This is a genomic window from Deltaproteobacteria bacterium, from assembly GCA_020845895.1.
Classification (GTDB): domain Bacteria; phylum Lernaellota; class Lernaellaia; order JACKCT01; family JACKCT01; genus JADLEX01.
This window is the reverse complement of the sequence record JADLEX010000120.1, coordinates 1-57,671: the sequence shown is the minus strand read 5'-3', so window position 1 is coordinate 57,671 and position 57,671 is coordinate 1. Positions and strand designations below refer to the sequence as shown.

47 protein-coding genes and 1 riboswitch (1 of these 48 running past the window's edge) are annotated in these 57,671 nt (G+C 63.2%); of the genes, 27 read left to right on the top strand and 20 right to left on the bottom strand.

All coding sequences use genetic code 11. The features are described from left to right. The 3 genes from IT350_16445 to IT350_16435 form a co-directional block, all read left to right on the top strand. Nucleotides 1–1,296 carry the 3' portion of a radical SAM protein gene (locus tag IT350_16445; protein MCC6159643.1) on the top strand. Its footprint begins 189 nt before the window's first position, so only the last 1,296 of its 1,485 coding nucleotides appear in the window; its start codon lies off the left edge, out of view; the stop codon is at nucleotides 1,294–1,296. A gap of 191 nt (nucleotides 1,297–1,487) precedes the next feature. Beyond that, a complete protein-coding gene (locus IT350_16440; GenBank protein ID MCC6159642.1) occupies nucleotides 1,488–2,828 on the top strand; it encodes a B12-binding domain-containing radical SAM protein in 1,341 nt (446 codons plus the stop codon). Nucleotides 2,829–2,850: 22 nt separating this feature from the next. Then, nucleotides 2,851–4,245 carry a B12-binding domain-containing radical SAM protein gene (locus tag IT350_16435; protein ID MCC6159641.1) on the top strand — a complete coding sequence of 465 codons (1,395 nt, stop codon included), beginning with the start codon at nucleotides 2,851–2,853 and terminating at the stop codon, nucleotides 4,243–4,245. Between the two features lie 23 nt (nucleotides 4,246–4,268). Here IT350_16435 and IT350_16430 read toward each other — a convergent pair whose 3' ends face one another. The 3 genes from IT350_16430 to IT350_16420 form a co-directional block, all read right to left on the bottom strand. Next, the gene (locus tag IT350_16430; protein MCC6159640.1) at nucleotides 4,269–5,948 is read right to left on the bottom strand and encodes a hypothetical protein; all 1,680 of its coding nucleotides are present in this window, start codon (nucleotides 5,946–5,948) and stop codon (nucleotides 4,269–4,271) included. 142 nt (nucleotides 5,949–6,090) lie between these two features. Next, nucleotides 6,091–7,401, bottom strand: coding sequence for a radical SAM protein (locus IT350_16425; protein MCC6159639.1), 1,311 nt, complete (start codon nucleotides 7,399–7,401; stop codon nucleotides 6,091–6,093). Between the two features lie 197 nt (nucleotides 7,402–7,598). Further along, complete coding sequence (locus IT350_16420) at nucleotides 7,599–8,123, bottom strand: hypothetical protein (protein MCC6159638.1); 525 nt, start codon at nucleotides 8,121–8,123, stop codon at nucleotides 7,599–7,601. A gap of 198 nt (nucleotides 8,124–8,321) precedes the next feature. Here IT350_16420 and IT350_16415 point away from each other — a divergent pair, with 198 nt between their 5' ends. The 3 genes from IT350_16415 to IT350_16405 all read left to right on the top strand — a co-directional run bounded on the left by IT350_16415 (nucleotide 8,322) and on the right by IT350_16405 (nucleotide 12,727). Beyond that, nucleotides 8,322–9,050, top strand: a complete 729-nt coding sequence (locus tag IT350_16415) for a response regulator transcription factor (GenBank protein ID MCC6159637.1) — start codon at nucleotides 8,322–8,324, stop codon at nucleotides 9,048–9,050. Further along, nucleotides 9,047–10,585: a HAMP domain-containing histidine kinase gene (locus IT350_16410; protein ID MCC6159636.1), complete on the top strand. Its 1,539-nt coding sequence runs from the start codon at nucleotides 9,047–9,049 to the stop codon at nucleotides 10,583–10,585. Before IT350_16415 ends, IT350_16410 begins: the two co-directional genes overlap by 4 nt. A gap of 63 nt (nucleotides 10,586–10,648) precedes the next feature. Beyond that, nucleotides 10,649–12,727, top strand: a complete 2,079-nt coding sequence (locus IT350_16405) for a hypothetical protein (protein MCC6159635.1) — start codon at nucleotides 10,649–10,651, stop codon at nucleotides 12,725–12,727. Here IT350_16405 and IT350_16400 read toward each other — a convergent pair. From IT350_16400 to IT350_16365, 8 genes are read right to left on the bottom strand one after another with little or no spacing between them, the layout of a single operon-like run. Continuing rightward, a complete protein-coding gene (locus tag IT350_16400; GenBank protein ID MCC6159634.1) occupies nucleotides 12,711–13,364 on the bottom strand; it encodes a histidine phosphatase family protein in 654 nt (217 codons plus the stop codon). The genes IT350_16405 and IT350_16400 overlap by 17 nt on opposite strands. Further along, nucleotides 13,361–14,179: an adenosylcobinamide-GDP ribazoletransferase gene (locus tag IT350_16395; GenBank protein MCC6159633.1), complete on the bottom strand. Its 819-nt coding sequence runs from the start codon at nucleotides 14,177–14,179 to the stop codon at nucleotides 13,361–13,363. The genes IT350_16400 and IT350_16395 overlap by 4 nt, the downstream gene beginning before the upstream one ends. Then, nucleotides 14,176–15,237 (bottom strand): nicotinate-nucleotide--dimethylbenzimidazole phosphoribosyltransferase, encoded by a 1,062-nt coding sequence (cobT, locus tag IT350_16390; GenBank protein MCC6159632.1) that lies wholly within the window; start codon nucleotides 15,235–15,237, stop codon nucleotides 14,176–14,178. The genes IT350_16395 and cobT overlap by 4 nt, the downstream gene beginning before the upstream one ends. Continuing rightward, nucleotides 15,237–15,767, bottom strand: a complete 531-nt coding sequence (gene cobU / locus IT350_16385) for a bifunctional adenosylcobinamide kinase/adenosylcobinamide-phosphate guanylyltransferase (GenBank protein ID MCC6159631.1) — start codon at nucleotides 15,765–15,767, stop codon at nucleotides 15,237–15,239. Before cobU ends, cobT begins: the two co-directional genes overlap by 1 nt. Beyond that, nucleotides 15,764–16,993 carry a hypothetical protein gene (locus tag IT350_16380; protein MCC6159630.1) on the bottom strand — a complete coding sequence of 410 codons (1,230 nt, stop codon included), beginning with the start codon at nucleotides 16,991–16,993 and terminating at the stop codon, nucleotides 15,764–15,766. The genes cobU and IT350_16380 overlap by 4 nt, the downstream gene beginning before the upstream one ends. Further along, nucleotides 16,990–17,886: an ABC transporter substrate-binding protein gene (locus IT350_16375; GenBank protein MCC6159629.1), complete on the bottom strand. Its 897-nt coding sequence runs from the start codon at nucleotides 17,884–17,886 to the stop codon at nucleotides 16,990–16,992. The genes IT350_16380 and IT350_16375 overlap by 4 nt, the downstream gene beginning before the upstream one ends. Continuing rightward, on the bottom strand, nucleotides 17,883–19,049 hold the full coding sequence (locus IT350_16370) for a hypothetical protein (protein MCC6159628.1): 1,167 nt from the start codon (nucleotides 19,047–19,049) through the stop codon (nucleotides 17,883–17,885). The genes IT350_16375 and IT350_16370 overlap by 4 nt, the downstream gene beginning before the upstream one ends. After that, on the bottom strand, nucleotides 19,037–20,479 hold the full coding sequence (locus IT350_16365; protein ID MCC6159627.1) for an Ig-like domain-containing protein: 1,443 nt from the start codon (nucleotides 20,477–20,479) through the stop codon (nucleotides 19,037–19,039). The genes IT350_16370 and IT350_16365 overlap by 13 nt, the downstream gene beginning before the upstream one ends. A gap of 170 nt (nucleotides 20,480–20,649) precedes the next feature. Then, nucleotides 20,650–20,725, bottom strand: a riboswitch (cobalamin riboswitch). A 250-nt stretch (nucleotides 20,726–20,975) separates the two neighbouring features. Here IT350_16365 and IT350_16360 point away from each other — a divergent pair. After that, nucleotides 20,976–21,617 (top strand): hypothetical protein, encoded by a 642-nt coding sequence (locus IT350_16360; protein MCC6159626.1) that lies wholly within the window; start codon nucleotides 20,976–20,978, stop codon nucleotides 21,615–21,617. Between the two features lie 70 nt (nucleotides 21,618–21,687). On the opposite strand, the gene IT350_16355 is transcribed toward IT350_16360, so the two are convergent. Both IT350_16355 and IT350_16350 read right to left on the bottom strand, forming a co-directional pair. Further along, nucleotides 21,688–23,151 (bottom strand): radical SAM protein, encoded by a 1,464-nt coding sequence (locus tag IT350_16355; protein MCC6159625.1) that lies wholly within the window; start codon nucleotides 23,149–23,151, stop codon nucleotides 21,688–21,690. A gap of 104 nt (nucleotides 23,152–23,255) precedes the next feature. Next, nucleotides 23,256–23,948: a PilZ domain-containing protein gene (locus IT350_16350; protein ID MCC6159624.1), complete on the bottom strand. Its 693-nt coding sequence runs from the start codon at nucleotides 23,946–23,948 to the stop codon at nucleotides 23,256–23,258. Between the two features lie 284 nt (nucleotides 23,949–24,232). Here IT350_16350 and IT350_16345 point away from each other — a divergent pair, with 284 nt between their 5' ends. From IT350_16345 to IT350_16335, 3 genes are all read left to right on the top strand, one after another. Beyond that, nucleotides 24,233–24,562, top strand: coding sequence for a carboxymuconolactone decarboxylase family protein (locus IT350_16345; protein MCC6159623.1), 330 nt, complete (start codon nucleotides 24,233–24,235; stop codon nucleotides 24,560–24,562). Between the two features lie 79 nt (nucleotides 24,563–24,641). After that, nucleotides 24,642–25,775 (top strand): arsenosugar biosynthesis radical SAM protein ArsS, encoded by a 1,134-nt coding sequence (gene arsS, locus IT350_16340; GenBank protein ID MCC6159622.1) that lies wholly within the window; start codon nucleotides 24,642–24,644, stop codon nucleotides 25,773–25,775. Further along, a complete protein-coding gene (locus IT350_16335; GenBank protein ID MCC6159621.1) occupies nucleotides 25,772–27,013 on the top strand; it encodes a hypothetical protein in 1,242 nt (413 codons plus the stop codon). The genes arsS and IT350_16335 overlap by 4 nt, the downstream gene beginning before the upstream one ends. A 7-nt stretch (nucleotides 27,014–27,020) precedes the next feature. Here the strand turns inward: IT350_16335 and IT350_16330 are convergent, their stop codons facing one another. Then, complete coding sequence (locus IT350_16330) at nucleotides 27,021–28,511, bottom strand: hypothetical protein (protein ID MCC6159620.1); 1,491 nt, start codon at nucleotides 28,509–28,511, stop codon at nucleotides 27,021–27,023. A 151-nt stretch (nucleotides 28,512–28,662) separates the two neighbouring features. On the opposite strand from IT350_16330, the gene IT350_16325 reads away from it, so the two are divergent. The 5 genes from IT350_16325 (at nucleotide 28,663) to smpB (ending at nucleotide 32,819) form a co-directional block, all read left to right on the top strand. Beyond that, nucleotides 28,663–29,343, top strand: a complete 681-nt coding sequence (locus IT350_16325) for a dTMP kinase (protein ID MCC6159619.1) — start codon at nucleotides 28,663–28,665, stop codon at nucleotides 29,341–29,343. Next, entirely contained in the window at nucleotides 29,340–30,350 is a 1,011-nt protein-coding gene (locus tag IT350_16320; protein MCC6159618.1) for a DNA polymerase III subunit delta', read from the top strand. Before IT350_16325 ends, IT350_16320 begins: the two co-directional genes overlap by 4 nt. Then, nucleotides 30,347–31,291, top strand: a complete 945-nt coding sequence (locus IT350_16315) for a stage 0 sporulation protein (GenBank protein ID MCC6159617.1) — start codon at nucleotides 30,347–30,349, stop codon at nucleotides 31,289–31,291. The genes IT350_16320 and IT350_16315 overlap by 4 nt, the downstream gene beginning before the upstream one ends. A 133-nt stretch (nucleotides 31,292–31,424) precedes the next feature. Then, nucleotides 31,425–32,330 (top strand): stage 0 sporulation protein, encoded by a 906-nt coding sequence (locus IT350_16310; GenBank protein MCC6159616.1) that lies wholly within the window; start codon nucleotides 31,425–31,427, stop codon nucleotides 32,328–32,330. 15 nt (nucleotides 32,331–32,345) lie between these two features. After that, on the top strand, nucleotides 32,346–32,819 hold the full coding sequence (gene smpB, locus IT350_16305; protein MCC6159615.1) for an SsrA-binding protein SmpB: 474 nt from the start codon (nucleotides 32,346–32,348) through the stop codon (nucleotides 32,817–32,819). Between the two features lie 31 nt (nucleotides 32,820–32,850). Here the strand turns inward: smpB and IT350_16300 are convergent, their stop codons facing one another. Further along, nucleotides 32,851–33,384, bottom strand: coding sequence for a nuclear transport factor 2 family protein (locus tag IT350_16300; GenBank protein MCC6159614.1), 534 nt, complete (start codon nucleotides 33,382–33,384; stop codon nucleotides 32,851–32,853). A 26-nt stretch (nucleotides 33,385–33,410) separates the two neighbouring features. After that, complete coding sequence (locus IT350_16295; GenBank protein ID MCC6159613.1) at nucleotides 33,411–34,199, bottom strand: hypothetical protein; 789 nt, start codon at nucleotides 34,197–34,199, stop codon at nucleotides 33,411–33,413. 181 nt (nucleotides 34,200–34,380) lie between these two features. Here IT350_16295 and IT350_16290 point away from each other — a divergent pair, with 181 nt between their 5' ends. The 3 genes from IT350_16290 (at nucleotide 34,381) to IT350_16280 (ending at nucleotide 38,975) form a co-directional block, all read left to right on the top strand. Then, complete coding sequence (locus IT350_16290; protein ID MCC6159612.1) at nucleotides 34,381–36,060, top strand: DUF4388 domain-containing protein; 1,680 nt, start codon at nucleotides 34,381–34,383, stop codon at nucleotides 36,058–36,060. A 69-nt stretch (nucleotides 36,061–36,129) separates the two neighbouring features. Then, complete coding sequence (locus tag IT350_16285) at nucleotides 36,130–38,178, top strand: beta-galactosidase (GenBank protein MCC6159611.1); 2,049 nt, start codon at nucleotides 36,130–36,132, stop codon at nucleotides 38,176–38,178. Then, the gene (locus IT350_16280) at nucleotides 38,172–38,975 is read left to right on the top strand and encodes a hypothetical protein (GenBank protein MCC6159610.1); all 804 of its coding nucleotides are present in this window, start codon (nucleotides 38,172–38,174) and stop codon (nucleotides 38,973–38,975) included. Before IT350_16285 ends, IT350_16280 begins: the two co-directional genes overlap by 7 nt. Nucleotides 38,976–38,978: 3 nt before the next feature. Here IT350_16280 and IT350_16275 read toward each other — a convergent pair whose 3' ends face one another. Beyond that, the gene (locus IT350_16275; GenBank protein ID MCC6159609.1) at nucleotides 38,979–40,286 is read right to left on the bottom strand and encodes a hypothetical protein; all 1,308 of its coding nucleotides are present in this window, start codon (nucleotides 40,284–40,286) and stop codon (nucleotides 38,979–38,981) included. A 95-nt stretch (nucleotides 40,287–40,381) separates the two neighbouring features. Between IT350_16275 and IT350_16270 the strand changes: the two genes are divergently transcribed. The 4 genes from IT350_16270 to IT350_16255 all read left to right on the top strand — a co-directional run bounded on the left by IT350_16270 (nucleotide 40,382) and on the right by IT350_16255 (nucleotide 45,536). Beyond that, nucleotides 40,382–41,170, top strand: a complete 789-nt coding sequence (locus IT350_16270; protein MCC6159608.1) for a polyprenol monophosphomannose synthase — start codon at nucleotides 40,382–40,384, stop codon at nucleotides 41,168–41,170. Beyond that, the gene (locus IT350_16265; GenBank protein ID MCC6159607.1) at nucleotides 41,167–42,168 is read left to right on the top strand and encodes a glycosyltransferase; all 1,002 of its coding nucleotides are present in this window, start codon (nucleotides 41,167–41,169) and stop codon (nucleotides 42,166–42,168) included. The genes IT350_16270 and IT350_16265 overlap by 4 nt, the downstream gene beginning before the upstream one ends. A 3-nt stretch (nucleotides 42,169–42,171) precedes the next feature. After that, nucleotides 42,172–43,161, top strand: a complete 990-nt coding sequence (locus tag IT350_16260; GenBank protein ID MCC6159606.1) for an NAD-dependent epimerase/dehydratase family protein — start codon at nucleotides 42,172–42,174, stop codon at nucleotides 43,159–43,161. 110 nt (nucleotides 43,162–43,271) lie between these two features. After that, nucleotides 43,272–45,536: a DnaJ domain-containing protein gene (locus IT350_16255; GenBank protein MCC6159605.1), complete on the top strand. Its 2,265-nt coding sequence runs from the start codon at nucleotides 43,272–43,274 to the stop codon at nucleotides 45,534–45,536. Nucleotides 45,537–45,560: 24 nt separating this feature from the next. Here the strand turns inward: IT350_16255 and IT350_16250 are convergent, their stop codons facing one another. The 3 genes from IT350_16250 to IT350_16240 are packed head-to-tail and all read right to left on the bottom strand — an operon-like array spanning nucleotide 45,561 to nucleotide 49,437. After that, entirely contained in the window at nucleotides 45,561–47,282 is a 1,722-nt protein-coding gene (locus IT350_16250) for a nucleoside kinase (protein MCC6159604.1), read from the bottom strand. A 19-nt stretch (nucleotides 47,283–47,301) separates the two neighbouring features. Then, nucleotides 47,302–49,131 (bottom strand): hypothetical protein, encoded by a 1,830-nt coding sequence (locus IT350_16245; GenBank protein MCC6159603.1) that lies wholly within the window; start codon nucleotides 49,129–49,131, stop codon nucleotides 47,302–47,304. Beyond that, the gene (locus IT350_16240; GenBank protein ID MCC6159602.1) at nucleotides 49,132–49,437 is read right to left on the bottom strand and encodes a hypothetical protein; all 306 of its coding nucleotides are present in this window, start codon (nucleotides 49,435–49,437) and stop codon (nucleotides 49,132–49,134) included. 179 nt (nucleotides 49,438–49,616) lie between these two features. Here IT350_16240 and IT350_16235 point away from each other — a divergent pair, with 179 nt between their 5' ends. From IT350_16235 to IT350_16215, 5 genes are all read left to right on the top strand, one after another. Then, nucleotides 49,617–50,036 carry a rhodanese-like domain-containing protein gene (locus IT350_16235; protein MCC6159601.1) on the top strand — a complete coding sequence of 140 codons (420 nt, stop codon included), beginning with the start codon at nucleotides 49,617–49,619 and terminating at the stop codon, nucleotides 50,034–50,036. Between the two features lie 4 nt (nucleotides 50,037–50,040). Next, a complete protein-coding gene (locus IT350_16230) occupies nucleotides 50,041–51,309 on the top strand; it encodes a DUF1329 domain-containing protein (GenBank protein MCC6159600.1) in 1,269 nt (422 codons plus the stop codon). 47 nt (nucleotides 51,310–51,356) lie between these two features. Further along, nucleotides 51,357–53,939 (top strand): ABC transporter permease, encoded by a 2,583-nt coding sequence (locus IT350_16225; GenBank protein MCC6159599.1) that lies wholly within the window; start codon nucleotides 51,357–51,359, stop codon nucleotides 53,937–53,939. 284 nt (nucleotides 53,940–54,223) lie between these two features. Then, nucleotides 54,224–56,650: a hypothetical protein gene (locus IT350_16220; GenBank protein MCC6159598.1), complete on the top strand. Its 2,427-nt coding sequence runs from the start codon at nucleotides 54,224–54,226 to the stop codon at nucleotides 56,648–56,650. A 62-nt stretch (nucleotides 56,651–56,712) separates the two neighbouring features. After that, on the top strand, nucleotides 56,713–57,671 hold a 959-nt coding region (locus IT350_16215; protein ID MCC6159597.1), incomplete at its 3' end, for a hypothetical protein.

Here is a 57,671-nt window from a genome sequence, read left to right as displayed (position 1 = left end):
CTCTCCGATGTCGAGATCGCGCACGAGGTCGAGCGTCGGCAACCCGACTTGGTCGGCATTTCGAGTACGACCTTCACCTATCTTGATGCGCTCGCGACCGCTCGGGCCGCGAGAGCAGGCGCGCCACGTGCGAAGGTCGTCGTCGGGGGCGTGCAGCCGTTCATCTATCCAACCGAAACCCTCGCGCAACCCGAGGTGGACATGATTCTCTCGGGCGAGGCCGAGGAATCGCTACCGCGACTGCTCGCCGCATGGCGAGACGGGGGATTCGAGTCCGTCGCATCCGCGGAAATACCCGGCGTGCTGGCGTCCGGCATGAGCGCCGAGGGCTTCACCCCAGCGCCCGCGGTCCGCGACCTCGACCGTTTCCCGATGCCCGCGTGGGATCTGGCGCCCATCGAACGATACTCTTCGCTCATCACGCGACTCGCTCCCGTGGGAATCATGGTCACGAGCCGCGGGTGTCCGTTTCACTGCCACTACTGCGCGCTGTCGCCGACCGGCAAGACATGGCGCGCAAGCAGCCCGGAGCGCGTCGCGGAGGAGATGGCCTACGCGGCGGGCCTCGGCGTGCGTTACCTGATGTTCTATGACGAACTCTTCACGGTTCGAAAGGACCGGGTTCACGGTATTTGCCGCGAAATTGCGCGAAAGGGGCTTGGTATTCCGTGGATGGCGCGCGTGACGCCGGGCATGGTTGACGAGACGACGCTCGCAGAAATGCGTTCGGCGGGCTGCGATCTGGTGACGTTCGGCGTGGAATCGGGCGACAAGGATGTGTTGAAGAACCTCGGACGAAAAACGGGCCTCGACGCGGTCCGCGAGAGCTTCGCCATGGCGCATAAGGTGGGCCTGCGCACCATCGCCTATTTCATGCTCGGGAATCCGGGTGAATCGCGCGCGCAGATTCGGCGAAGCCTGCGAACGGCAGTCCGACTGGGGCCGGAAATGGTTCACGCCGCGCTGTACGTTCCGTATCCCGCGACGCGACTGTACGACGACGCGCTCGCGGACGGCCGGATCGCCACCGATTACTGGAAGGAATTCGCGCGCAGTCCTTCGGGAAGCTTCGTTCCGCCACTGGGCAGCGAGGTCCTGTCCGATGCCGAGCTGGAATACGAACTCCTGAAATTCTATCGGGCCTTCTCGCTGCGGCCGGGCTACGTCTTGGACCGACTGCGTTCTCTCAGATCCTGGCGTGATCTTCGACGCGGCTTGTCGGGTCTCGCGGTTCTGATTCGCGGGTTTGGCCCAAGCAAGGCGCAATCGGTGGCCGGCACCGCGACCGCGAGTTGACCGCCGGGCCGGCCGGAAGGCGGCCGAATCTTCGCCGGAACCGCGTTTTCGGTAGTCTGCTTCATTGTGCGTAAATCGGTTCGGCGCTAACTTTTCGGGGTACATTCGTCATTGAAAGGAGCCGCCACGCGGAGCCCATGCGGGTCTTCCTGATTCAGTCCGCTCGATATTCCCCCGAAACCGAGCGCTCGATGCCGCTCGGCCCGCTCTACCTCGCCTCATGGCTGCGCGAACGCTTCTCGTGCGAGGTCGGGTTCTTCGACATGCAACTCGGCGTTCAGGACGCGGCGCCGGCGGTCGAACAGGCGCGCGCGTTTCGACCGGACCTCATCGGCCTGTCGGGGATGACCCCCGATGCGCCGGCTCTGGCTCTTCTCGCCGATCGGCTGCGCGAGGCGTTTCCGAATACGCCGATGGTTGTCGGCGGCGCTCACGCGACCAACTACGGCGAAGAGTCTCTGCAACGCATGCCGGTCGATTACGTCGTCACGCACGAGGGCGAGCAGGCGATGGGCATGCTCGTCGAGGCGCTGCGAGGGCGGCAGAATTTCGAGGACGTTCCGAATCTCATTCGGCGAGGACCCAATGGTCCGCTGCGAAACGCGTCGGCCCATTGGATCACGGATCTCGACAACGTCCCTTATCCCGCGTTTGATTTGCTCGATCTCGACCGGTACTACGACATCCCGCGATGCGGCGTGATTTACGCGCATCGGCGTTACGCCGCCATCGTCACCAGCCGCGGGTGCCCCTACCACTGCTCGTATTGCCACACGACGCTGGGAAAGCGCTGGCGCAAGCGATCGCCCGAGAACGTCGTGGACGAGATGGAGCATCTGGTGAACGAGTACGGGGTCGGCGATTTCGTCATCATGGACGACCTGTTCAACGCCGACGCGAAACGCGTCAACGAGATCGCGCGGCTCATCATCGACCGGGGTCTCAAGATCGGCATGAGCTTTCCCATCGGACTGCGCGGCGACATCATGACGGAGGAGAGCGTTCTGCTGCTCAAGCAGGCGGGCATGTTCCGTTGCATGTACGCCGTCGAGACGGCGTCGAATCGCCTTCAAAAGCTCATTCACAAAAACAACAAGCTCGAAAAACTCCGGCACATCATCGAGTTCACGCGCAAACAGGGCGTGATGGTGCACGCGTCGTTCATGCTCGGCTTCCCGACGGAGACCGAGGACGAGGCCCGCGCGACGGTGGACTTCGCCCTCAAGTCGCGCCTCCACACCGCCGCGTTTTACCGCGTGATCCCGTTCAAGGGTACCGACCTTCACGAAATCGCAGCGAGTGTCGGACAGGACCCCGGAAACGATCTGGAAACCATGGAGTTTCACCAGTCCAACGCGGTCAACGTTTCGCTCGTGCCCGACGGCGTCCTCAATCGCCTGAAACGCCAGGCGTATCGACGATTCTACCTTTCGCCCCGGCGCATCCTTTCGATCGTCTCCGCGCTCCCCAATCGTCGACGGCTCCTGCCCCAACTCTTCGGCATGTGGGTGCGAAAGGCGCTGATGTGGTGAAGCGCGGGGAAAGTGCGCGCTCATGACGCGCGTTCTGCTCGTCCAGGCCGCCAGTCACGAGCGACACGTCGAACGCTCGCAGCCGCTGGGGCTTATGCACATTGCGTCGGTACTTCGATCGGAAGCCAATGCCGACGTGCGTCTCCACGACATGCGCCCGAAATGGCGGGATCTCGAAGCGCCGATGCGCGCGTTCGACGAGTTCACTCCGGAAATCGTGGGATTCAGCGCGCACGGACTCGACGCCCCGGTCATGTACGATCTTGCGACGCGAATGAAAGCGAAACGTCGCGACGTGAAGATCGTCTGCGGCGGGATTCACGCAACGCTCTACGGTCGCGACGTGGCGGCGAACCCGGACGTGGATTACGCGGTGGTCGGCGAGGGGGAACAGACGTTCCTCGACCTGATCCGAGCGCTGGAGTCGAATTCGGAATTTCGCGATATTCCCGGTCTCGCGTTTCTTGACGGCGAAAGCGTGCGCGAGAATCCCGAGCGGCCCTTCGAGGCGAACCTCGACCGCTGGCCGATGCCGGCCTGGGATCTCATCGACGTCGGTGCGTACGAAGGACTGCCGCGCATCAGCATCATCAGCAGGCACCCGCGATACATGGCGATCGAAACCGCGCGCGGATGCCCCTACCACTGCGCCTGGTGCCACGTATCGATGGGCCACGGGTATCGCCCGCGTTCCGCCGGTTATGTCGTCTCCATGATCGAAGAACTCGTGCGTAAGCACGGCGTCCGCGACATTCTCGTCATCGACGATCTGTTCAATCTCGATCCGGATCGCGTGCGCAACATCTTCGAGTCCCTGCTCGCGAAGGGCCTGCGCGTGCCGATGGCGATTCCCAACGGTTTCCATGCGAACCTCGCGACGGACGACATGCTCGAACTGATGGCACGAGCGGGTGTGTACCGTGTGATGATCGCGGTCGAAACCGCGTCGCCGCGTCTTCAAAAAACGATGAAAAAGAACCTGAATCTGGAAAAGGCGAAGCACGTCATCCGCAAGGCGTCGAGCCTCGGCATCTCGGCGCACGGCAATTTCATCATCGGGCTGCCGACCGAAACCGCGTCGGAGATGCGCGAAACGATTCGCTTCGCTGCGACTTCGAAGCTCGATACTTTCGGGCTCTATCGCGCCACGCCCTACGCGGGCACACCCATGGAGAAAATGGCGCGAAACCTCGGCGTCGACACGCCCGTGGGAGAGACCTTTCAGTCCTTCTGGGACGACGCTAACAACCTGAGCGAGATCCCGCTGAAGACGCTCAATCGTGCGAGGCGCACAGCGTATCTGAAGTTCTACCTTCGTCCGTCGCGGCTGTATCGCCTGATCGCGCGCATGCCGAATCGTTCGGAAACCCTGCCGTTTCTCGTTCGCTTCTTTTTCCGCAAGGTTCTGGCGAACTGAGTCGCGGTGTTCTCACGGGTATGTCATCGCCGAACGGCGAAGACGATCTCGCTGCGCGGTTCCACCATCAAATCATATCGCTCCGTCATCCAGCGACGGAACTCTCCGTCGTTTCGAAACGCACGCCCCATGCTGCCGTCGAGGGCGATGAGTCGGGTATTCGTCCGATCAAACAGTATTGCGAAAGACTCTTCCGCCCGCGTGGACGATCGGTAGTCGGGATTGTATCGCCGATACGCCGATTGCACCGCCGGCGATGCCGCCAATTCGCGCGAGCGCTCGAAAACGTCGATCATGCCGCCGTGGTGGTTCAGCGCAGGGAGTTCCCGGATCGGCGGATTCATCCAATCCGTGAAAACGCGGTCGTCCCGACCGGAGTGCTTTTTCAGGAATCGAACGACGGAGCGGTATTCTTCGATCGATCGGGATCGAAAAGCGTCGGGTGCGGCGCGGCCGGCATCCCACCAGAGCAAAAGATCACCCGGAAGAATGCGATATCCGTCGGACAATCGAGGAACGGGCTCGTCGTCGGGCTTCACGCCGAACTCAGGATCGGTCAGATTCGGAGCCGAAAGAACAGATCGAGCCTGAACCACGACGGCGAGCGCGGCCAGTAACGCAAGGATCGGAACAAGTCGCCCTGCGACGCCCTCAACGGCCACTTTCGTTCGACGCGCGACCTCGAGACCGGCGACGAGCGCACCATAGGTCGCGAGCGGCAGGTATCGCTGCGGATAGTCCGGAGTTCGCGTGAGGACGATGGCTAGGGAGCAGTCGGCGAGCAGAACCGCGAGGACGAGTGCGGGCTCCCGGTGGCGCTGACGCAGGATCGCGTCGTGCGCGGTGATCAACAGCAGGATGCATAACGCCGCCGTCACGGGGCTTTCTCGGAGAATTCCGGGCAGAAAAAACGTCAGATCGCTTTTCAACGCTGCTTGATAAACCGCATCGAAGTCGAAGCCGTCACGAAGTGCCGCGAGACCGGTCCAGAGTCTTCCTCCGAGCACGATTGCGAACACCCCAAGCCATGTCCCGACGGCGACGACCCCAAATGCGATCGAGGATCGCGCCGCTCGGACCCCCGCCGATCCGCCATCGAGCGCGAGCAGGGTCAGGGCAAATGCGGCGACGAGGAATGGTCCGCTCACATGGCTCGCCGTCGCCAGTCCCATGAGAACAGCGGCAACGCCTTCGCGGATACCGAATCCCGGTTTCCGGCGCGTCGCGAAGACACCGAACGCCGCGAGCACGAGAATTGTCGCGAAGGGTTCGAAACGGATTTGCACGGATCGCTCGAGGGCGAAGCCGAACGCATTCAACAATCCGAGCGTCCAAGCGCCCGCGCGCACGCGTCCGAATCGCCACGCGACGGCTCCCAGCGCGAATTGTGCCAAGCCGACGACGCACCACTCGAGGATCCGAAAGGGGACGAGAAAGTCGGGTTGTTCACGCACGACTTTCCAGAGCGGGACCAGGAGGTGCGAAACGAGCGGCATGTGGGCTTCGGCGTGATCGATGTAGGGGAGCAGCCCGCGTGCCATGCGATCGACGCCGCCAATAAAGAACACCTCGTCGGGATCGACCGGTGCGATCCCGATTTGCTGCCACCTCCAAATCCAGATGATCGCGACGTACCCGAGAAGCAGCGAGATCTCGCAGATGGCGAGGATCCGAGAGAGTCGGTGTTGGGTCGTCGATTTCATGAGTCGCCGCGCTGCGTGATGTCACCGTCACGAGGTGGTGGACCGAACAGATCATGGCGAGATCGCGGAAGCATCACGCAGGACATATCAGTGCGATGAGCGCGCGGGAAGGGGTCGCCGGAAAGATGAAGGAATCGGTCGGTCAGGCGGATTTCGCGGAATACTCGGGGCCCTCTTCCCGAACGCCCAGATAATCGACCGGAACCGGCGCGTTGTCGCGATGGAATTGATTGTACACGCAGAAGGGAAACGCGCCCTTGTCGGTGAGATAGACGTGATGGCAGTTTCGAGACTGCTCGAAATCGAATGCGTCGCGGTCGTAGAACTTCTCGATGTTCACGTAGAGCAGATTCGCCGGATAGCGGCCGTGATCGGGCCGGAACAGCGCGGGTAGAGCCTTGATCATCGTCCATAGAGCGCCCGGGTGACGCAGCGCCCACGCCGGACGAAACAGCCGCGAAACGGGAATCATGCGCCCGCGATGTCCCAACAGAAGGAACGGGTAAATGCACGCCCGCTGGAAGAACATGGGGTGCCGGGTCAGACGGTACATCCAGTGCCCGATCCGCTTGGCGTCCAGCAGGTCCTCGGTCGTTAGTTCTCCGCTCGTTCCCCGGTCGAGTTCGCGGACGAGATCGCCGACGTCGGTGAATCCCCCGTCGGGCGCGGCGAAACGGCCGATTCGGCTTCGCGGATAAAACGAGACCCGCCGCACGTTGGGCCGCTCCAGCGCGTAACGCAGGATATCCGCCGCTTCGGTTTCGTTGACGCCCTGCTGAACCATGACGGCGAGGTGAATGAAGAATCCACGCGAGGCGAGTTTCTCAACCACGTCCAGCTTGGCGCGCGTGTGGTCTTTGCCGCGAAATTCCTGCGAGCCGACACCGGTGAATCCGTCGAACTGAAGGATCACCCAGCGAAGGCCCGCGTCCCAAAGGCGGTCGAGCAGTTCGGGGTTACGCAACGTGAGTCCGTTCGAATTCAGTCGAGGAAGCAGTCCCTTGGCGATGACCCCGCGAATGATGTCCGGCAGATCCTCGCGCAGAGTCGACTCGCCGCCGACGAGCGAGATGTTCGGGCGGAATCGTCGGCGGTCCCTCGAAAAGTCCGGCACCCACGAGAGGATCTCGTCGAGGGGCCGGTCCACCGATCCCTTGGCGGTGTCGGCATTGCTCACGCACGTCGGGCACGTCATGTTGCAGCGCGTGGTGACGTCGATGGCGAATGTCGTGAGCATTTGCGTCGCCGCGGCGCCAAATACGTCGAGCGCGCCTTCCGGCCACAGGCCGTCATTGTTCAGGGCTCGCGCCCGCCGGTGGAATTCAGCGTTTTTCGTGAAGAGAGTCCGCGATTCGCCGTGCGCATCGCACCGTTTCACGAGAAACGCACCGTCGGGCTCGTACTCGAGGTGGGCATCGACGACCGCGCCGCATGTGGGGCAGTCGCTACGCATCGACGTTCGGCATCGCAGTATGGACCATGCGGAAAGTGTACACGCATGGACGCACCGGTCAATTTCGCACCTCACAGGAATGCGGGATCGCAATGAGAAAACGGAATCGGGGCGACATTCGCCGCCCCGATTCCCGGATCTGGTTTTCTACGTCGACGGTTTCGCGGCGCGTGGAGGACGTTCGCGCCGCGTCGCGATCATTCTTCCTCGGCCGGTGGGCAAGGCGGCATTTCGGGGCGACAGGCGATCAGGTCGTCGTGCTGCTCGCAGGTCCCGCTCACGGTCTCGCCGTCCCGACCTTCGAATTCGCACTCGTCACCCTCGACAGCGTCCGCGCACGCGTCCACGGCTTCGGCGGGCGGTTCGAGGGGGGGCCGGTCGCCGTGAGGCGGCGGGTTTTCCGGGCGGCAAGCGATCATGTCTTCGTGCGTTTCGCAGGTGCCGGTGATCTCCTCGCCCTCGCGGCCTTCGAAGGAACACGCGTCGCCGTCCGCGAGGCCTTCGCATGCGTCCACGGCTTCCGCCGGGGGCTCGTGGGGCGGACGATCGCCGCGCTGGGCTTCATCGTCCGCCGCGTCGGTCGACAAGCTGTCGGAACTGCTCTCGACCAGTTCGGTGTCCGAACCGGACGCGTCGCTGTCCTGCGCGCATCCCGCGGCGAGCGCCGCCAGGGCGGCCAGCGCCGTCAATGTGACCAGGGTCCAAACAGTCATTCGCTTCATGGGGCATCTCCGCGTTGGGGGTGGCGATCTTCCGTCTTCGTCGTCGAAATCCCGCACACCGTGCGATCCCAATTTGCCGTGCCGAGGTTTAGAATTCGTGCGTGCAATGGGCGAATTTTGTAAACCTTGTGTAAATGCCGTTGTGACGATTCGCCGGCCCGGCGATAACCGGATCGTGGAATTCGAGGTGAAACACGCATGACCGGTGAAACCGCTTCTCTGATCCGCGTGCTCGTTATCGACGACGACCGCAAGCTCTGCCGGCTGATCGAGGACTACCTGAGCCCGATGGGTTATCAGGTGCACACCGTTCACGACGGGGCGGAAGGATTAACGGAAGCTCTGTCGGGTCGCCATCACGTGGTCATTCTCGACGTCATGATGCCGCGAATGGACGGATTCGAGGTGCTTCGCCGCCTGCGAAAAGACTCGGAGATCCCCGTCCTCATACTGACGGCGCGCGGAGAGGAGACAGACCGGATCGTCGGCCTCGAGATCGGAGCGGACGACTACCTGCCCAAGACGTTCTCCGCGCGCGAACTCCTGGCGCGGCTACGCTCGGTGACGAGACGCGCGCTCGAAATGGGCAAGACCGCCGTGCCGAAGGTGCCGTCGCCCGTCGTCGTCGGAGACCTGCGTGTGGAGCCCTCGTCGCGCTCGGCTTTTTTGCGCGGCGAGGCGATGGTGCTCACGCCGATCGAATTCGACCTGCTCGCGGTGCTCGCGGCGGCAGCCGGGCGCGTGCTTACGCGCGACCAACTTCTCGACGCCGTGGCGGGACGGGAATACGAGGTCTTCGACCGGTCCGTGGACGTGCACATCTCGTCGATCCGAAAGAAACTCGGCGACGACCCACGCAAACCGCGATTCATCAAGACCGTTCGCTCGGCCGGATACCTCTTTCTCGATGAGCCGGAGCCAGTGTGAAAATCCGGTTCTCGATTCTCGGCAAGGTGGCGGCGTGGCTCGTCGGCAACGTGGTGCTCGTCGCGCTCGTCGCGCTGGTCCTTTTTTCGACCTCGATCGGCGGGGGAATCGGCAAGACCGTTCAGCGGCAAGCCGATGACCGGCTCCGCTCGCTGAGCCGCGTTTTGGGAAGCGAACTCGCTTCGGCCGAGACATCGGAATGGTCCGCGTTGCTCGTCCGATACAGCGAGAACTACGGCGTGGACTTCGCCCTGTGCGGCAGCGACGGACTCGTTATTGCGGGAACGCCGACCGCGCTTCCCGAATCGGTCCGGGTCGGCGTCGTGGACCTGATGGAGCGCGAATCGAAACGACGGGAGCGAGCGGGTATCGGGCGCGGGCGCCCGGATGGATTCGGCCCGCCCGCAGATCGACCGCCGCGTGAAGGGACCGAGAGGGATGAGCGCGGGGGTTTTCCGGGTGGTCCGCCGCCCGCGCCGCCCCCAATCGCCGGACCGGACCTGCGTTTCTCCGAGGCAAGCGGTGTTCCGCGGTCATACTGGACGGCGCACGAAATCGCCGTCGTCACGCGCCGTTTCGCGCCGCCGGAACACTTTGCGATGGTCATTCGTTCGGACTCGCGAACCGCCAACGGGTTACTCTTCGATCCGCGCCCCTGGATCGCGCTCGGAACGATTCTCGGACTCGTTACTCTGTTGTGGTGGATTCCGGCGGTTTGGCACATCACGCGACCGCTTCGCCGCATGACCGAGGCGACGGGACGCATCGCGGCGGGCGACTTCGATACGCGGGTCGATGAAACACGGGGTGATGAAATCGGCCGGCTGGGGGCGGCGATCAACCACATGGCGCGCCAGCTCGACGGCTACGTGCGCGGGCAGAAGCGTTTTCTCGGCGATATCGCGCACGAACTCGGCTCGCCCATCGCGCGCGTGCAGATGTCCCTGGGGATTCTGGAGTCGCGCGTCGCCGAGCCCGATCGCGTGCGCGTCGAGGACACCATCGAGGAAGTCCGCCAACTTTCTGATTTGGTCGGCGAGCTGCTTTCGTTCACGCGGGCGCAGACGGCGCCCCAAACGATTCGGCGCGAGATCGTGAACCTGCGCGCGACGGTGGACCGCGCGCTCGAACGCGAGGCGCAGGGAAGAGCGATTCGGGTCACGCTGGACCGCGAGGTCCGGGTGCTCGGCTCCGAGGTTCTGATCGTCCGTGCGGTGGCGAACGTCGTGCGGAACGCCGTAAAATATGCGGGGGATACTCCGATCGAGATCGACGGGCACGGCGAATCGGGAACGGTTCGGCTCCGAATTCGCGACCACGGCCCCGGGGTTCCGGAAGAAGACCTGCCGCACCTTTTCGAACCATTCTACCGGCCCGATGCCTCCCGCACGCGCGATACCGGCGGAACCGGGCTCGGCCTTGCGATTGTGCAGACGTGCGTAAAGGCGTGCGGCGGCGTGGCGCGGGCACGCAATGTCGCGGGTGGCGGTTTCGAAGTTGAATTGGAATTCGACGGGGCGTCTTCCGCCGCCTGAGTCCGCAACCGTCTCGCCGCACGTCGCAATATCCGATACAAATCGCATGACGCGGGAGGACGCATGCGCTCGGTTTCGTTATGCGCGGTCGTGGGAATCGTCGTGTTTCTGTTGGCGACGCTCGTCGCCTGCGAGTTCGACGACGGAGTTGAAATTTATACGGAGGAGCCCGGAAACGAGCCGGGCGACGACGATTCGGACGACGACATCGACGACGACGCGCCGGACATCTTTTCGTATGAGATCATCGTTCACGAGCATCACGGTGCGCGGACGGGGATCGCAACCGGACGATTCGACAAGCCGTCGTTCGAATACGACCTGATCCCCGTCGAGGAAAAATTCACGCACGTCATGTCGTTTCAGGTGTCGCCCATGGCGCCCCCGCACCTTGGCGCGGTCGCTTCGCACGGACCTCTGATTCTTTACGCCGATGACGGCGAAACGATCGTGTTTTCGCCGCTCGACCAATTCTTCGAAAGCGTCGTGAATTTCCGACGCGGCAATATCGTCTCGGGCGTTGCGGGGGAAATCGACGCGATTCCCGCCGGGTGGACGCACCGGTTCATTCTCGCGCGCGGACGGGGAATCAATGCCGCGGTGGAGTACTGGGGCGATCTGATGCGCGCCGAGCACGGCAAGGCGCGACCCGATCGCTATGCCGACGTCGGCCTCGGGTATCTCGGTTACTGGACGGACAACGGGGCCTATTACTACTACCAGACCGAACCGGGGATGAACGAGGCGGACACGCTGCTCGCCGTGAAGGACGACGCGGACACGCGGGGGATTCCCTACGGTTACCTCCAGCTCGATTCTTGGTGGTACTTCAAGGTTCCGGGCCTGATTTCCCCCGGCGGGCTCATTCGATGGGAGCCGATCCCGGCGATGTTCCCCGACGGCCTCGCCGCGTTTCAGGACGAACTCGGCCTTCCGCTCGTCCTGCACAATCGCTGGTTCGCGAGCGAAAACGACTATCGCGACGAGTACGAATTCGTCGAAGAGGCCGAGATGGCGATGCCGCTTTCGCGTGACGTGTACGACGAGTTCATGGCGAACGCGGTGAACTGGGGCGCGGCGACGTACGAGCAGGACTGGCTCTTTGCGCAGTGGGACGGCATGTCGTATCTGCGCGAAGCGCCGGGCCGGACGGCCGAGTGGATGTCGTGGATCGATGGCGCGGCCGGCGATGCGGGCCTCACGACGCAGTGGTGCATGGCGAGCCCCGGGCACCTGCTCGACGTGGTTGATCGCTCGTCGCCCACCACGGCGCGTACGTCCATCGACTACCGGCGCGACGTCTCGAAGGAGTCGTTCTGGCCGCAGTTCCATACGACGTCCATGATCGCGTGGGCGCTCGGCGTTTGGCCTTTCAAGGACAATTTCTGGACGACCGAGCGGGCGGGCGAGGCCGAAGCGCTCATCAGCACGCTTTCGGCGGGGATGGTCGGAGTCGGCGACCGCGTGGGCGAAGCCGATGTCGAAATCATCGGACGCACCTGCCGCGCGGACGGCCTACTCCTCAAACCCGACCGCCCCGCCGCGCCCATCGACGCGATGTTCTTCGACCATCGCCGTCCCTACACGGTGCACACGTGGTCGGATCGCGGCAAACTCGGGCGCTGGCACTATGCGGCGGCGTTCCACCTCGCGCGCGAACACCCGCAACGCACGGCGCTCGACCGCATCTGGCCCTACGTGTCCTATGGTTTGCAGGACGCCGGCTCGATGTTCGTGTTTCCGGAACAGGTGACCGACCTCCACCTCGACCTGCCGCGCGAGTTGGGCGCGACGGGCGAGTACGTCGTCTTCGACTGGAGATCCCGAACGGCGTGGCAGCCGCTCGACGTGACGCACTGGCCCTCGATCCCCGACCTCTACGATTTCGCCTACTTCGTCGTCGCGCCGGTCTGGCCGAACGGTCTCGCGCTGATCGGCGAGGTGGAAAAATTCGTGACCGTCGCCGACCGACGTTTTGTGTCGATGGAACTCGCCGGCGAAGCCGTCAACGTGGACCTGGCCGGCGTGCCGGGCGAAACCGTCAGCGTGTGGGTCTACGACGCAATTGCGGGCGCGATGCAGGCGCCCTATGAGGCGACGATCGGTGGGGACGGCAAGGCGTCGATCACGGTCGCGCGGTGAGGTGCTGGTCGGGCTTCTCAATTTCCTCGACATCGGACGGCTCGAATGGATCGATATCCAGCACGCGCGCGCCTGTCGCAGGACGGATGATCGCCGCGTGTCCGCGCCCGAACGGCATGAAAATCGCCTCTTCGGCGGTCATGGAAAGCAAGTGCGACGCGAGGATGCGCAGCGATCCACCGTGACCGACGACGACGACGCTCCCACCGTCATGGCGTTGCGCGATTCGAGTCCACCAATTGCGGACGCGGGCTTCAAGGTCGCCGTACGATTCCCCGCCGGGCGTGCGCTCGCTTCTCCAATCGGCCATGAACCGGGCGTAATTCGCGGGATCGTCCCGCTCGATGTCAGCCCACGCCCGCATCTCCCACGCGCCGAAGGCGAGCTCCCGCAGATCGGGCGTCGTTTCGAGCGGCGCGTTGATGACGGCGGCCAAGGCTTGCGCGGTGTTGTACGCGCGCCGGGCATCGCTCGAATACACGGCATCGGCGGAGCGAATCAGCGAGGCAAGCGCTTTCGCCCGCACCAAGGCATTTTCGGCCGCGGCCAACGGCACGTCCGTCGATCCCACGCATACGCCGTATTCCACATCGATCGGTCCGTGGCGCACGAGCCAGATGGCGTCCGGTCCTTTCACGGCGTGATCCATGGTGAGACGGTTGCGGGAAAACGCAGGGCGCAGCCCACTAAAGTGAAGACCTCCACCGCGACGTTCACCGCGCCCAGCGCGTCGCCGGTGATTCCGCCAATCCGCCGGCGGCAGTACCGTCCCCACAGTTCCGACAGAACGAGCGCCGCAACGAGGGTGACGAACCCGGCGAGGCCGAACGCAAAAACGGCGACGACGGTCGTAACGACGGTGGCGAACCAAAACGACGCGCCCGACATCCCATCGACGATCGGCTTGCCGAAACCCGGGGCTTCACCGTCGCGACGTGCGTATTCTTTCGTGTGCAGGAGGTGGACCGACGTCCACCGCGCGACGGTGTGCGCCGCGATGAGCGAAGCCGTCCACGCGGCGGGATCGATCGACCACAGCGCGGCGAGGCGCGCCGCGAAGAGCAGGGTCACCGCCCCCGAACCGTAACTGCCGATGCGGCTGTCGTGCATGATCGTGAGCACCTGCTCGCGATTCCAGCCGCCGCCGAACGCGTCGGCGCTGTCCGCCAGACCGTCTTCGTGAAACGACCCTGTGACGACCAAGCCGAATCCGACCGCGATGACCGCCGCGATTCCCGGCGACAGTCCGATTCCCATGGCGGCGGACCCCACCGCCGCGATCAGCGCCCCGACGACGACGCCCACGACCGGGAACCATCCGGTGGCGCGACCGAGGTCGCCGGGCGAGGGATTCAGATCTCGCGGCATGGGAATGCGTGTCAGGAACTGAAACGCGACCAACGCATGACGAAGTGCACCCGAGCGAGGCGTGCCGTGAACCGCGGCGGTCACGCGCGGTCCGCGACGCCGGCGGAGGAAAACGTCGCCATTTCGTTCACGAGTTTGATTGCGCCGTGGATCAGCGAAAAAGCCAATGCCGCCCCGGTTCCTTCGCCGAGACGCAGATTGAGATTCAGAATCGGGCGCACACCCATCGCGTCGAGCACAACGGCGTGGCCGCGCTCGTCGGAGAGATGGCTGAAGATCATGAAGTCGCGCGAACGTGGCGCGAGACGTTCGGCCACGAGCGCGCCCGCCGTTGAGATGAAGCCGTCCACGACGACGGGTATCCGCCGCGCCGCCGCGCCGAGGATCAGCCCGCAGATGCCCGCGATTTCGAAACCGCCGAATGCAGCGAGAACGGCCACGGGATCGCCCGCGTCGGGCGCATTGATCCGCAGAGCGGTCTCCACCGCGTCGATCTTTCGCGCCAGCGTCTCATCGTCGATGCCCGTGCCGCGACCGACGATCTCACGCGGTTGAAGTCCCAGCAGTTCGGCGAATAAGCCCGCCGCGCTCGTCGTGTTTCCAATCCCCATCTCGCCGGTGCCGAGCAGAGTGACGTCTTCGTCCGCGGCGTCGTTGGCGAGGCCGATCCCCGCGTCGATCGCCGCGCGCGCCTCTCGGTGCGTCATCGCGGGACCGATCGTCATGTCGCGCGTGCCGTACGCGACCTTTCGGCGGACGAGCCCGGGCGCGTTGTCGAGTGGATCGTTCACGCCGATATCGACGACCACGTTTTCGGCGCCGACATGCCGCGCGAGCACATTCACGGCCGCGCCGCCGGCTATCATGTTGCGCACCATCTGCGGCGTGACGGCGGCGGGGTATGCCGAAACGCCCCGTGCGGCGACACCGTGATCGGCCGCGAACGTCACGATCCGCATCCGACGCACGTGCGGCCGATCCGTGTTTTGGATGAGCCCGACCCGCTCGACGATCGTCTCGAGCACACCGAGGCTCCCGCGTGGCTTGGTGAGATCATCGAGCCGGGCGCGCAGCCGGGGACCGAGCGAATCGTCCACGCCGGGAATCGCCGCGAGCGTGTTGCGCATCCGGGTGTCGTCCATTAGTTGCCCTTGATCGTGACGGGGATTCCGCTCACAACCAGTTCGACACGCGTCGCAATGCGCGCGATGCGCTGGTTGAGACGACCGGCGACGTCCCGGAACTGCCGTGTTCCGTCGTCCGCGGGAACGACTCCCCAGCCGATTTCGTTGGTGACGATGACGAGGTCATGCGGGCACGACGCCACGGCCGCGACCAGTGAGTCGATCCGCGCACCGACGTTGTCGGGTTCTTCGTGAAAGAGGTTGCCCAACCACACCGTCAGGCAATCGACGACCACGAGGGTGGCTTCCGCGGAGGACGATGAGGGAATCCCCTTGATCGCTCGCGCGAGATCCAGCGGTTCCTCAATGGTCACCCACTCCTCACCGCGTTCGCTCTGATGCGCTTCGATACGCCGGGTCATTTCGTCGTCGAAGGGAACCGCGGCAGCGATCATGACGCGTCTTGGATACGAGCGGGCGATTTCGAGCGCGCGCGTGCTCTTGCCGCTGCGTGCGCCGCCCGTGACGAGAATTACCGCCGCGTTCATTCGTCGATCTCCAGTTCATCTCCGCCGTTCAGCACGGCGATCGCGTCGAGGTCGAAACCTTGGATGCCTTCGTAAGCCGGGAGCAGGTTGCCGCCGTCGGTCACGAGATCGCCGTCCTCGTCGTAGGTCTCCGTGCCGGGAGCCCGCTCGGCGTGTCCCGTGTCGATGATGCGCACGTACCGGGCCGCCGCGATGCCGATATCGGCGAGGTCGAACAGATCCCCGCCCGAAACGGAGGGATCGAGCGGATCGATCATGTCGTTATAAAGCCCGTCGCCGTTCGGGTCGCAATTCGCGTTTGTCGGTTCGATCCCGGCGAATCCGATGAAGTTGCCCGGCACGGTGTCCGGAACGTCCAACGGCCCTTTCGGTCCGTCGGCGACGAAATCGAACGGAAAGCGCGTCCACGTCAGGCCGTCTTCACTCACTTCGATAATTGCCGCCTCGGTGTACGCATTCGTGAACTCGCCGCCCCAGTAGAGCAGGTTTTCGAAGACGACGAAATCGGGACCCGCGCCGTCGAGGATCTCGCGACCCATCTTGAGCGTGATCGATCCGCCCTCTCCGAGGCTCAGCAGCTCGTCCGGTCCCGCTTGCGGGGCGTATGCGCCGAAACCGGCGGGCGGCCCGAGTACATTGTCCGGAGCGTCATTCTGCCCGAAACCGGCCAGCACGCCTGGGTCGAACTCGGTGATCTGGATCGCGAAGTTGGCCGGTCGGCAGGACGCGGGGAGTGCATCGTCGTCGCCCGGGATCACCTCGATCGTCGCGTCGAATCCGCCGCTGTTGTCAGCGTAGGAGTCGTCATTGACGATCAGCGCAAGCCTTCCGGACGCGCCCGCCACGCCATCGAACGACGCGCCGACGAGAAACGGAGTACCCTCGGCGATCCGCCCCACCAGCGCGCCGCGCGCACCCTCGGGCATGGGACAGCTCAGGCCGCACGCCTCGCCGCCGTCAGGGCCGACCGGGTCCGCGTCGCCGTCGAGCCGGACTTCGCCCGCCGCGTCGATCTTCATCGTGTCACCCGCGGCGACATCGACGCCCGTGTCGGTCCAGTCGGCGTTCGCCGCGTCGATCATGGCATCGTCGTCGTCGCCCATGGCGAATTCGCCGTCATCGGCGTCGTCGTCGTCGCCGCCGTCGCCCGCGCTGCAAGCGGCGAACAGCGACGCGACGGCCAACAACAGGAGGACCGCGAGCGCGCGGACGTAGAGTGGAATCATGGGCGTTTCTCCGATGGGGCCATGTGCAGGGCATGATGGATTTGGGCAGCGGCTTGCGCCATGCGCGGCCCGGGGATGAGCAGTTGATCGCCGACCACGATGCGGACGCGGCCGTTCCGAACGGCGCTCACGGTGGGCAGCGCGTCCCACAGGCGTACGCGGTCATCGATCTGAATCGGCGAAAGCTCCCCCTCATTGACGAGTTCGAGAATGACCTCGGGGCTGCGTTCCACGATTGTGTCTTTGGTGATCGGCGGGTAGAGCGAGCCATTGTCGTTCACAACATTCACACCACCCGCCGCGACGAGCAATTCGTCGTGGAAAGACCCTTTGGCGGCGGCGTAGAGGCCCTGCAACGTCCCGGGATCGTGCCCGATGATGACGAGCGCCGGCACCGGGACGTCGTCTGACGTCTGCGTCTTCAATCCGTCGAATTCCGCGTTGATCCGGGCGATCAGATCCGTCGCCTGCGTCTCTCGACCGAGAAGTCGACCAAGCTTCGCGATGGAAGCGATGACATCGGCAACGGTATCCGTCGAAAACGTCATCGCGCGGATTCCGAGCGCCTCGTACTTGGCGACGAAATTCTCTTGTTTGTCCTGCAGCAGTACGATGTCGGGACGCAGCGACACGACCGTCTCGAACTTCGGATTGTGAAGCCCCCCGATATGCGTTCGCGCTCGCGCCTCCGCCGGGTACAGGCAGTAGTCGGTCACACCGACGACGCGGTCGCCGAGGCCGAGCGCAAAACAGGTTTCGGTGAGACTCGGCAATTGCGAGACGATTCGTCGGGGAATTGCCCGCTCGGCGCTCGCGTTTTCCGGCGATGGCGTCGCGCACCCCGTCATGGAGGCGATCGAGATGGCGAGTAGAATTCCCGCAGCGTGCTTCAACGGACAAACTCCAGCGTGTCGGGACCATCGCAGGTGTCGAACTTCGCGAGGATCTCGTTCGTGTTGGTGTCCACGATGAATAGCCGATCGTGGTTGAAGTCCGTGGCATAGAGGAAGCCGTTGCCGTCCACGGCGATGCCGGAAACAAAGCTCAGCTCCGGTCCGTCGGTATCGCCGCGCAGATCGATCTCGGGACGGATCTCCAACGTCGCCGAATCGAAGACCAGAATTCGCGCGTCCATCGCGTTTCCCACATAAACACGTCCGTTCGGAGCGGCGACGGATTCCCCCATCGGCGCGCCGCCGGTTTCGATGACCGCGAGGGGAGCCAGCGTTGCCGGATCAAGGCATTCGACCACGCCGTTGCCGGCAAATCCGGTCCCGACTGCGTAGTCCCCCGCCGAAAGGGCGAAAACGCACTGGGCACCCGGCGACGCCAGCAATGTCGTCGTGTCTCTCCCCGCGAGCAGCACCTCGACCGCGACCGCGTGCGCTGTCGTGTCGACGACGTGAATGGCTCCCGGGCCGCCTGGGGTGAACTGGGCGCTGAGGTTGGCGACGGCGACGAGCAGGCGGTCGCCGTCCGGGATCAGCGAGCCGGGACGCGGCCACGTTTCCGAGTCCGGGTTGTCCAAGTGGGCTTCGTCGAGATAGGGCAGGGGAACCGTGGCGAGCGTCGAGCCGTCGTCGAGGTCGTGAAGCGTCACGTCGTTCGTGAGGAAATTGGAGACGTGGATGCGGTCGTCGCCGTCGAAGGCGAAGTTCATGGGATTGCGTCCATCGCCGAGCGATACTTCGCCCGTGATCGACAAATCCTCGGCATCGTAGGTGACAAGGGAATTCGAGAGCGAGCACAGGGCGAACAGACGGCCGTCGCGCCACGTCATCTGGTTGATGCCGGCGCAGGCATCCTGCACATCGTTCGCGATCGACCAGTCGCCGGGACCTTGGACGGTCAGGACGCTGAGCGTTTCGGAGAGACCGCCGCCGATCACAAGGTGGTACGGGTACTCCCACGGCTTGGAGACGTCGTGCGGATCGTTCGAGGGATCGGCGCCGAGTTCGGCGCCGTCCTCATGTTGTTCATCGAGATCGTCGCAACCCACGATGGCGAGCGCGGCGGCGATCCCAAATAGGATGAGCGCCTGCATCACTCGGTCCAAACGCTCACGCCGGAGGCGTTCGCGGCGTCGACGGACGACTCGACGTCGAGATCATCCGGATCGATGACCTGGATTTTCGCGTTGGTCCAGTCGGACGCCAATACGCGGTCGGTGACGGGATCGTAGGCCAGCGACGCGACCCAGAATGCGCCAGCGATGGAAACGTTTGCGCCGACAGCGAGCGAATCGGAGTCGAATGTCATCACTTGGCCGGAAAAGCCGTCGGCGACGAACGCCGTGCCGTTGGCGGCCAGAACGAGTTCGCCGGGTGCGGAGCCGATCGCGACGCTGTCCGCGACGGACTCGTCCGAGACGTCGATCACGTCGATCACGCCGAGTTCGTCGTCGAAATTGCCCGTGCAGACGATGTAGATGGTGTCGTCGTCGGGTCCCGCCGCCACAACCGTGGGATTCACGCGCGTCGTCTCGATCGTGCTGACCGAGTCGTCGGTCAGATCGACCACGGCGACGATTCCCGGGTCCGCGTAGCTGAACGTGCCCGAATCGTATCCGCTGCACGCGACGAACGCCCGATCGCCAATCACGTGCACGCCCGTCGGCACGCAGTCCTCGGGCATGTCGATCGCGCGCGAGGCGTCGGCTTCGAGATCCGCGACCACCAGGTCGTTCGAGAAGTTTCCCGTGATGTACGCGGTTGTGCCGACCATATCGACGTTCCACGGATTGTCGAGGTCCTCGATCAGCACGTTCAGAACGTCCTTCGTCGCGAGATCGACGACGACGAGACCTTCCGTGCCCACGGTGCCGGGCACGCCGTCGCCGGACTCCACGAGAAAAGCGACGCCCTCGCGAATTTCGAGATCGGAGCCGATCGTCAGAATGGCGTCTTTCTCGTCGGCGAGATAATCGGCGATCGAGTCCCCGGTCTCGGGGTCGAGGGCGCCCAGTGTCCCCGCGATGCCGTCGTACGCAAAGACGTACGCGCCGACGTTCACGCTCGCGTCCGCGGAGAAATCGCCGAGCGAAGCGGTGACCGTCGCTTCGCCACGCGCGAGGGCCGTCGTCGTGCCGCCCGTGTTCGCCTCGACGATCGTGTCATCGGAAACGCTGAAAACGAAGTCTTCGTCGGTCGTGCGTGTATCGTCGCTCCACACCGCCGTCGCGGTCAGCGTGCGGGCCGCTCCGACCGGCAGGTGCAGTTCGGACGGACTCAACTCGATGCCGCTGAGTGTGACATCATCATCGTCGTCCGTGGCGTCGTCATCAGCCGTGTCGTCATCGGCCGCGTCATCGTCCGTCGTGTCATCATCGTCGTTTGTGTCGTCATCCGTGATTAGGGGGAGATCCGTAGTGCCCGAATCGTCGTCATCGTCGTCTCCGCAGCCGCCGACGAAAAATATGGAGACCATTGCCAGGACCGAGATGAGAAGGAATCCGAACCCCTGCCAGGAACCGTGCGCGCCGATCATGGGAACCTCCTTTGGTCGATCGTGTTGCGACGGCTCTCGGAAAAAAAGGGCGGGTTGACGCGGAGCCCCCAAATGAAAGCACCTCTTTCCGGTTGGAAAGAGGCGTGGGATTGCTCCGAAGCAAATCCACTCTTTCTGCCGAAGAGCGAACGATTTGCACCGGGCGGATCGGTATCCTGACTTCAGGCGGGGAAATGACCGCCTGTCACAGTAGCGGGACTGCGCCGGACTCTCACCGGACTTCCCCGACACCGCCGGTCTCAAATTATGAGCCATGCTATCACGCCGCGCGTCCCGGGTCAAGAAAAAATCCGAACTTGGTGATTCCGGGTGCACTTGGAGGAAAATCCGGGCGGAGTTCGTTCGACGACGGACGCCCGCGCGAAACCGGAGCGGGCCGTTCCGCCTTGCACGCCGGGGGGCTTTGTGATAACCGTGTGCCGCTTTTCACAAGGGATCGACGTGCGTCGATCGTGGGTCCCCGGAGGTTGATGTCATGCTCGGGCGTCGCGGATGGCTGTGGGTGGCGTTGTTGGTGGCGACGATGATGATATTCGGCGCCTGCAAGGAGCACAAAAAGGGCGTGACGGACGAGCAGGACACCGGCGACTTGACGCCGATTGTGAACGAGAACCGCTCCACGACGGACGCGGCGGATGACGATGACGCGACCGACGACGACGCCGCCGATGATGATGCCGCGGACGATGACGCGGCGGATGACGACGCCGCCGACGACGATGCGGCGGATGACGACGATACCACCGACGACTGGCAGCAGGATGACGGTGGCCCCGTGCTTTCCGGCGGCACATGGGATCCCGCGGAAATCTCCACCACGGACGCCGTCAGCACGTTCGCCGTCAGTGTGTGCGACGAGGAAGACAATCTGTCCGGCGGCCAGCTTTTCATTCTCAACGCGGGCAGCACCGACAATTTCCTCGCGGATGAAACGCCGTGGGACGGTTTCAGCGGTCTCGGAGACGTGAGCGACTGCGGAGCGCCGGCCGAGGTCACGATTCAGGTGAACTTCGCGGGAGCGTCCGTGGGCGAGTACTGCGCCGACATTCGCGCGACGGACGGAGACGGACTTCGCAGCAACGTGATCGAAGACGTCTGCGTGAATCTCGTCCCCTGACGGACTCCTGAGTCGAAACGCCCCCGTTGCCGCGAGGCTCCGGGGGCGTTTTCATTTGGGCTTGCGCCGATCAGCCGTTCGCATATCCCGCGGAGAGATAGGCCGGGCGCATGAGTTCGGCGAAGGCGCTCGTCAGCGACACCTGATTCACCAGCGTGTCCGCGACCCACCGACGCATGCGGGAACTCGCCAGGTGTTTCGCGATCAGGCGCGGGCGCGAATAGAACTTTCGATACGCGCGCCGGAGCATCCCGTTCAGAAACTCTTCGCTGTATTGCGCGTTCGCTGGACGTGGCGGGACCGGCGGAACGTCCTTCATGAGCGTGTAATCCCGCCAATAATCCCACGTGTACCCGTTGAACAGGGCGCTTTCGTAATCCGTGGTAGCGGGATTGAGCTGCGTGATCGTGAACGATGCGAAGTCCAGGGGAAGGTCGCACGCGAACTGGAGCGTCGCCTCGATCTCCTCGACGGTTTCGCCTTCGTAGCCCAGCATGAAATATCCGCGCGTGATGAGTCCTTCCGACGCGCAGATCTCGATGCCGCGCCGCATCTCCTCGACGGTCACGGCTTTGTTCATCTTTTTCAGGATTCGATCGGTGCCCGCCTCGATCCCGACGTTGACGCCGGTGCACCCCGCGGCCTTGAGGGCGCGGGCGACGGGGCGCGTGATGGTGTCGGCGCGTGCGCGAATATTGAACCCCACCGGAGCGCCGAGGCCGATGATGGCCTCGCACAGGTCGATCACCCGCTGCGTGCCAATGGTGAAGGTCTCGTCGAAGAAGAGAATCTCGCGCGTCTTGAACTCACGCAGGTGCCAAGCGATCTCATCCGCGACGTGCTGCACCGGCCGCTGGCGGAACTTGCCGCCGGCGTACTGTTGGGAGCAGAAGTTGCACTTGAACGGGCAGCCGCGGCTGGTGACGAGGGTCGTGAACGGCGAGGGGATCGTCAGCGCCTTGTACTGGTCGACCGGCAGCAGGTCGATCGCCGCGAACGGCAACTCGCCGAGCCGTTTGATCGGCGGGGCCGGTAGGTTTTTCGTGACGACCCCGTCGCGCCGATAAACCAGCCCGGGAAGCACGGTCGGGTCTTCGCGCCGATCGATGGCGCGAACGAGATCCGTGAACGCGTATTCGCCCTCGCCCACGATACCGAAATCGACCTCGGGGAACGTCAGAACTTCGTCGGGATAGACATCCATTTGCGGGCCGCCGACGACGACGACGGCTCGCGGCGCGATGCGCTTGAGCGACTGAATGGCTCGATAGGTGGAGCGCCAGTTGAGCGTGCCCGACGTGAAACCCGCGATGCCGTCGAAATTCGCTCCGATTCGCTGCGCGAGTTCGTCGGGAGTCGCGTTTTCCACGGTGCCGTCCAGGAGCCGGACGGCAAATCCCGCGTCGCGGACAACGGCGGCGATGTGTGCGATGCCCAGCGGTGGAAACGCGCCGAAGATGTTCGTTTCGAGGGTGCGGTGCTCGCCCTCGTAGCGCTCGTTTGCGCGGACCAAAGCGACGGTCGTCGGATTCATGCGCCGAACATAGCAGATTCGGCCAAGACAAGTCCCACGCGGAGATTACGAAAAATCGCTTCCGATCCGGGGGCTGGGGAGGCCGCCGCGAACATGGCGTCGGGCTACTCGAGGTTGTAGTGCTTCTCGAGCGAGGCGATGTAGTCTTGGAAGATCTGCTCGTCGCCGGGGAAGAAATCCGTGAACTGAACGTTGAAACCGGCGTGGGAACCCATGGCGACGGCCTCTTCGACGCTGATCCGGCCGATGACCTTGGCCCGGGCCCGGATGATCTCCATGATGTCGATGTTGAGGATGTGGAGATCGACGTCGGCCTGATCATCAGGAATGCGCGACGTCGTGATGAACATTCCATGCCGGCTGAGATTGGCTGTGAGGAACTCGCCGTCCTCGTGCGCCCCGTTGACCGAAACACGAAACGACTTGGAGAAACGCGGCTCCCGTCGCTTGCCGAGAATGTCGCGTTCGAGGTCGCCGAGCCGAACGCGGTCCGCGAGCGGCAAATCGACAAACTCGATTCCCATTTCGAAGATGCCTTCCCGCCGAGACCCCGCCGGGAGATAATCGCTCCAACGCACTCGGCCGCGAAGGCTCCACAACTGATCGGGTTCCTCTGCGTTCTTGATCTGAACCTGCACGACGGCGCCCGGACGAAACACGTTGTGCGAACAGACGACGAGCCCATTGGAGGAGATGTTCTTGACCGAACCCAGGTGGCGGAATTTCCGCGCCCCGAACAGGACGGAGAGACGACTCGACGAGCCCGAAACGTCTTCGGTGGGACTGGCGGCGAACATTCCATTTCCATCCGTGGGCATGAGCAGGAGACCAAAAAAGAGCCCGTTCCTTATGCCGAAATCCGACTCACAATTCAAGGGAGAAATGGGGATCGTAACGAAAATCACCGTTGGTTACCGATTGGATCGAAAATTCGAATTATGCCTTTTATATCAGATACTTGGCGGCTTTCCGTTGCGTGGCCGGAACGCGGCTTTGGAGCCGACCGTATTACATCGTGCGATAACCGGAAGTAGACCTAGAAATATTTCTAGGGCTTTCTCGAATTAGTTGGAGGCTTTGCATGTCGTACTATCGAAACGAACACCTCGAAGAATTCGCGAGAATCGCGAAGGGACAGCCCGAACTCGGGAAGAAATTCTTCGACTACTACGGCGCGGTCTTTGCCGACGGCGCGCTGTCCGTTCGCGAGAAAGCCCTGATCGCGCTTGCCGTCGCGCACGCCGTGCAGTGCCCGTATTGCATCGATGCATACACGACGGAAAGCCTGAAGAACGGGGCCGACCTGGAGCAGATGACCGAGGCGGTGCACGTCGCGGTCGCCATTCGCGGCGGGGCGTCGCTCGTCCACGGAATGCAGATGCTCGAGCAGGCGGAAAAGACCTCGATGTAGGTGAGAACCCCGCGCCTGTTGGGCGACTGGTCGCGATGCGGCCTTTGCGTTAATGCTGTTTCTTTCTACGGGAGTCTGGATGGCTGGTCGCTTGGCGGCGCAAGTCGAAAGTGCGCACGACGAAAACGTGTCGGAGGCATCTTCGGACACCAAGGTTCTGAGCCTCGTCCGCCGTGGCGCGCCGCTGGCGTCGTCTGAAACCCAGCTTCGAACTCTAGCCGGGGCGCGCGTCACCGACCGCATGGGGCAGGACGCGAAATTCGAGCGCTCGCTCACATCTGCCGGTCGATCGCCGCTCATCCCCGGGAAGCTGGAAAACTTCCAGATCAATCTCGGTCGGCTGTGCAACATGACTTGCCGACATTGCCACGTCGATGCGGGTCCCGATCGCACGGGCGAGATGATGAACCGCGAAACCGTGGACGCTTGCCTCGCGGCGCTTGACCGCACGGACTGCCATACGGTGGACATCACCGGCGGCGCGCCGGAGTTGAATCCGCACTTTCGGGATCTTGTGGACGAGTGCGTGCGACGTGGAAAGCACGTCATCGATCGATGCAATCTGACGGTCCTGCTTCTTCCGAAGTATCGCGACCTACCGGAATGGCTCGGCGAGCGCGGCGTCGAAATCGTCTGCTCGTTGCCACATGTGCGTCGCTCGGGCACGGACGCGCAGCGCGGCACGGGAACGTATGAGCGCTCGATCGAAGCGCTGCGGATGCTGAACACCGCGGGCTACGGCGGCGGCGATTCGCGGCGCGTCCTCACCTTCGTGACGAATCCCATCGGCGCGTTTCTCGCGCCCGAACAGGCCGCAACGGAGCGCGAGTGGAAAGCCGAATTCGCGAACCGGTACGAAGTGCGTTTCGACCGCCTGATTGCCCTCAACAACATGCCGATCTCGCGCTTCCTCGAATGGCTCGTCGAATCCGGGAATCTGGAGAGCTACCTGAAACGACTGGTCGCGTCGTTCAACCCCGCGACGATCGACGGTTTGATGTGCCGGAATACGATCTCGGTGTCCTGGGACGGACGCGTGTTCGATTGCGACTTCAATCAGATGCTGGATCTCGAGTCGGCCCCCCAGGGTCGGTTCGGGCACATCCGCGACTTCGATGCCGCGGCATTCGCGTCCCGACGCATCGTGACGGCGCGCCACTGCTTCGGCTGTACGGCTGGGTGTGGCAGTTCGTGCAAAGGCGCGACGGCGTGACTCGACTCGCCAAACACGCGCTCGGTTTCCTCGCGATTGGAATGATGGTCGTCGCGTCGGCGGGGCCGGCCGCGGCGCAGGAGGATTCCTCCGGCTGGTCGGCGCGGCCGATCGGCGAATTCGCCGCGCGCTGGCGCGGCAATTGGACGCCCTGGTATGAGCAGTGGCACGAGCGGCGCGAACGCAAGGGCGACAGCGATTTCGAGTTCGACCGCGCGGTGCTCGGCCTCGCGGCAAGCGACGGCGAAAGGTTCGACGCGCGAATCTCCGTGATCGCGGAATCGGAGACCGCGACCGAGTTCACTGGCGAACGACTTCCCGCTGAGGAACGCGATCGCGATGAGGTGATCTTTCGACCGGTGGCGGCGTGGGCCCGTGTGACTTGGGTGCCTTCCGTTCAGACGGAGGCCGGCATCGTTCCGACGGGGTGGATTGATTTTGCGAATGTGGCCTACCGGCGACGGTACGTTGAAAAGACCGCGTACGAGCTGTGGCTCTATCGCCGAGCGCCGTTACGTAAGGGCTTCGTCGCCACGGAAGATCGGGCCGAAATTCGAGCCGTCAGCGTGCCGGAGAGGCGTCCGTCGGAATCGGACGTCGGCGTCGCGGTGGGCGGAGCGGCACCTCACGGATATTTGCGTTACCGGCTCGGGATCTACGCCGGAGAGGGACTGCTTGAACCGGAGAACGCGAAGGGGAATGCCGCGGACCTTCGAGTGACGATCGCACCGTTTGCGCGCGTCGAAAAGCTGGATGGCATGACCGTGAGCGGATACGCGTGGGGCGAGGAGATCGATGCCGACGCGGGCGAGACGCTCATGCGCGTCTCGGCAATGGCTCATTACCGGGGCGAACGCGCGGACGGTCGGCGAATCGACATCGCGTTCGAGGCTCACAATCAGTTCTATTCACCGCAGGACGACGGGACCGAACACGATCGGATTCATGCGTCGGTCTTTTCGATGTGGTGCGACATCGATGTGGCGCGGCGCACCGCGTTCATCGGGCGATACGACCATTTCGATCCCGATCGGAGAAACGGACTTTCCGGAAGCGGCTACCGGGACGAACGCTCGATGTTTCTGCTGGGCGCGGCGTACGATTTCGACGACACGCTTTCCGTGGCGTTCGACATGCGTTTCGTGAGCCATCGGGCCGAGATCTTCAATGACGTCGGAGAAACGCGAATCCCCAAGCCCGAGGCGCTGCCTTACGCGCAGATTGGCTACGCGTTCTGACTTCGCGTCAACGCCCGCACGAGGCGTCGTGATCGGATTCCGAAGACTTTGAGTCGGCGGAGTCGGCGGCCGGAGAATCGTCATCGTTCGGGTCGTTCGCTTCGTCATCCGGAGACCCATCGTCATCGGGATTCACGTCGTCGTCCGTGGAATCATCGTCCGCGGCATCGTCGTCATCATCCGCCAGATCGTCATCGGCGGAATCATCATCCGTCGCGTCGTCGTCCGTGTCGTCGTCCACTTCGGTGAACAACTCCTCGAAGTCGTACCAGACGTGGTTGGTCGAGGGATCGTTGTCGAAATCGGACCACAGCGACAGACCGACTCGAAGCTGCTCGGGGAGAAAAATCATCGAATAAAAGGTCACGTTGATCTGCGGAACGCCGGCGTTACGATCCAGGAAATCCCACATGTTCGCGAGACTGGCGGCATGCCCGTAGGTCTCGTTGATGAGCTTCTCGTCGAAGACGTAGCGAATCTGGTGAAACGTCTGGCGGACGGGAACCAGTTGGTCCTCCCAGTTCAGCGAAAGCTGCATGTCAGGCGCGAAATTCGCGTCGTCCGCCGGCAGTCGCGACGCACGCACGAGGTTGTTGATTTCAAGGACCGCCGACGGAGGATTCGATCTCCCGGCGGGACCGAAAGCCTGAATGATCGCGGGCGCGTATTGGCGCACGCCGGCGAAATGATCGTGGATATCCACGATGTCGTTCACGCCGTCCTCGTTGCCGTCGCGTGCCGCGAGCGCTTTGCGCGTCTGATAGATGCCAAGCACGATGCCCGGGTCGAGATTCATGCTCGCGCGTGGAATGACGATCGATCCGCGGTTGACGAAGATCCCGACTCCCGACTCGTTGAGCCCGGCAGCGACGCCGAGAAATCCGGGAAACACGACCGAGACGTATCGCTGGCGGTCGGGATCGGATGGCTCGTAAGCCACGACGAGACCGTGCGTGCCGGCGTAATGCAGGGTCGATTCGTCGCCCACGAGAACGAAGTCGCTGTTGTGCGCGACGGCCATCTGCGAATCGATGTCGGGGTCGCCCGCAGTCGCGTCGCCCCACGCGGCCCACGTCGCGCACTGCAAACCGGCGAGTTCGCGAAGGGCCGTGAACGTCACGATGTCATCCGCGTTCAGATCGCGGTCGAGGGGCGGGACGTGAAGGTCGGCTCCGGCATCGACGAGTCCGTCGAACATGCCTTCGGCTTCATCCAACAGTTCCGCGTCGAATTCAAACGTGTCGAAAGTGAAATCGCGTTCATCGTTGAATTCCTGCGCCGTGTACATGGGGCCGGGAAGGCCGTAAACGCTCATGACATCGACGATCTCCTGCCCGAGCAGGAAACCGTGCGCATATCCCATCTCGTAGTCGGTTCCCCAGACGTGCAGAATGCGTTGGCCCTTGTCCGTCGAACGCAGGGACCCGTTCACGGCCGGCGATAAGCTCGGGCACGCCGCGACAATCAGGACGAGAATCGGGCAGACACGGAGCTTCAACGCCACCCTCCGATTCGAAAGCGTACGGAATATAACAACATCGCCCGCTCAAGACCATGAACAAGGTCAGGATTTGGAGCGATGAACTTGCCACTGCGCGGGCGAATCGACTACAGTCTCTGTTCAAGGACGACGACCGATGGACGAAAACATGCGCCTTCGCGAGGTCGGTCAAGGTGCTTCCGGCGTATTCGTGACGTTCGAAGGCACCGAAGGGACGGGCAAGACGACGCAGATCCGGCGGGCTGCCGAGTGGTGGCGTGCCCGTGGCCGCGACGTGACGCTCACGCGGGAGCCCGGCGGATGCCCGGTCGCGGATGAGATCCGTGCGATTCTCCTCGCATCGAAGAATGCCGGGCTGGCGCCGGATACGGAGCTTTATCTGATCTGGGCGGCGCGGGCGCAACACGTGGCTGACGTCGTCAAACCGGCGTTGGCCGCGGGGCGCGTCGTGTTGTGCGACCGATTTGGCGACGCGACGGAAGCCTACCAGGGCTTCGCGCGAGGGCTCGGATTGGAGCGCGTGCGGCACGGCAATCGCGAGGCGGCCGCCGGGCTCGCGCCGGATCTGACGCTGCTGTTCGACATGGACGCGGGCGATGCGCTCCGGCGGGCTTGGAGTCGCGCCGCGGGGATTGCCGACGAGACGAAGCGCGAGGATCGTTTCGAGCGGGAAGCGCTCGAATTTCATCGGCGTGTGCGCGAGGGTTATCTGGCGATTTCGACGAGAGAACCGGAACGCGTGCGCGTGATCGACGCGACCGGCGACGAGGAGACGGTGGGCGAGAGGATGATTGCGGTGTTGCAAGACAATTTCGGCGAGCGCGCATGACCGTCGAATCGGTGGCGTCGCTCGATGACGTTCGCGGGCACGAGCGCGCGGTGGACCAACTCCGCCGCGCGGTTTCGTCGGGCCGCGTTGCGCACGCATACCTGTTTCTCGGTCCGGAGGGCGTCGGCAAGACGATGGCGGCGTACGCGTTCGCGGCGGAACTGCTCGCCGCGACCCGCGACGTCGAATTGACCCATCGCAAAATCGTCGACGGCAATCATCCGGACATGCAGGTGCTCGAACCCGAGGGCCGCTTCATCAAGAAGGCGGCGGTCGACGCGTTGGTGCACAAGCTCGTGTACGCGCCGTACGAAGCCGAATGGAAGGTGAACTTGGTTCTTCAGGCCGAGACGATGAATCCGGCCGCCGCGAACGCGTTGCTCAAGACGCTCGAGGAACCGGGTCGAAATATCGTCTTCCTGCTCGTCACAAGCGCGCCGCAGCAGCTTCTGCCCACCGTGCTTTCGCGCTGCCAGAAAGTGGTCTTTGGTCCGATGGATGCCGACCTCATCGAGCGCGTGCTCGTCGAGCGGGGGCGCGAGCCGGACGACGCGCGAATCATCGCCCGCGCCTGCGACGGTAGCCTCGGACGCGCGCTGGGGATGGAACCCGGCCCGCTTCGCGAGGAGCGTCACGGTCTCGGCGCGAGGTTCTATCGATTGCCTTTGGGCGGCGACGGCGATATCGCGCGCTTCGCCGAGACGGTCGCGCAGTGGTCATCGGGGGCGGAGGACGCGCTCGAGATGGTGAAGGTCTTTCTCGCCGACGCGATCCGAAGCGCGGCGCTGGCCGACGCGCGGCGGATCATGAATCCCGATCTCGATGCCGACGCGCGCGCGTTCGCGGCGCGTTACGAAATGAGGGCACTGACTTCGAAAGTCCGCAGCGTGACCTTCACGCAGCGGTTGCTTCAACGAAACGCGAATGCGCCGCTCGCCGTTCAGGCCCTGCTGGTCGACATTCTTACGCCGAGGGCGACGGACTTCGCCCGGACGATACCCCGATGACGCAGACCCTGACCGTGAAGTTTCCGGGCAGCAATCGCCCGGTGGAATACGACAGTGCCGATCACGAACCCAAGGCGGGCGACTGGCTCGTGGTCGAGGCCGAGAAAGGCCCGGCTCTCGCGCGCGTGCACGACGAGCCGAAGGTTTTCGAGGGGCCGCCGCGAAAGTTTCCGCGCGTGCTGCGGCCCGCGACGGACGGCGATCTGGCCGGGCGTGAGAAGGTCCGCGACCAGGAGGTGATGGCGTTTTTTCACGCCAAACAGGCGATGGCCCGGCGCAATCTGCCGATGAAGCTCATCTCGGTCGAGAGTGTCTTCGACGGCAGTAAAATGGTCTTTTACTTCACGAGCGAGGACCGCGTCGACTTTCGCGACCTCGTGCGGGAACTCGCCCAGCGATTTCGAACGCGCATCGAGATGATGCAGATCGGGGTGCGCGACGCGGCGCGCAAACTCGGCGGTTACGACGTGTGCGGTCGGGAGTTGTGCTGCTCGAAGTTCCTCACGGGTTTTGAGCCGGTGACCATCAAGATGGCCAAGGACCAGAATCTGGCGATGAATCCGTCGAAAGTTTCCGGCGTCTGCGGTCGCCTCAAGTGCTGCCTGCGTTTCGAGCACGAAGTCTACACGAGCTTCAGCCGCGGCTTGCCGAAGGTCGGCAAACGTTGCGAGACCGCCGATGGGCGCGCCGGCCGCGTCAATCGGCACGATCCCATTCAGGGCATCGTTCTGGTGCGGCTCGAAGGAACCGACGAGATCCTGCCGTTTCCGCCGGAGGAGATTCGCCGCATCACGCCTCGCAACGACGAGGCGAAGCGCGCCGGCGAGGCCCATCAGTGGACACCCGTCTCCATGGTGCCCCCCACGGACGACGCGGCGGACTCGCCTGACGCGGTTGAGGAAGACGTCGCGGCGGACGATCTGGCGAAACTCGAAGATTGATCCCGGGAATGTTAAAAACACGCGCGGTCGAGTGACCCACGCAATTTCGACATGGAACTCTTGTTTTTCGGACGCGCGCGGTTACAGTGATTCCGTCGGGAGTGCCCGATCTTCCAGATACCATGGGGATGACGTGCGTGTGGTGAAGGCGGTGCTGCAAGGGCAGCGGAAAGCGGCGGAATACGATGCCGGGGCGCTTGATCTGCGCGTCGGCGAAACCGTCATTGTCGACGCCGAGCATGGCCCGACGATCGCCCGTGTGAGCGACGAGGTCGCGGAGACCGACGACGGATCGTCGCGACCGAAAGTGATCAAGTCCGCCGGTTCGGATGACCTGAACCGCGCGCGCCACAACGCCGAACGCGCGCGCGAGGCGCTCGACGTCTGTCGAACGTCCGCAGCCCGGCGCAACCTCGCCATGAAGCTCGTCGATGTCGACGCCGCGTGCGACGGCAGCCGCCTCACCTTTTTCTTCACGGCCGAGGCCCGCGTCGATTTTCGAGAACTCGTGCGTGAACTCGCGGGTCGCTACCGCACGCGCATCGAAATGCTGCAGATCGGCGTGCGAGACGCCGCGAAAAAGCTCACCGGAGCGGGTGTGTGCGGACGCGAGCTGTGCTGTGCCATGTTTCTCGGCAACTTTGCGACCGTCTCGATCAAAATGGCCAAGGACCAGTGCCTCGCGCTCAACGACGCGAAGGTGTCGGGTGTGTGCGGACGGCTCAAATGCTGCCTGCGTTACGAGCATGACTTCTACTGCTCGTTTTCAAAGGGACTGCCCAAGGTCGGCAAGCGCTGCCACACGCCGCAAGGCATCGGGCGGGTGACGCGGCACGATCCCATCGGCGGCAAGGTGCTCGTCGTGCTCGACGAAGGCCGCGAGACGCCGTTCGAGCCCGGTGAGGTGCGCCGATTCGACGCTTCCGGTGGTCAAGTCGCGCCGACTGTGGTAGACGAGGCGCCCGACGAACCCGACGGGGTTTTGGGCGACGCGACTTCCGACGATCCGCCGGACCCCTCGACGACCGACGTGAACTGACGTCACGATCCGAACATGACCGACAAACCGTCCGGCGAAAAAATGATCGCCGGGAATCGCAAGGCGTTTCACGACTTCCACATAGTGGAGCAGTTCGAAGCCGGCCTTGTGCTCACCGGCACCGAGGTCAAGTCGCTGCGCGAGGGTCACGCCAGCCTGCAGGAGGGGTACGTCGATATTCGGAACGGCGAGGCTTGGCTCGTCGATGTTCACATCCCGCCGTATTCCCACGGCGGCTATACGAATCACGAACCGTTCCGCCAGCGCAAGCTGTTGTTGCACCGGCGCGAACTCGAAAAACTCGACACGAAGGTTCGCGAGCGCGGTTACACGGTGGTGCCGCTCAAGCTCTATTTTTCCAAGGGCCGGGCCAAGCTGATGATCGGGCTCGCCAAGGGCAAAACCTTCGGCGACAAACGCGAGGCGATGCGCGAGGAGCAGGATCGCCGCGAAACCGATCGCGCGATTCGCGATCGCCGGCGCGGTTGAACCGGCAGGTGCCGCCGGTCGGAAGACACGGTCACTCCCCCGGAGTTGCCGTCAAAACCTTCGCCTCGACGCGTGAAATGCGAAGACCATTTTCGAAACGGACGATCGTGTAGGCGGCGTCGGTGTCCGATCGGATTACGCGGTCTTTATCACGCCCTTCTTCGGCGATGTTTTCGACCACCGTGGCGACATCCGCGGCGACGGTGATGCGAGATTCTTCGACCCGGTAGCGATAGTCCGCGAGGCGTGCGCGCGTCGCCGCCGCCAATTTCAGGTACTCCCCCGCGGTGAGCGTCCGGGCGTGCTGCCCGGTGTTCACGAGGATTTCCGCATCCGGCGTATAAATCGTCTCGAGCGCGGCTGTGTCTCCCGTCTGCCACGCGAGTTCGAGGCGTAGCAGGAACGCGCGCACCTCGTCCTCGCTCATGTCGCCGGTTTGAGATGGCGTTTCTGTCTGCACGACGATCGGTTTGTCGGGTCGCGGCGTGGGAGCGGGAGTCGTTTCGACCGGCTTCGACACGGTCTCGCAAGCGCACAGAGCGACCGTGACAACCATCGAGATCACGAAAAACATCCGGCGGCCATGAGCTTTCAAGGTGCGTTCTCCGGAAGAACGGTGAACATCCAGGCGTATTCGACACCCGCGCCGATGGGTCCCCAGACGTCGCGGGCATCGCCGGATCGGATCGAAATCGCGATGCGCCGGCCCGGGGCCAACGGTACATCGATCCCGTCGAGATCGCGAAAGACAGGGCCGCTCGGCGAATCGACGGCGACGCGAGGGGTGATGGCGAGTCGGCGGTTCTCACCGGAACCGGAAACGCGAACGGACAACTCGGCGCGTGCGGTGGCCATCTGCAAATCGAGACCGAAACCGTGGCGGCCAAACCAGGTCCCCTGGACTTCGTCGATCCGAATTCCATCGCCCACCGCGAATACGGCGGGGTCCCCGGCGCGCAGGCGCAATGTTCGCGCGGCCGATTCGGCGGACGAGGTGACGCGGGCGGTCGCTTGGTCTTCTTTTGGGATCGTCGCAACTCTCCACGGCCCTTGGTCGACGAATTCCACGCTCTTCGCACCCTCGAACCACACCCGCGCGTCCGTGTGCGTCACGGTTACGGTCCAGAGCGTCGGGGCCGCATCGAGCCGCGCCACCAGCTTTTCAATGTCCCGCAAGACGGCGGTCTGGTCGCGCACGACGAGCGTGTTGGTCGCTTCGTCGATGACGACGGCGCCGTCGGGGCCGAGAAGGGCGCGGACCTGATCGACGATCTCGCGGGCCGACCGATAACGCAATTCAAACGTGCGCGAATCGGCCCAAGCGACATCGGCGGTAAGGCCGAGAGCGATCATGAACATGACGGCGCAACTTAAACGCATGCGATCACTATGGGATGTCGGGAGAAGCGCCGCAAGACGGCAACGAAACGTCGAGCGACCCGGAAAAATCCGGCGGTTTCGCGCGGGGATCGACGCTTGACACCCGCGCACCGTCCCCCAACAATTCGTGCGCGATCGCGGCGGGCGGATCCGACCGGGACATCGCGGATCTGGGGGTGTCATGACCGCCGAGGGCGCGGGCGTCATCAAGGGCAAACTCGACGCTGTTCATCCCGCCAAGCTTTTGGCGGGTTTTCTGGTGGCGAAGAAGACCGGGATCCTGACGATTCAGGACGGCGGCGCTCGGCTGGTCATCCACCTGTCGGACGGATGCGTCGTGTGCGATCGCGAGGTTGTTCTTCGCGATCGGAATTTCGCCCAGTACCTCGTCACGCGCGGCCAGATCACATCGGACGAACTGACGAATTACACCAAGCGCGCCAAGGCCGAGGACCGTCGACCGATCGACCTGATGATCGAGCAGAAGGTGATCGAACGTCCGGAAGTGGAGCGCCTCGCCGAGGAATTCTACTGGAAATCCACACCCGGACTCTTTTCGTGGAAGCGCGGCGATTATCAATTTCAGGACCGCGCCATCGAGCACGAAGGGCAATCGACCTCGCCGGAGACCGCGGCGACCTTCATCGTCGAGGGGATCGCGGAGAAATACGATCCGCTCATCGTCAAGGAACGGTTGTCGAAGCGAATGGACACCGCGCTGAAGCTGGTCGAACCGCGAAAGGATAAGGACGCGAAGGGAGAAGAGGACCATTCCATTGTCACGATGGTGGACCCCGATGTTCTCGCGGCCAAGGTCCAGATGGGACCTGTGATGAGCGCCATCCGCAAGGGTGCCACGCCGTCTCGCATCGTGGCGGACATGGAGGGGCGGCGCACGCACGCGTTGTCGTTCGTTTACGCGCTCCTCACGCTCGGGTTCTTGAAGTTTGCCGGCGAGGGCCGCAAGAAACCCCTGCACGGAGCGGCGAAGCGGGCGGCCGACCCCTTCGAACGACTCTTCGAGGAGGCGTCGCGGGGCGTGGATCGGATCCGCGCGCAGGTCGCCTCGGGAACAATCGCACCCCGATCGCCCGGCGTGGACGTTGAGATCGAGGAAGGGGAACTGACGCACGGAGCGCTGGAAGAACGGCTCCAGAAACTGCTGGAGATCAAGCGCCTGAAACGCCAGATGATGACCGGGCAGGGCGGGGACGAAGCGTCGGATGATATCGAGTTCTCCGATGACGAGGAGCCCACGATTCCGCCGGCGCCTTCGCCCGGGGACTTCGACTTCGACGTGGATGACGATCAAGCGCCGTCTCCCGCGATCTCCGGCTTTACGGACTTCGCCGATGGCGAAACGACCTCGCTCGAAGCGATCGACTCGATCGAGGGAACGCCCGGGTACAACTTCGACCCGAATCCCGCGGAGGACCTGGTCGAGGGGTTCGGCGATCTCGATCTCGAATCCGCCAACGTCCGATTCGGGGCGGAGGACAGCGTCGAGACGATCCTGACGGCGTTGAAGAACTTCTGCGACGAGAACCGCTGGAAGGAAGCGGAGGCAGCCTTCGCCGAACTCACCTATCGCGGTTATGAGGGCGCCGATGCGCTCGCGTATGCCGGATGGGCGCGGTATCACCTCGGCGGCGACGATCCCTTCGCGGCGGGCGCCAGTCTTCTGCAAAAGGCCATCGGGGCGAACGCGAAGCTGGATCTGCCCTTCTTGCTGATGGGCCGCATCTATCTCGAAGAAAACGACAACGGAATGGCGGAACTGTATTTCGTGCGCGCCGTCGAGGTGAACCCCGACTGCTTCGAGGCCAAGGACTTCATCCGCAAGATCTACGGCGGCCGATAGCGCCGGCAAATCCCGCCCCTCGCTTGCAACGCGGCGTTTGGGCGTCAAAGATGATCGCGCGGAGTGCGCATGCCGGTCACCTGGTCCGAACGTGGGCTCGAAGTCGAAGGCGCCATCGTGCCGATGCTGTCGGGCTCGATGCACTACTGGCGCGTCGCCCGGGCGCTTTGGGACGAATGCCTGCAAAAAGTCCGCGCGCTCGGCCTGCGTCTCGTGTGCACCTACGTTCCGTGGTCGGTGCATGAGATCGAGGAGGGCCGGTTCGACTTCGGCGATCTCGCGCCGGAAAAGGACCTTCGCGAGTTCCTGCGTCTCGTGAAAAAGAACGACCTGTTGGCGATCGTCCGTCCCGGTCCGCACATCAACGCCGAGATTTCCGGCTTCGGTTTTCCCGAACGCATCCTGAGAAACGAACGAATTCAGGCACAAGGGCCCGATGGCGCGCCCGTGGTGCTCCCCGTGCCGCCGATGGGTTTTCCGATCCCGAGTTACGCCTCGGACAAGTTCTGGAAGGAACTTGGGCCGTGGTTCGACGTCGTGGCCGAACAGATCGCGCCCATGCTGCATCCGCGCGGCCCCGTCGTCATGGTGCAGTGCGACAACGAGTGCAGCTATTTTTTTCGCACCGGTGCGTTCGAGCTGGATTACAGCGACGGCGCAAGGACGGCGTGGAAGGCCTTCCTCAAGGGAAAGTATCCCGATCCGCGCGAACTGCAAAAAGTTCATCACGCGACGGAAGCGGGCGCGGTCCAGCCGCCGACCCGGTTTCGCGCGACGCGACGTGACGACCTGCGTCCTTATCTCGATTGGGCCGAATTCAAGGAACGCATGCTCGGCGACGCACTTGTGCGCATACGCGCCGAGTGGGAGTCGCGCGGCATCAGAGACGTCGTGTTTTCGCACAACGTGCCGCCGTCGTCCGGACGCACGCCCTTCAATATCGGGCGCGACGAGCGCGCGCTCGAAACGGTCGGGATGGATTTCTATCACCCGCGAACGGAAAACGCTGTCGTGAAATCGCGCGTGTTGTCGCTCGAAGGGCAGACGCGATTGCCCTGGTCGCCGGAATTCGGCGCGGGCTGCTATCAGGCATGGACCCCGATCGATCTCGACGACCACCGATTCATCACTCCCTACGCAATGATGTGGGGATTACGCGGATTCAACTGGTACATGATCGTCGAGCGCGAACGCTGGTACGGTTCGCCGATCACGCGGCGCGGCGGCATCCGCAAGGATCATTACACGTTCTATGCGGACTTCGTTGCGCTCGTCGAAAATCACCGGCTCTTCGATCTTCGCAGGCAGGCGACCGCGTCGGTGATCGTTCCCCGCATCTACGACCGGCTGAGTTCCGTCACCAATCTCTTCGCGCAGATCACGCCGATGCCCTTCGAGTCGCGTGTCGGCTGGGAAGGGCTTTGCCGCGAGGATCGGTTCGGCATGACGTACGGTCCGCAGATCGAGCACGAGCGCGTGAGCAGGGCATTTCTGGCGGGCTTGGAGGCCGCGGGCGTGACGATCCGAGTGGCGGACGGATGCGATGGCGAAATCGCGGGTCCGTCGCGCGCGATATTCTGCCCGGGTTTCGAGTTTATGGATCGCGGTTTGCAGAACCGTCTCGTCGAAGCGATGCGCCGGGGATGCGCCGTCGTCATCGGCCCGGAAGCGCCGTCCCGCGACGAGACGATGAGCGAATTCTCGGCGTTCGAAGGATTTCTCGGCCGTCCGATCGAGGTTCTGAACTGCGGCATCCAGACGCTGGTCTTCGCCGCGGGCGCCGGAAAACTCGTGCTCATCAACGGACCGATCGCGCCCGGGAATTCAACCGCGAACGAGTGCATGCAGGCGATCACGACGTATCTGGGACTCGCGCCGGAAATGCCCGTCGATCCCCCGTGCGAACGCACCATCTGGCGCGACGCCGATCGCACGATCGTCTACGTCGCGAACCCGACCGACGAGGCGCGCCTTGCCGGGATGCAGACGGCAGCACCCGCTCGCCTGGTCGATCTTCGCACCGGCGAGGAACTGTGCGGCGACAATGCCCTGCGAATCGCGATGCCCGCGTGGACGGTGCGAGTCTTTCGCCTCGTGATGGGGGAATCGCCGTGCTGAGTCGCGATGTCCTGGCCGTCGATCTCGATTCGCGTCATTGGAAAAATCTGATGCGGCTCGCGCCGCGGGGCGGGGTCACGATCGCGCCGACGCTCTACGTGTTCATCGAGGACGGGCGGTGCGTCAAGGCGATTCACAACAAACGCGGCCCCGTTCCCGGGGTGGACTTCGACACCGATCGCGACGACGTCGAGGCGCTACGAGAAGCGCACGACGTGGAGCGTGTCGCGCTTGTCCCCATCGAGGCGATCGGCGAATTCATGCACGCGTGGCAGACCGATTTCGCGATGGACCGAGATTGGGAAGAGCAACTTCTCGGGATCGTCTCGTCATTGCTCGAGGCGGCGAAGACGCGCGTGGTTTGGCATCCGATGATCGCGCGATGGCCGTCCCTCCCAAAAATTCCGGGCCGGGGCGCGATCGACCGGATTTGGCCTGACGAAACGTGCGTGGGTCTTTTTGTGTTCGAGGGCCGCGTGCCGTTCACGTCGCTCATCCTCGGCAAGTCGGGGGGGAAAGTCACTCTGATGACGACGCTCGACGCATTCGGTCTGGCCGACGGACCGCTCGATTGGGCGGGGCAACATCGGATGGTCGCGGACCTTTGCGCAAAATCGTTTTCGCCGCTACACGCCGCGTTGTGGATCGACCGCGGGTCCTGGTCGGAGATGGTCGCCGGCCCGAGACCGCTCAGCTACCTGCGTCTCGCGACGCGTCGCGGGCGCGCCCTGGTCTCGCCGCGGCCAAAGCTCTGGAAGCTCGGGTTGTGGGCGGCGAGGGTCTTTCGCCGCCTGTGATGTTCACTCGACGGCGAAGGTGAAGACGTCGCGGATGCGTCCCATGTTTTCGGGATAGGGGTCCACGGTGAACCAGACGCCGTCGATGCGCTCGAAGACAAGTCCCGTGTTGTCCGCGACCGATGCGAAACCCACGAGACCGTTGTCGAAATCGACGAGCGACGCTCCGGTGACATAGCCGCCCGCGGGGAGGTCGAACCCATACGAGCGGCGATCCCACGTCCCGTCCTCGTAGTGCCAGTGCTCCATCTTGTCGAACTTCGACGTGAAGCTCACGACGTCGTCCTGACCCTGCGCATTCACATTCGACAACCGCCAGTTTTCGCCGTCTTCGGGAAAGTTGCCGGTCTTTTGCCACGTCAGATTCGAGTAACGCATCGCAATGCCGCGCACGTTGAGTTCGCCCGTCGGCCTCGCGTATCCGACAGCGAACGCGTTGCTGTTGGAAACCGCGACGACGTCGAGGAACTCCACCTCGTTTTCCGTCAGCGTGTAGGTCGACGGCTGCCAGTCGTTGCCGTCCCAGTTCAGAATTACGCCTTTGCCGCTGACGACATTCTGGCCAACGGACCAACCGAGCGTCTCGCTCGCCATGGAAACGGCGTTGAGCCGGAAATTCGTCGAGAGGTTGGGAAGCGTCATGCGCGAGACGACGCCGTTCTTGAAATGCAGAACGAGGCCGATCGTGCCGAGCGGATTCACCGTCTGTCGACCGACGAGATAGGCGTCACCCGGCGCGAGAACGTCCACGCCGCGCAGTTCCCATTCGCCGAGCAGCGTTGGAATGTCGATCGGGATCGCCGTCCAGACGTCGTCCTGGATTTTGTACGCGACTCCGGTCAGGGAATTCGTGTTCCAGCCGACGGCGACGCCCCAGCTTTCGTCGGCGAAATCCATCGCATGCAAAATGACATTGCCGCTATCCGGCACGAGCGTCGTTTCGATCGCGCCGTCCTGAATGCGTCCGGCGAAGGGTTTGTCGCCGTCGCGCGATTCGCCGAGCACCCAGCCGTCCGCGCGCGCCTCGGGCTCGACCGTGTCGTCGTCTGCATCGTCGTCGGCGTCGTCGTCCGAATCGTCATCGGAATCGTCGTCGGCGTCATCGTCCGAGTCGTCGTCGGAATCGTCATCGTCACCGCCATCGTCATCGGCCGAATCGTCATCGTCGCCGGGCGGAACGATGATGTCGTCGTCCGTGTCGTCGTCGCCGATGACGGGGAATTCCTCGTCCTCGGGTTCCGACTCGTCTTTCTGGCACCCGAGAGGCAGGACGAGCGCGATGAACAGCGATACGAGGGCGATTCGTTTCACGCGAGGAACCTCCGGAACTTCAAATAATTTTCCCTTGCCGACGCGCGCATGTCAAACCACGTATCGTCTTTGTGGGGTTCGGGACTTGTGCTAGCGTGCGCGTGCCGAATTGGGTGAACTTCTCGAATGGATTCGATGTGGCCGACGCGCGGGTGACCGGGCAGCGAACGATCGTGACGCTGCCGACGTATAACGAGGCCGAAAACATCGCCGAACTCGTGTCGCGCCTGCGCGCGCTTGGCGTCGAGGTACTGGTGGCCGACGACAACAGTCCCGACGGCACGTGGCGGATCGTTGAGGCCATGACGGCCGCGGATTCGGGCGTGCATCTTCTCCGGCGAATGGAGCGGAAGGGCCGCGGCTACGCGGGGGCGGAGGCGTTCGTGAAGGCGCTCGCGATGTCGCCGGCGCGCATCGTGGAGATGGACGCGGATCTGTCGCACCGGCCCGAGGATCTGCCCGCGCTGCTGTCGGCGCTGGAGTCCGGGGCCGATCTCGCCATCGGCTCACGGTTCGTCGCGGGAGGTCGCGACGACCGTCCGTCCGCTTCGCGAAGATGGCTCACGCGGCTCACGACGGGCTTCGCCCGATTCCTGCTCGGCACGCGCGTGCGGGACTGCAACTCGGGTTTTCGCGCGTACAAGGCGGCCACCATGTCGCTGATCGAACCGGCGACCCTCACGTCCGCGGGCCCCAGCATCGTCCACGAGATTCTGCTGCGCGCCACCCGCCGGGGCTGCCGCATCGTCGAGGTGCCCATCCGCTTCGTCGATCGCGAGCGCGGCCAAAGCCAGCTCACGCTCGGGCGGCTGCTCGACGGCTTCATCCGCATCTTCCGCTTTCGCCTGCTCGCCGCGGCCGGGCGGCTATGGAGAAATCCGTGAGTCTGCCGGACGTCGATGTCATCATCGGAAGCCGCGACGGCAAGGATCTGCTGCTGCGCTGCCTGGAGAGCGTCTATCTCCAGCGTTACGAGGGTCACGTTCAGGTGACCGTGGTGGACAACCACTCTCGCGATCAATCCAATTTCCTCATCAATTCGCGGTATCCGCAGGTTCAGCACATCGTGAACTCGGCGGACACGGGTCAAGCCGCGGCGTACAACGTCGCGTTGTCGAAGACGTCCGCCCCATTTGCGCTCATCCTCGCGCAGGACGCCGAGTTGGAATCGGATTTTCTCTCCGCACAGGTCGCATTGCTTCAGGGCACGCCGGGTTTCGGCGGCGCGGCCGCGCGGGTGCTGCTCGGACACGACAGTCCCGGCGGGCGAATGATCGACTCGACCGGGATCGCCCTTCGCGGCGCGCATATCATTCCGCAAAATCATGCGGCAACCGAAGACGACCGCGTCGCGAAAGGGCGCGAGGTCTTCGGCCCGGCCGGCGCGGCGGCGTTCTGGGATCGACGGTGTCTCGATGCGGTACGCGCGGCCTCGGGCCACTGGTTCGATGAGGATCTGATCGCCGGGCACCTCGATGCCGACCTCGCGTGGCGCGCCCGATGGCTCGGTTATCGGTTCTGGTACAACCCGGCCGCGATCGCGCTGCACCAGCGCGGCATATTGTACGCCAAGGACCGCGAGCGCGCGAAACGCATCGACAGCCTGCGCGCGCGAAATCGCGTGCTCGTCTATCGAAAAAACCTGCTCTTCGACGGCTGGGCGCGGTTCGGCGGTCAGGTGCGCTCGTCCGTGCGGCGGGAGATGTTCGACGTTTCGCGCAAGCGCGGCGTCGCGAACGGCGTCGACGCGTGGCTCGGCGCGGCGTCGCTCACGCGGCGCATGAAAAAGCACGCTGCCGGGTTCGAGAGCCACGCCACCGCGACGCCGGAGCGCATGTTCCAGTTGATCTTTTCGCACCGAGCTCAGAGCGGGGAAGGGTGAGCGATGCACGAGGTCGGCGAGTTCTACCGGGGCCGGGACATCCTCATCACGGGAGGGCTCGGGTTTATCGGATCCTCGCTCGCCCACGCACTCGTGGGGTTCGGCGCGCGCGTCACCCTCATCGACAGCCTCATTCCGGATTACGGCGGCAACCTCGCGAACATCGCCGGGCTCGAAGGCCGCGTGACGGTCAACATCGCCGACGTGCGCGACGCGTATTCGATGAACTGGCTCGTCAAGGGCCGCGACGTCATCTTCAATCTCGCGGGCACGCTCTCACACACCGACTCGATGAAAGACCCGTTCACCGACCTGCAGATCAACTGCGTGAGCCAGTTGTCGATTCTGGAGGCGTGCCGCAAGAACAACCCGAATGTGAAAATCCTGTTCGCCGGGACGCGCGGCCAATACGGGCGCGCCGAGTATCTGCCCGTAGACGAAAAGCACCCGATGAATCCCGCCGACGTGAACGGTATCAACAACGTCGCGGGTGAGGCGTACCACATCCTCTACAACAACGTGTACGGTCTTCGCGCGTGCTCGCTGCGCCTCACCAACACCTTCGGCCCGCGCCACCAGATGCGCCATCACCGCCAAGGCATCATCAACTGGTTCGTGCGTCTGATTCTGGAAGGGCGCGAGGTGTCGGTCTTCGGCGACGGAACGCAGGTTCGCGACGCGAACTACATCGACGACGTGGTGGACGCGTTTTTGCTCGCCGGCGCGAGCGATGAGGTGGACGGACAGGTTTACAACCTCGGCGGCACGCCCGCGTCGCTGGTCGAGATCGCCCGGACGCTGGTGGACCTGCGCGGTGGATCGTGGAAACTCGTCCCGTTTCCCGCCGAGGCCAAGGTCATCGAGATCGGCGATTACGTCGCGAAAACGGATAAGATCCGCGACGCCCTGGGCTGGACGGCGCGCTGGAATCTGCGCGACGGCCTCGAGCGCACAATCGAATACTACGACACGCGGCGAGAGGCGTATTTCTGACGCGACCCCGCGCTTGACGCGCCGTCGCGGCGTTCCCAATATGCCCCGACACGCGTGAGGGCGGGACGGCGAAGGCTCGTCGCGCCCGTGAAGATCTGAAGGCGAGGTCCATGGGTCGGGACTACACGACATCGTTTTACGGTCGTTTTCGCGAACTCCCGTTTTCCGACCTGATTCATTCCCTCGCGGTTCAGAAAGAGACGGGCGCGCTCTACCTGCGGCACGACAAGGTGCTCAAGCGCCTGTTCCTCGATCAGGGCCGCATCGTCTACGTCCAGTCGAGCCTCGTTCAGGAAAACCTGTTTCGCAAACTCGTCGAGATGGGGCGGATCGCGCTCCCGCTGCCCGAGGACCTCGTGGCGCAGGCGAAAGCCCAGGGCTTTTCGTTGACCGCGTGGGCGGTCCGCAACGGTTTCATCCGGCCGGACGAGGTTTCGACGCTGCTGGCGGATCTGGCCGAACAACGCGTGCTCGAAGTCTTCCGCTGGCGCGACGGCGACTACCTGTTCATCTTCGACGAGCCGGTTCCGGAGGCGTTTCGGGGGCTGGGCGTCGCGCTCGACCCGACCACGCTGATTTCGAGGGGACTGCGCCAGTATTCGTCGTGGGAAGAACTGCGCGCGTTCGCCAAGCACAACGGCTTCGCGATGCCGCGCCTGACGCAGGACATCGACGTCATCAAGGCGCACTTGCAGGCTTCGGGCGAAGAGCAGCGCTTGTTGCGGCGAATCGACGGGTCCACGCACTTTCTGGACATCGTGTACGCCGCCCCGATGGAGACCGACGTCGCACTCGTGTTCATGCGACGTCTGCTCATCGAAGGTTACATGGAGTTTCCGCACGAGACGGTCGTGTCGAACCGGACCATGGCGGAATTGAACGACCGCGAACGCGATTTCGCCGAGCTGCTCTCGCGCGACGCCGAACGCATGCTCGAGAGGAGTCCCTTCGATCTTTTCCAGATCGGACGATATTTCACGGACGAAGACGTGCGTCGCGGGTATTACCAGCTCGCGCAAAAATATCACCAGACGGAGCTCGTGCCGAACCTTCCCGCGCAGCATCAGGTGCTCGCCAAACGGCTTTTCGACCGCGCCAGCAGCCACTTCGAGGCGCTTATCACGTGGTACAAGGCGCGACAGGCGGGCCGATTCGACTATTTCTTCCATCTGGCGAACGAGACGGTGGACGACATCGGCTCCACCATCGAGGCCGAGGGCCACGCGCTCGCGGCGCGGGCCGCGGCCGAGCGGGGCGAACTCGACGCGGCGGATCGCGAACTGCGATTGGCGGAAAAGCTCGTGGATTATTGCGCGGAGTATCGCCGACTGCGCGGCGCCGCGCCGCTCGACTGGGCGTTGCGAACCGGTCGCGCAATCGACCCGCAGTGGATGACCTATCTGACGCAGGCGCTGCACCTCGACGCCTACGACGCGCGCATCTACTACGATCTCGCGCGTTGCCAGGAACACACCGGCGATCGCGACCGCGCCAATGAATTCTATACGCGGGCCTACGAGTTGGATTCAACCCATCGCGAAGCGCTTTCCGGTCTCATTCGGACACGTCCGCGGATGGTTGATCAGTCGTCGGGCGCCGGTGAGAACGACGAAGAACGCCTGGCTTCGGTGATGGCGTTTGTCGAGGCGAAGGAAGACAAGGACCTGTACGCGGTTCTCGGGGTCGCGGTGGACGCGCCGGAATCCGAGATCAAGCGAGCCTACTTTCAGCTCGCCAAGGAGCTTCATCCCGATTCACTGGGACGGCTGAAGGATCACCCGCTGGCTCAGCGCGCGTTCATGATGATCAACGAGGCGTACGAGATCCTGTCGGCGAAGGAAAAGCGCCGGATGTACGACCGGGGCATCCGTGCGTCGGAGAGCCAGAAGAAGCACCTCGATCAGGCACGCAAGGTCCGCGCGCAGCAACTCTTCTCCCGCGCTCAGTCGCTCATTCAGCAGAATCACTTCGACGACGCGGTCGAAACCCTCACGGAGGTGGCCGAACTTTCGCCGGACATGGGCGCGGCGCTGGCCTATCGCGTGTGGGCGGAGTTTCTGCGCGATCACAAAACGAAGTCGTCCAGCCGCCACACGGCGGAAACGCGCCTTCAGGACCTGATGAGCCAGTTTCCGGAGATCGACGAGCCCTATTACGTCGTCGCCAAGATCGCGCTCGTGTACGACGACCTCGGTCGCGCGAAATCGAATCTGACCAAGGGGCTCGAAATCAATCCGGAATCGGTTGAAATCAATCGCGAGATGCGCCTGCTCAATCAGCGCCTCCAGACGCGCAAGGCGCAGGCCAAGCCGGCGACGCCGAGCCCCGCGGACGACAAAAAGGGAATCCTCGGCGGGTTTTTCAAGAAGAAGTGAGCCCGTCCGCGTCCGTCGCGAAGGTCAGTACGAAAACCCCGACCCGCCGATGAATTCACGCAGGACGGAGTCGCGCGGCACTTCTTCCGGAAAAATCGGCAGGAAGAGATCGGCGAATTCGTAGAGTCGGATCGCCTCGACATACGCCGGGTCGCTCGAAGGTACCTCCAGCAAAAATCGTTTCGCATACGGCGCCAGTACGGCGTGCTCGTACACGAGCGCGGAGTTGAACATCACGTCCGCCTCCTCCTGAAACGGATAGATGTAGTTCTCTTCTCCGGCGCGCACCGAAGCCCACGTGCGGATCGTCTCGGCGGCGGCGTAACCCCGGAACTTGCGGTCGCGCACGATGCGGCGGAGCAGGCGCGTATCCGACGTGAAGATGCGGTTGTGCTGGTCGATCGCGAGCTGCGTGAGCGCAGAGACGAAGATCAGGAATTTGGCATTGCGCGGGATACGCGCATGCATGCGGTCATTGAGCGCGTGCAGGCCCTCGATGATGAGGATCTGATTTTCGCCGAGCCGCATCGGAACGGTCTTGGAGGGATGTCGAATGCCCTCGCGAAAATCGTAAACGGGCCCGGACACTTCTTCGCCGAGAATCAGTCGTTCCAGGTTGTCGTTGAACAGTTCGATGTCGAGGGCCTCGGGCGCCTCGAAGTTGTAGCTGCCGTCGGCGTGCTTGGGCGTTTCCACGCGATCCACATAGTAGTTGTCCATCGAAAGCGTCACGGGTTTTACGCCCATGACGCGAAGGAATACGCCCAGTTTCTTGGAAAACGTCGTCTTGCCCGAACTCGACGGCCCCGAGATGAACAGGATGCGCACTCGCTCCCGGCGTTCTTCGATCTCGCGTGAAATTTCCATGATCCGCTTTTCGAACAGCGCCTCGCTCGCGCGGATGAGTTCGTCGCTCTCGCCGCGCACGAGCGCGTCCGTCAGGTCGGAGACGTTCTTGACGCCGAGGATTTCGTTGTCGCGACGCACCCGCTGAAACGTCGAAAAGAGCAGGGGGCGGTCGGTGCGGATCGGCCCCGGCGGCGTGCCGTCGGTCCGCGGAAAGCGGAGGATGAATCCGTGGCGATAGGCGTCGAGCGTCCAGTTGCGGATGTGCGTGGTTTCGGGCGCGAGCGGTCCGCGCAGGATGTCGTAAAATCCGCGAAGCTCTGCCATCCAAAGATAGCCGCGCGGCGTTTGCGAGACCCATCGGACCTTGTCGCGAAAGCCCATGCGCTCCAGCAGATCGACGACCTCGTCGACGAAGAGGCGGCGGAACGCGATCTTGAGGCTCTCGTTCACGATCTCGTTCATGCGCTCGGCGATCGACGTGACGAAATCGGGCGTCACCGTGCGACCGGGCACCTCGAAAAAGTACCCGCCGTGAATGCTCTGCCCGATCTCGATCTCCGCCTTGGGGAACAGCTCGTTGACGGCGGTGTAAAGAATGAGCGATGCGGTGCGGCGGTAAATGTACGCGCCTTCCTTGGTGCCGTAGTCCACCGTCGAGGCTTCGCAATCCGCCGTAACCCGCCGGGACAACCCCGTCAGGCGATTGTTGACGATCAGGCCGAGTGGCGGGAGCTGACCGGGATGCGGCGCGCGTTCGAGATGCGCGTCGATGCGATCGTTTCGGCGCACGGCAAGTTCGACCCCGTTGAGCACGAGGCGAAAAGTTTGCGTCACGTCGCCGAAGGGGGCGGACTCGGGCATATGGGTCAGATCGCCGTTCTCGGGCCGTGTGGACATCGTGCGTCCGTTCCCTCTTCTAGTCGTTGAAGTAACGCCGGCGCGGCATCTCGAAGTCGAGTTCCAGCGTCGCGGCGCCGTCGCTGATGACGTACGGATTGTCCCCGAGTTCGTGCACGCAGTAGTCGTTGACGAAACGCCGCCCGTCGGACTGGTCGATCACGGACCCGTCCACGACGAAGTCGCCTTCGTAGGCGTACTCGACCATTCCGATGCTCGGAGAGTCATACTCCAAGGCAAGCCCATCCGTTTCGATCGGCGCGCCGGTCACGGCGTCCTCGAAGTCGTCGAAGGACCCATCCACGGTGGCGCGGCCCATCTCCATCACCCACACGTTCGAGATCGAATCGGCGATGAGTTCGAATCCGTCGTTGGGCGGCGCGGCCCATTCGGGCGTCGTCTGCGACCATAGCGCCACGTAACCGTCGCCCTTGCGGCCCAGTGTCCAGTTGCCGTTCTCGCGCACCTCGTCGAACGCGGCCGCGGGAAAATACGCGTGGCTATAATCCGTGATCGGGAGCCAGGGCTCGTCATAGATGGCCACGAGAACGTTCTCGAACTGCGCCGCGCGCGGCAGCCATCCGCCGGTCCAATCCGTGCCGAGATAATCGCCGGAAACGCCGCCGGGATACGACGTGAAAACGACCGCCTCACCGTCGATGATGCCCGCGAGCACGTTCTGCTGTGCGCCCCAGTAGCCGGGCTTGAAGTCCTGCGCCGACGCGAGCTGGTAGTCGGGCGTGCGGTAAATGTAGGCGTGCATTTCTTCGAGCGCCGAGCCGCTGGCGATGGGCTCGACCAGTTTGGTGACGATCGATAGGAGCGGCGATCCCACCAGCGGGCGCAGGAAGTCGATGTCGCTCCACAGCCATCCGCCCCACATGTCCCAGTCCTCCACGGTCTGGAATGTGCCCTCGACGATCCGCCAGTCGGCGTACGCACCCATCGACCACCAAAAGGTCACGTGTTCGGGATCGTCGTAGGTCAGCCCCCAATCGGGACCGTCCGCGATGTTGATGCCGTCGCGCTGGCGATTGATGAATTCGTCCCGGTCCGGGTCGGCGACCGCCTCCAGAAGCGGCGGCAGCACGTAGCGCTGCGCGGTACAGATGTGCGTGGCGCTGAAATTGCCGTAGTCGTTCACCGAGCCGTTGCCCGTCCACAGATAGTTGGCGGCGCGCATGCTGTCGCTCATGCGCCCCATCACTTGATCGGGATAGGTGCGCCCGTGCGGCGCGACGAGAAAACCCTTGAACGAATTGAGCGCGAGATCGAACGCCAGCAGGTCGAGCGTCATCGACGCCAGCGTGGCGATCTCGGTGTCCTCGGCGAAGTCCGCGAGGTTCATCAGCGCCGGGACGTCCTCGTTGAAATACACGTTCGAGTGCCATTCGGTGAAGCCGAATAGTGAACGCCAGTGAAACCAGTCGCGCAGCCGCGTCTTCGCGATCTCGATTTGCTCGGCACCCGTGTGGCCGGAGTTGGTGAAGATCTCGTCCGGCCAGAGCTGACCCGCGAGAAGCTGAAGCTGCAGGAAAAGCACTTCGTGGTTCTCGGACCAGAACACCATGTCGTCGGGGCCGGGTTCGTCCATCCAGAACTTGAACCCGAGCAGGGTTTCCTTGATGTCGGCCTGCAACTCCTCGGGGTAGTAGGGGCTGTCGGCGTAGAGATAGAGCATGCGCATTGTGCCCGTGAGCCCGAAGTCGGACGTGTCTTCGCGGTTCTGTGCCTTCGTCAGATTGTTGCGGATCGGCGTTTCGTTGATCTCGCCGCCGACCTCGAGCCGGCAGATTTGCGCATAAAGCCCGCCGGCCGGCGGTGTGGCGGCCGTGAAGCAGTCTTGCAACTACTGCTCGCAGCGCTCCGTGAATCCCGTGGTCGGCTCGATGGGGTCACCGGGATCGGTGTCATCGTCGACGGTGTCGTCGTCCGATGTGTCGTCATCCGTCGTGTCGTCGTCCGTCGTGTCGTCGTCGGGCGTCGTATCGTCGTCCGCGTCGTCGTCGGTTGCGTCGTCATCGACGGAATCGTCGTCGACGGCGGCGTCATCGTCATCGCCTGACGAATCGTCGTCGTCGCCCGCGCAGCCTTGCGCGACCAGCGCAATCAGAAGAAATAGGAATCCAGACCACCGGGACGACCAAGGTTTCATCGTTCACCTCGCACGTGGAGCGACAATTCTAGTCGAACGCGGCGCGCGCGGCAAAAGGCCGCGATCCCCCGTTTGCGAAGGGCCGGGCGACACGCCGGGCCGCGGCGATCCACGGCTAGGAGCGGTCGCGCCTTTCGGCTATCTTCCAAACTCGATTTGAACATTGCGGAGACGGGATGATGTGGGGAGTGCTTTTTCGCAGGCTCTTGGCGCACGCGACCGGTGCGGCTTTACTGGTTCTCGTCGCGGCGGCGTGTTCAACCGCGGCGGAACCGGGCGGCGGGCACGTCATGGCGACCGAAGAGCTCAAGACGCGCATCGACGCGGGTGAGGACTTTCTGCTGATCGACGTGCGCACGGCCTTCGAACGCAAGCGCGGCTACATCCCCGGTTCGACGCACATGCCGCTCGACGAATTGCGGGCGCGCACAGCGAGTTTACCGAAAGACAAGGACATCGTGGTTTACTGCTACAGCGGATCGCGCAGCGCTCAGGCCGTCAAATACTTGATGAAGAACGGTTTCACGCGTGTGTGGGACTATTCCGCAAGTTGGCGCGGCTGGACGGCCAAGGGCTATCCGACGAAAAGGGACGAGTGAACCGATGAAACGTCGAAACTTCGCGGCAATCGCGCTGGTTCTTTGCGTATGCGCCGTCGCATGGTCAGAAGAGCCGATCACGAGGGTGAATTGGGGCGCCATGGTCGGCTTCGCGCCCGATCTCGCGATTCCCGGCTGGTCGGACGCTTTGACGATCGACGCCACGAATGTCGATGCCTTTCGGATGTGGATCGCCGAGCCGACGTACCTGCTTGTCCGCAACTGGAATCTGAAGATCGTGACGCGCCCGTATGAAGCCTACGCGCCCACCGATGGCTACATCGACGCCACCAACAAATATCGCGGGCAGGCGAAGGCGCTCGATACGGGCGGGAAGACCGATGTGGTCGGCCTCGGCGGCTACACGGCCGGACTGCCGTTTCCCGATCCCAAGACCGGCGAAGAGGTCGCGTGGAATTTCCTTCACGGGCATCACGGCGATGATGGCCGGCACGAGTTCGGCGTTTACTGGGTTTCGGCGAAACGCGGCGTCGAACGCAACGAGGTCTGGCGGTGGTTCTTCATCTCGAACACGAAGCACCGGACGGACATCGATCCCAAACCCGTGCTCGCCGAGTTCGCCGACAGGAATATCGCCGCCATCTCGATGACGGAGACGCTCTTTCCGCCGGATCTCAAGGGTCAGCTCGCACTGTACATCGCCTACGACAACCCGACCGAGCGGGAAGGGTGGGTGTATGTGCCCTCCCAGCGTCGCACGGTGCGATTCACTTCGGATGGACACGGAGAGGCGTGGAACAACACGGACCTGCTTTACGAGGACGTGCGCGGCTATTCCGGTCGCCCCGAGTGGATGAACTGGAAGATCCTGCGCCGCGCGACGATCCTCGCGCCGATGGGCGCCGGTGTGGAATTCGGCCCCGACGCGGCGAAAAAGACCTACGATTTCGAGACGCCGCCGCACTGGAATCCGCGTCTGAAGTGGCAACCCCGGCCGGTGTACGTCGTCGAGGCGACGCCGCGGCTCGCGCGATATCCATACAGCCGGCAGGTTTTCTACATCGACGCCGAGGCGTTCTACATCCACATGAAAGAGGCGTACGACGCCAAGGGGCAGCTCTGGAAGGTGCTCATCAACGCCTCCAACGTGTCGAACGACCCCGCGACGAAACCTCCTCTCGTGGCGACCTCGTTCGTTGTCGATCTTCAGGCCGAGCATGCCACCGTCTTCCCGTGGTTTCGCAACGAGGCGAATGTCGGCATCGATCCGAACAAACTCTCGCTCACCGAGATGCGGAAAAAGTCCCGCTAGTCGCGAGGCGGTCTTGACTTCGATTCATTGATACGGATGCTTTCGCCATGCGTCACGTCCTGCGCCTGATCTCGATTCCCCGACTCATGGAGCACCCGTTCCGGTCGTTTCTGACGATCGTGGGGATCGCGCTCGGCGTCGCCGCCAACATCGCGGTGCAGATGATCCTGGCGACGATGACCGATTCATTCTCGTCGATGATCGACGCCGTTTCGGGCAAGGCGCAGCTTCAGATCAGCGGCGGCGAGACGGGAGTCTCGGAAGAGATTTACGATCGAATTCAGATTCGCGACGAGCAGGGGCGCTCGCCGATCCCCGGCTTGGCGGCGGCCATGCCGACCATTCAGAACGTCACGAAGTACGGCACGGAGAACGTCCTCATCCTCGCCGTGGACACGCTCAACGACCGCGCCGCCCGCGACTACAAGATGACCGACTCCGGCGGCGCCGAGATCGAGGACCCCCTCGCGTTTCTCAATGCACCCAACACGCTGCTGCTCAATCGCGAATTCGCAAAACGATTCAACATCGCCGTCGACGACACGATCGATCTGATGACGAGCGCGGGCAAGAAGCCGTTCGTCGTCAAGGGCCTGCTCGACGCGTCGGGACCGGCGGCGGCCTTCGGCGGCAACTTCGCCCTGATGGACGTCTATGCGGCGCAGCTCTATTTCGGCCGCGAAAAGATGTTCGACTCCATCGACCTGCTTCTCGAACCGGACGCGAACGTGGACGCGGTGAAAGCCGCCGCCGAAAGTTGGCTCGCGGGCGCGTACGAGGTACGGAGGCCCGAGCAGCGCAATCAAGGCGTCGAGTCTCTCCTGCGCAGCATGAACATGGGCCTCAGCATCATGACGCTGGTCGTCATGGCGATGGGCGGGTTCATCATCTTCAACACGATGACGACCTCGGTGTACCAGCGCCTGCGTGAGATCGGCATCATGCGGATGATCGGTGTCACGCGCATGGGCATCTGGAACGTCGTCGCGGCCGAGGCGCTCATTCTCGGCCTTCTCGGCTCGGCGGTCGGCATCGCGGGGGGATTCGCACTCGGTCGCTTCACGGTGCTGCACTACATCGGCAAGGTCACGAGCCTGTTCATCCCCGCCAACACCACGCACGCCGTCTTTCGCCCGGACATGATCGCGATGGGCACGGCGATGGGGCTCGGCATTACGCTGGTCGGGGCGTTGTGGCCGGCGTGGCGCGCAACACGCATCACGCCGCTTCAGGTGCTGCGCTTCGGCCCCGGTCTCGCGGGCGGGCGACAGACGAATCTCGCTCGCTGGACGGCGCTCGCCGTCACGTCGTTCGCCTTGACGTTGATTCTTGCGCTGCATCCGCGTTTTCACACGATCGACGGAATTCGCGGCGCGATGATGTTCATGCTGTTCGTCGGCGTCGGCGCGACACCGCTCTTCATGTACCTCGTGCTTCGCGCCCTGATCCCGATGTCCACGTGGCTGCGCTCGGCCCTGTCGCGCATGGCCGCCGAAAACCTCATGCGCGATCTGGGGCGCTCGTCGATGACCGTCGCCGCGTTCATGGTCGCGCTCGCGGTCCTCTTCGAAATCTATCTGTTCATGGGCTCGATGCGCGCCGAGCTCAAGGCGTGGATGGACAACGTGCTCAAGGCCGACGTCTACATCACGTCGTCGAACAACTTCGCCACGCGCACCTCGGTTCCGATGGACCCCTCGATGACGGATAAGCTGCGGTCCGTGCCCGGCATCGAGCATCTCGTCGAGGTGCGGCTGAAACTCCAGGACTTCAAAGACAGCCGCATCGTCCTGCTCGGCGTCAACTTCGGCGCGTACATCGAAAAGGCGCGGATTCAGTTTCCCGGCGACGACAATCCCGCAGCCGTTCGCAGGCTGATCGCCAACGAGGGCGTCATGCTGTCGCAAAACCTCGTCAGCCGGCACCCGGAACTGAAAACCGCCACGCACGTCACGCTCGACACGCCACACGGTCGCCGCGAATTTCCCATTCTCGCCGAGGTCGTCGATTACACGTCCGAGACCGGCACGATCCTGTTCAACCGGTCGTATTTCGTCGAAAACTTTAACGACAACCTCGTCGATACTTACCATGTGTACATCCAGTCCGGCGTGGACACCCAGGAAATCCGCCGCCGCATCGATGCGATCGTCGGGGACAACTTCAACCTGTTCGTGCTGACGAATCGTGAGTTCAAGTCATCGATTATCGAGGCGATCGATCAGGTTTTCGGTCTCGCGGTGGCGCTGGAAATCGTCGCGCTGGCCATCGCGCTCATCGGTATCGTCAACAACCTGCTCTCCAACGTCATCGATCGCACGCGCGAGATCGGCGTACTGCGTTCGCTCGGCGCGACCAAGGCGCAGATCCGACGCATTTTCCTTGCGCAATCGGCCATCATGGGCTTGTGCGGGGCGTGCGTCGGCGCTGCGGTGGGGTGGGGGATCGGCATCATCCACCTCAAGCGCCTGTCGATCATTCTGTCCGGCTGGACGATGGCCGTGCATTTTTCCGTGCCGGTAATCGCAACGGCGTTCGTTTTCTCCGTCGCATTCGCGGCGTCCGCGGGACTTATTCCCGCAGCCAAGGCGGCGAATCTCCAGCTTCGCGAGGCGCTCAAGTACGAGTAACGCGCGCGGTCCGCGAACGACGTGCGTGAGATTCGTTCTTGAGCCATTTGCGTTTTGAAAAAAGCGTCGTGATGTCGCGCGTCCGGGGTTCGGCAAATAATCTCTGCCCCGGTCGGGATGGGTTGGCGAAGGTTTGGGAGTTGTGGCGCGTCGATACAATCGGCGTCCGCGTCACTCCAAATTCACAAAGATTTCTGTTGACGGCTCCTGTATGATTGTGCCATCCTTTGAACAGATTCGCCGGTGACGCGCTCGACACGATCCGAAAAAAGGCGCTTCGTCGAATGAAATCAATTCGGAAACCACGGAATTCTCTGGAAAACAAAGGGCTCGCACTCCTTTATCTCCTCGCGATTTGTCTTCTGCTCTTTCCCGCCTGCGATTGCGGTTCATCCAACGACAATGCCGACGGCGCGGGGCCGGACGATGATTCCATCCTCGACGACGATTCCCTGAACGACGACCTCGACGACGACGCGGGGACGACGACCACGACGTCACCAACAACCACGACCACGACATCACCGTCCGGTTCGAGTACGACGACCACCACGGTTGTGACCACCACGTCGACGTCCACGACGACGACGACCGTGCGTCCCGGTACGGGCACCGTGTGCGATCCGTTCAACAAAGTCCCTGAAGTCATCGTCCCCGCCGTGCCCTACGGCCCTTGGCCCGAGTGGGAGCGCGACGGGATCACCTTTCAGCAGATTCTCTCGTCGGGCGCGGGATTCGGCCAAAACGACATCGCGGTGTCGAGCGACGGCGTCATCCACGCGGTCGGTCAGGACGGCCTCTCCCTCGACCACTACATGATCGACGCGGCGGGCGACATCACCCGCGACACGATCAATCCCCTCGGCGGCGAGTGGAAGGTGATGGACATCGACGCCGACGATCACGTCCACCTCGTCTACACCTACCGCCGCGAGCCCGACGAAGAGGTGAACGAACTGCGTTACGCGACCGACAAGAGCGGCGAGTGGGAGGACATCCTGCTGCGCGAGGTCGATCGCGGCTCGCCCGACTTCGACATGGCGGTGGACGCGAACGGACTGGTGCACATCGTGTACGCCGGCGTCGCCCGCTACGACAAGAGCATGTTTTACGCGACGTGGGACGGCGAAACGCTCACCGAGACGCAGCGTGCGCCGGACGACACGACGTGGCGATACGGGTGTTACATCGCGCTCGATTCCGCGGACGAGCCGCACATCATCGCCACGGACGACTTCGGGCTCTTCGCGTGGGATCTCTACGAAACGGAGACTTGGGTGAAGACGCTCGTCGATGCGGATCAAGCGAGCTGGGATTTTGGGTTCGACGATCAGGACCGGCGGCACATCGTCTCGAACGGAATCACGGATGGGGACCTTTATCACGGCGTCTTCGAAGCCGACGTGTGGACGTGGGAGGACATTGACGACTGTCGCGACGGCATTCGGGACCCGAAGCTCTTCATCGATGCGGCCGGCGCGCTGCACATCGTCTACGCCAACGGCTACGGGACGGACGTGTTCTACACGACGAACGAGTCGGGCGACTGGGTCTTCACGCGCATGGTGACGGGCGACGGGGGTGACGGGCAGGATATGTCGTCGGTGGTGGACGCGAACGGGAAGGTCCACGCCATCCACCGATGGGACGGCGGCTATGCGAAGCTCTATTATACCACCAACCGGTTCGGCGACTGGCGTCGTTATACCATCGGCGGTTCGCACGACATCGACTCCGATAGCCGTGAAGGCTTTTTCCTGAAGGACGATGTTTTACACTTCGCATTCATCCGGGATCACTATCAACGCATCGTTTACGGAAAGCTGGAGAACGGCGTGTGGTGGGAGAGTGAGATCTACTCGACGCCGACGACTGGACTGCCTGTCGGGCTGGAAGTCTCGATTGACGTGGGGTCGGACGACATCCCGCAAATCGTCTGGGCAAACCAAGAATACGAGCAATTGATGCACAGCCGACTGATCGGCGGTGCGTGGGTGAATGAGACTGTGGATTCCGGGACGTCTTTTAGTAAAACGCGATTGGTGCTGGGTCTCGACGATGAACCCATGCTCGTGTACGACGGGGCGAATACTCCCGGAAAATTCGCCACGCGCGCCGGAGGTTCCTGGCAGACCGAGGAATTGCCGTTCATGATCTACCCATATGACATCGGTCTTGATCTGGACGGCGATCCAGTAACGGTGTATCGTTCAATGTCCGTCGATCTCGAGTTCGCCAAGCGCGTCTCCAACGGGAACTGGGAGACCGAATTGGTTTTTGCCGGAGCGGATCATGGCGCTGGAAATCTAGTCGTGGATTCTGAAGGTGCGAATCATGTTTTCCATGGAGGTGGGGGGGGGGCAGGGTGGTATATCACGGATTTCACTGGCGATTGGGAAACGGAGCAAATTGAATATGCGCTCATTTCCGATGCGGAATTTGTTGATGAAAACGGGAGTCCCCACGTCGTCAATTTGATCGGTGATCATTATTCGGAATGGAATAATGAGGGCGGCATCATTTACGGATCGAAAAAGAATGGCGAGTGGATGTGGCATCCGATTTTCATGTTCGCGATTTCGAACGCAAGCCCTCAATTTCTAGGTCGTCTCAATAATGGGGATTTTATTTCTGTATTTGGTATTAATAATTATGAAATCTACAATGGGGTTTTCTCGGCGAAGTTTTCGCCGTCCATCATAGACGAGTGAGAGTTCGAGCATCCGGTAGCCTGATCGAAACAACCTGATTCGCAAACGCTGGAGGGAGAACCATGAGAACCGGCAACAGGAGACGTGTGTGCGCGTTTACGGTCATCGTGATGTGCGCCTTGGCGGGCGCGGCATGGGCGAGCCCGTGCTCGTTCGAGGAACCAACGACCTATCTCGACGAGCTTTTCATCACCTGCGAGGCGTGGGACGGAAACGAATATATCGGGTATCGCCAAGGGGATCTCGATACGGATGACAGCAATGACACGGCGACACACATCGATCGCGACGATTTCGAGATCGATCAGTTCGAGGTCATCAGCCTCGGGCTGGACTTCAGCGACGACGGCGATCCGGGCCGCACCGGATGGCAGGCCCAGACCCGTCGCGACTATTGCACCGCCAGGGTGCGTTTTCGGTCCCTCATCGGCTACCTCGGTGGCAGCGGTCCGGCGGTCGCGGAAGGCGACGTCTTCGGCTACATCGCCACGGAAATGGATGACAGTATTACTCCCTCGGACGTGTGCAACGCAGACGTTCTCGATAATCTGCCTCCGCGCCCGGGCGTCCTCTTTCTCCCGGGGTTCCGGAACTTCGCCACACCCGCCGAGGCGGCGAAATACGCGGCCATGTTTTCCGCACAGACCCCGCAGGGAGATAACGAGACCATGAGCGAAAAAGTCTTCCTGCTCATGATCGCGCCGCCGAGCCACATCGCCGTGAACCTGATGCAGGACCACAACGAATCGGCGGACGAGCACTTTCGGACGCCTCTCACTCGGCACATGTCGCCCAATTACGCGCAGCTCAGCTTCGGCAGCTACGGCCGGGATGGCGGGCAGGAGGCTTTTCCAAATATTGGTGTCTTGCGATCGCGCATCGGCTCGCTCAAGTTTCAACAGGAGAAGTACCTCACCGACGGGTTTCTCGATCTGGAGGAGGTCGAGCCGGCGCTCAATTTGCTCTTCGCGTACATCTACGCCGCGGATCGCGCGTTGAACCTCTTCGACAAGTTCTTCAT

Excerpts from the sequence above, each read along its gene's own strand:
- IT350_16380 (MCC6159630.1), bottom strand. The coding sequence starts at position 16,993 with ATGATTCCACTCTACGTCCGCGCGCTCGCGGTCCTCCTGTTGTTGGCC.
- IT350_16360 (MCC6159626.1), top strand. The coding sequence starts at position 20,976 with ATGCTCGGGCGTCGCGGATGGCTGTGGGTGGCGTTGTTGGTGGCGACG.
- IT350_16425 (MCC6159639.1), bottom strand. The coding sequence starts at position 7,401 with ATGCGTAGCGACTGCCCCACATGCGGCGCGGTCGTCGATGCCCACCTC.
- IT350_16415 (MCC6159637.1), top strand. The coding sequence starts at position 8,322 with ATGACCGGTGAAACCGCTTCTCTGATCCGCGTGCTCGTTATCGACGAC.
- IT350_16365 (MCC6159627.1), bottom strand. The coding sequence starts at position 20,479 with ATGATCGGCGCGCACGGTTCCTGGCAGGGGTTCGGATTCCTTCTCATC.
- IT350_16240 (MCC6159602.1), bottom strand. The coding sequence starts at position 49,437 with ATGAAACCTTGGTCGTCCCGGTGGTCTGGATTCCTATTTCTTCTGATT.
- IT350_16440 (MCC6159642.1), top strand. The coding sequence starts at position 1,488 with ATGCCGCTCGGCCCGCTCTACCTCGCCTCATGGCTGCGCGAACGCTTC.
- IT350_16430 (MCC6159640.1), bottom strand. The coding sequence starts at position 5,948 with ATGAAATCGACGACCCAACACCGACTCTCTCGGATCCTCGCCATCTGC.
- IT350_16320 (MCC6159618.1), top strand. The coding sequence starts at position 29,340 with ATGACCGTCGAATCGGTGGCGTCGCTCGATGACGTTCGCGGGCACGAG.
- IT350_16355 (MCC6159625.1), bottom strand. The coding sequence starts at position 23,151 with ATGAATCCGACGACCGTCGCTTTGGTCCGCGCAAACGAGCGCTACGAG.
- IT350_16405 (MCC6159635.1), top strand. The coding sequence starts at position 10,649 with ATGCGCTCGGTTTCGTTATGCGCGGTCGTGGGAATCGTCGTGTTTCTG.
- IT350_16260 (MCC6159606.1), top strand. The coding sequence starts at position 42,172 with ATGCACGAGGTCGGCGAGTTCTACCGGGGCCGGGACATCCTCATCACG.
- IT350_16435 (MCC6159641.1), top strand. The coding sequence starts at position 2,851 with ATGACGCGCGTTCTGCTCGTCCAGGCCGCCAGTCACGAGCGACACGTC.
- cobT (MCC6159632.1), bottom strand. The coding sequence starts at position 15,237 with ATGGACGACACCCGGATGCGCAACACGCTCGCGGCGATTCCCGGCGTG.
- IT350_16220 (MCC6159598.1), top strand. The coding sequence starts at position 54,224 with ATGAAATCAATTCGGAAACCACGGAATTCTCTGGAAAACAAAGGGCTC.
- IT350_16255 (MCC6159605.1), top strand. The coding sequence starts at position 43,272 with ATGGGTCGGGACTACACGACATCGTTTTACGGTCGTTTTCGCGAACTC.
- IT350_16325 (MCC6159619.1), top strand. The coding sequence starts at position 28,663 with ATGCGCCTTCGCGAGGTCGGTCAAGGTGCTTCCGGCGTATTCGTGACG.
- IT350_16295 (MCC6159613.1), bottom strand. The coding sequence starts at position 34,199 with ATGCGTTTAAGTTGCGCCGTCATGTTCATGATCGCTCTCGGCCTTACC.
- IT350_16250 (MCC6159604.1), bottom strand. The coding sequence starts at position 47,282 with ATGTCCACACGGCCCGAGAACGGCGATCTGACCCATATGCCCGAGTCC.
- IT350_16420 (MCC6159638.1), bottom strand. The coding sequence starts at position 8,123 with ATGAAGCGAATGACTGTTTGGACCCTGGTCACATTGACGGCGCTGGCC.
- IT350_16225 (MCC6159599.1), top strand. The coding sequence starts at position 51,357 with ATGCGTCACGTCCTGCGCCTGATCTCGATTCCCCGACTCATGGAGCAC.
- arsS (MCC6159622.1), top strand. The coding sequence starts at position 24,642 with ATGGCTGGTCGCTTGGCGGCGCAAGTCGAAAGTGCGCACGACGAAAAC.
- IT350_16285 (MCC6159611.1), top strand. The coding sequence starts at position 36,130 with ATGCCGGTCACCTGGTCCGAACGTGGGCTCGAAGTCGAAGGCGCCATC.
- IT350_16315 (MCC6159617.1), top strand. The coding sequence starts at position 30,347 with ATGACGCAGACCCTGACCGTGAAGTTTCCGGGCAGCAATCGCCCGGTG.
- IT350_16290 (MCC6159612.1), top strand. The coding sequence starts at position 34,381 with ATGACCGCCGAGGGCGCGGGCGTCATCAAGGGCAAACTCGACGCTGTT.
- IT350_16345 (MCC6159623.1), top strand. The coding sequence starts at position 24,233 with ATGTCGTACTATCGAAACGAACACCTCGAAGAATTCGCGAGAATCGCG.
- IT350_16235 (MCC6159601.1), top strand. The coding sequence starts at position 49,617 with ATGTGGGGAGTGCTTTTTCGCAGGCTCTTGGCGCACGCGACCGGTGCG.
- IT350_16230 (MCC6159600.1), top strand. The coding sequence starts at position 50,041 with ATGAAACGTCGAAACTTCGCGGCAATCGCGCTGGTTCTTTGCGTATGC.
- smpB (MCC6159615.1), top strand. The coding sequence starts at position 32,346 with ATGACCGACAAACCGTCCGGCGAAAAAATGATCGCCGGGAATCGCAAG.
- IT350_16350 (MCC6159624.1), bottom strand. The coding sequence starts at position 23,948 with ATGTTCGCCGCCAGTCCCACCGAAGACGTTTCGGGCTCGTCGAGTCGT.
- cobU (MCC6159631.1), bottom strand. The coding sequence starts at position 15,767 with ATGAACGCGGCGGTAATTCTCGTCACGGGCGGCGCACGCAGCGGCAAG.